The sequence below is a fragment of the Enterobacter cloacae complex sp. SHL009 genome (genome assembly GCF_049237205.1).
GTDB lineage: Bacteria > Pseudomonadota > Gammaproteobacteria > Enterobacterales > Enterobacteriaceae > Enterobacter > Enterobacter cloacae_M.
The window spans coordinates 284029-340728 of record NZ_JBMKIW010000003.1; the positions used below are offsets into that span (position 1 = coordinate 284029).

Annotated in this window: 53 protein-coding genes, 1 tRNA gene and 1 other RNA gene (2 of these 55 cut by a window edge); 19 read left to right on the forward strand and 36 right to left on the reverse strand. The window is 55.3% G+C overall.

The window, feature by feature from the left end:
• The 5 genes from ACOTZC_RS10080 to ACOTZC_RS10100 all read right to left on the reverse strand — a co-directional run.
• Nucleotides 1-1329, reverse strand: the 5' portion of a protein-coding gene (locus ACOTZC_RS10080) for a sugar porter family MFS transporter (protein WP_023309060.1). Its footprint begins 93 nt before the window's first position; 1329 of the gene's 1422 nt are visible here — the first part of the coding sequence; its start codon is at nucleotides 1327-1329; its stop codon lies beyond the left edge, outside the window.
• 312 nt (nucleotides 1330-1641) lie between these two features.
• Nucleotides 1642-2403 carry a 2-dehydro-3-deoxy-D-gluconate 5-dehydrogenase KduD gene (gene kduD / locus ACOTZC_RS10085; protein WP_248191471.1) on the reverse strand — a complete coding sequence of 254 codons (762 nt, stop codon included), beginning with the start codon at nucleotides 2401-2403 and terminating at the stop codon, nucleotides 1642-1644.
• 63 nt (nucleotides 2404-2466) lie between these two features.
• Nucleotides 2467-3303 (reverse strand): 5-dehydro-4-deoxy-D-glucuronate isomerase, encoded by an 837-nt coding sequence (gene kduI, locus ACOTZC_RS10090; protein WP_248169580.1) that lies wholly within the window; start codon nucleotides 3301-3303, stop codon nucleotides 2467-2469.
• Nucleotides 3304-3538: 235 nt separating this feature from the next.
• Nucleotides 3539-4717: an acetyl-CoA C-acetyltransferase gene (locus ACOTZC_RS10095; RefSeq protein WP_023309063.1), complete on the reverse strand. Its 1179-nt coding sequence runs from the start codon at nucleotides 4715-4717 to the stop codon at nucleotides 3539-3541.
• 93 nt (nucleotides 4718-4810) lie between these two features.
• Nucleotides 4811-5677: a LysR family transcriptional regulator gene (locus tag ACOTZC_RS10100; protein WP_047173543.1), complete on the reverse strand. Its 867-nt coding sequence runs from the start codon at nucleotides 5675-5677 to the stop codon at nucleotides 4811-4813.
• A 105-nt stretch (nucleotides 5678-5782) separates the two neighbouring features.
• On the opposite strand from ACOTZC_RS10100, the gene ACOTZC_RS10105 reads away from it, so the two are divergent.
• Both ACOTZC_RS10105 and ACOTZC_RS10110 read left to right on the forward strand, forming a co-directional pair.
• On the forward strand, nucleotides 5783-6244 hold the full coding sequence (locus tag ACOTZC_RS10105) for a multidrug/biocide efflux PACE transporter (protein WP_023309065.1): 462 nt from the start codon (nucleotides 5783-5785) through the stop codon (nucleotides 6242-6244).
• A gap of 119 nt (nucleotides 6245-6363) precedes the next feature.
• Nucleotides 6364-7593, forward strand: coding sequence for an amino acid permease (locus ACOTZC_RS10110; RefSeq protein WP_023309066.1), 1230 nt, complete (start codon nucleotides 6364-6366; stop codon nucleotides 7591-7593).
• Nucleotides 7594-7648: 55 nt separating this feature from the next.
• Here the strand turns inward: ACOTZC_RS10110 and ACOTZC_RS10115 are convergent, their stop codons facing one another.
• A complete protein-coding gene (locus tag ACOTZC_RS10115) occupies nucleotides 7649-8101 on the reverse strand; it encodes an Lrp/AsnC family transcriptional regulator (RefSeq protein ID WP_045404629.1) in 453 nt (150 codons plus the stop codon).
• Nucleotides 8102-8216: 115 nt separating this feature from the next.
• Between ACOTZC_RS10115 and ACOTZC_RS10120 the strand changes: the two genes are divergently transcribed.
• Nucleotides 8217-8828: a LysE family translocator gene (locus tag ACOTZC_RS10120; protein WP_045404632.1), complete on the forward strand. Its 612-nt coding sequence runs from the start codon at nucleotides 8217-8219 to the stop codon at nucleotides 8826-8828.
• A gap of 27 nt (nucleotides 8829-8855) precedes the next feature.
• On the opposite strand, the gene ACOTZC_RS10125 is transcribed toward ACOTZC_RS10120, so the two are convergent.
• Together ACOTZC_RS10125 and yjdI are read right to left on the reverse strand one after the other, a co-directional pair.
• Complete coding sequence (locus tag ACOTZC_RS10125) at nucleotides 8856-9128, reverse strand: GNAT family N-acetyltransferase (RefSeq protein WP_047173545.1); 273 nt, start codon at nucleotides 9126-9128, stop codon at nucleotides 8856-8858.
• Between the two features lie 10 nt (nucleotides 9129-9138).
• Nucleotides 9139-9369: a 4Fe-4S mono-cluster protein YjdI gene (yjdI, locus tag ACOTZC_RS10130; protein WP_008499689.1), complete on the reverse strand. Its 231-nt coding sequence runs from the start codon at nucleotides 9367-9369 to the stop codon at nucleotides 9139-9141.
• A gap of 301 nt (nucleotides 9370-9670) precedes the next feature.
• Between yjdI and ACOTZC_RS10135 the strand changes: the two genes are divergently transcribed.
• The 6 genes from ACOTZC_RS10135 to ACOTZC_RS10160 all read left to right on the forward strand — a co-directional run bounded on the left by ACOTZC_RS10135 (nucleotide 9671) and on the right by ACOTZC_RS10160 (nucleotide 18241).
• Nucleotides 9671-11311 (forward strand): ATP-binding protein, encoded by a 1641-nt coding sequence (locus ACOTZC_RS10135; RefSeq protein WP_045404637.1) that lies wholly within the window; start codon nucleotides 9671-9673, stop codon nucleotides 11309-11311.
• Nucleotides 11295-11990, forward strand: a complete 696-nt coding sequence (locus ACOTZC_RS10140; RefSeq protein ID WP_100245683.1) for a response regulator — start codon at nucleotides 11295-11297, stop codon at nucleotides 11988-11990. Before ACOTZC_RS10135 ends, ACOTZC_RS10140 begins: the two co-directional genes overlap by 17 nt.
• Nucleotides 11991-12158: 168 nt before the next feature.
• Nucleotides 12159-13247 (forward strand): ABC transporter substrate-binding protein, encoded by a 1089-nt coding sequence (locus ACOTZC_RS10145; RefSeq protein WP_047173547.1) that lies wholly within the window; start codon nucleotides 12159-12161, stop codon nucleotides 13245-13247.
• An 80-nt stretch (nucleotides 13248-13327) separates the two neighbouring features.
• Nucleotides 13328-15097, forward strand: coding sequence for an ABC transporter permease (locus ACOTZC_RS10150; protein ID WP_023309073.1), 1770 nt, complete (start codon nucleotides 13328-13330; stop codon nucleotides 15095-15097).
• Nucleotides 15090-16160, forward strand: a complete 1071-nt coding sequence (locus tag ACOTZC_RS10155; RefSeq protein ID WP_045404646.1) for an ABC transporter ATP-binding protein — start codon at nucleotides 15090-15092, stop codon at nucleotides 16158-16160. Before ACOTZC_RS10150 ends, ACOTZC_RS10155 begins: the two co-directional genes overlap by 8 nt.
• A 290-nt stretch (nucleotides 16161-16450) precedes the next feature.
• A complete protein-coding gene (locus tag ACOTZC_RS10160) occupies nucleotides 16451-18241 on the forward strand; it encodes an LTA synthase family protein (RefSeq protein ID WP_421635751.1) in 1791 nt (596 codons plus the stop codon).
• 518 nt (nucleotides 18242-18759) lie between these two features.
• Here ACOTZC_RS10160 and ACOTZC_RS10165 read toward each other — a convergent pair.
• Together ACOTZC_RS10165 and actS are read right to left on the reverse strand one after the other, a co-directional pair.
• Nucleotides 18760-18833, reverse strand: a tRNA-Gly gene (locus tag ACOTZC_RS10165).
• Nucleotides 18834-18913: 80 nt separating this feature from the next.
• A complete protein-coding gene (actS, locus tag ACOTZC_RS10170) occupies nucleotides 18914-19657 on the reverse strand; it encodes an amidase activator ActS (RefSeq protein WP_274621334.1) in 744 nt (247 codons plus the stop codon).
• Between the two features lie 163 nt (nucleotides 19658-19820).
• Between actS and idi the strand changes: the two genes are divergently transcribed.
• The gene (gene idi, locus ACOTZC_RS10175) at nucleotides 19821-20363 is read left to right on the forward strand and encodes an isopentenyl-diphosphate Delta-isomerase (RefSeq protein ID WP_045405048.1); all 543 of its coding nucleotides are present in this window, start codon (nucleotides 19821-19823) and stop codon (nucleotides 20361-20363) included.
• Between the two features lie 38 nt (nucleotides 20364-20401).
• Here the strand turns inward: idi and lysS are convergent, their stop codons facing one another.
• From lysS to xerD, 5 genes are all read right to left on the reverse strand, one after another.
• The gene (lysS, locus tag ACOTZC_RS10180; protein WP_023309094.1) at nucleotides 20402-21919 is read right to left on the reverse strand and encodes a lysine--tRNA ligase; all 1518 of its coding nucleotides are present in this window, start codon (nucleotides 21917-21919) and stop codon (nucleotides 20402-20404) included.
• Between the two features lie 9 nt (nucleotides 21920-21928).
• A protein-coding gene (prfB, locus tag ACOTZC_RS10185) for a peptide chain release factor 2 (protein WP_096059326.1) occupies nucleotides 21929-23027 on the reverse strand; the annotation gives its coding sequence in 2 pieces (ribosomal slippage) (nucleotides 21929-22951 and nucleotides 22953-23027; 1098 coding nt in all).
• Nucleotides 23028-23117: 90 nt separating this feature from the next.
• Nucleotides 23118-24851, reverse strand: coding sequence for a single-stranded-DNA-specific exonuclease RecJ (recJ, locus tag ACOTZC_RS10190; RefSeq protein ID WP_421635752.1), 1734 nt, complete (start codon nucleotides 24849-24851; stop codon nucleotides 23118-23120).
• 5 nt (nucleotides 24852-24856) lie between these two features.
• Complete coding sequence (gene dsbC / locus ACOTZC_RS10195) at nucleotides 24857-25570, reverse strand: bifunctional protein-disulfide isomerase/oxidoreductase DsbC (RefSeq protein ID WP_163354186.1); 714 nt, start codon at nucleotides 25568-25570, stop codon at nucleotides 24857-24859.
• 28 nt (nucleotides 25571-25598) lie between these two features.
• On the reverse strand, nucleotides 25599-26495 hold the full coding sequence (gene xerD / locus ACOTZC_RS10200; protein ID WP_023309098.1) for a site-specific tyrosine recombinase XerD: 897 nt from the start codon (nucleotides 26493-26495) through the stop codon (nucleotides 25599-25601).
• A 101-nt stretch (nucleotides 26496-26596) separates the two neighbouring features.
• On the opposite strand from xerD, the gene fldB reads away from it, so the two are divergent.
• Entirely contained in the window at nucleotides 26597-27118 is a 522-nt protein-coding gene (fldB, locus tag ACOTZC_RS10205) for a flavodoxin FldB (protein WP_045405044.1), read from the forward strand.
• Between the two features lie 6 nt (nucleotides 27119-27124).
• Here fldB and ACOTZC_RS10210 read toward each other — a convergent pair whose 3' ends face one another.
• The gene (locus ACOTZC_RS10210) at nucleotides 27125-27535 is read right to left on the reverse strand and encodes a protein YgfX (RefSeq protein WP_045405042.1); all 411 of its coding nucleotides are present in this window, start codon (nucleotides 27533-27535) and stop codon (nucleotides 27125-27127) included.
• Entirely contained in the window at nucleotides 27516-27782 is a 267-nt protein-coding gene (gene sdhE, locus ACOTZC_RS10215) for an FAD assembly factor SdhE (RefSeq protein WP_010435322.1), read from the reverse strand. Before sdhE ends, ACOTZC_RS10210 begins: the two co-directional genes overlap by 20 nt.
• 294 nt (nucleotides 27783-28076) lie before the next feature.
• Between sdhE and ygfZ the strand changes: the two genes are divergently transcribed.
• Nucleotides 28077-29057 (forward strand): tRNA-modifying protein YgfZ, encoded by a 981-nt coding sequence (ygfZ, locus tag ACOTZC_RS10220; protein WP_047743840.1) that lies wholly within the window; start codon nucleotides 28077-28079, stop codon nucleotides 29055-29057.
• A 73-nt stretch (nucleotides 29058-29130) separates the two neighbouring features.
• Here the strand turns inward: ygfZ and trhA are convergent, their stop codons facing one another.
• Complete coding sequence (trhA, locus tag ACOTZC_RS10225; RefSeq protein WP_023309101.1) at nucleotides 29131-29790, reverse strand: PAQR family membrane homeostasis protein TrhA; 660 nt, start codon at nucleotides 29788-29790, stop codon at nucleotides 29131-29133.
• A gap of 165 nt (nucleotides 29791-29955) precedes the next feature.
• Complete coding sequence (gene yqfB / locus ACOTZC_RS10230) at nucleotides 29956-30267, reverse strand: N(4)-acetylcytidine aminohydrolase (protein ID WP_023309102.1); 312 nt, start codon at nucleotides 30265-30267, stop codon at nucleotides 29956-29958.
• A 51-nt stretch (nucleotides 30268-30318) separates the two neighbouring features.
• Between yqfB and ACOTZC_RS10235 the strand changes: the two genes are divergently transcribed.
• Together ACOTZC_RS10235 and bglA are read left to right on the forward strand one after the other, a co-directional pair.
• Nucleotides 30319-31050, forward strand: a complete 732-nt coding sequence (locus ACOTZC_RS10235) for a MurR/RpiR family transcriptional regulator (protein WP_032660101.1) — start codon at nucleotides 30319-30321, stop codon at nucleotides 31048-31050.
• A gap of 116 nt (nucleotides 31051-31166) precedes the next feature.
• Nucleotides 31167-32600: a 6-phospho-beta-glucosidase BglA gene (bglA, locus tag ACOTZC_RS10240; RefSeq protein ID WP_421635753.1), complete on the forward strand. Its 1434-nt coding sequence runs from the start codon at nucleotides 31167-31169 to the stop codon at nucleotides 32598-32600.
• A 61-nt stretch (nucleotides 32601-32661) separates the two neighbouring features.
• On the opposite strand, the gene ACOTZC_RS10245 is transcribed toward bglA, so the two are convergent.
• From ACOTZC_RS10245 to ACOTZC_RS10280, 8 genes are all read right to left on the reverse strand, one after another.
• Entirely contained in the window at nucleotides 32662-33405 is a 744-nt protein-coding gene (locus ACOTZC_RS10245) for an SDR family oxidoreductase (RefSeq protein ID WP_421635754.1), read from the reverse strand.
• A 70-nt stretch (nucleotides 33406-33475) separates the two neighbouring features.
• Nucleotides 33476-36349 (reverse strand): aminomethyl-transferring glycine dehydrogenase, encoded by a 2874-nt coding sequence (gene gcvP, locus ACOTZC_RS10250; protein WP_421635755.1) that lies wholly within the window; start codon nucleotides 36347-36349, stop codon nucleotides 33476-33478.
• Nucleotides 36350-36473: 124 nt separating this feature from the next.
• Entirely contained in the window at nucleotides 36474-36863 is a 390-nt protein-coding gene (gene gcvH, locus ACOTZC_RS10255; protein WP_421635756.1) for a glycine cleavage system protein GcvH, read from the reverse strand.
• A gap of 23 nt (nucleotides 36864-36886) precedes the next feature.
• Nucleotides 36887-37981, reverse strand: coding sequence for a glycine cleavage system aminomethyltransferase GcvT (gene gcvT, locus ACOTZC_RS10260; protein ID WP_163354183.1), 1095 nt, complete (start codon nucleotides 37979-37981; stop codon nucleotides 36887-36889).
• A gap of 397 nt (nucleotides 37982-38378) precedes the next feature.
• Nucleotides 38379-39581, reverse strand: coding sequence for an FAD-dependent 2-octaprenylphenol hydroxylase (gene ubiI, locus ACOTZC_RS10265; protein WP_045405024.1), 1203 nt, complete (start codon nucleotides 39579-39581; stop codon nucleotides 38379-38381).
• A gap of 12 nt (nucleotides 39582-39593) precedes the next feature.
• Nucleotides 39594-40772 carry a 2-octaprenyl-6-methoxyphenyl hydroxylase gene (gene ubiH, locus ACOTZC_RS10270; protein ID WP_248193981.1) on the reverse strand — a complete coding sequence of 393 codons (1179 nt, stop codon included), beginning with the start codon at nucleotides 40770-40772 and terminating at the stop codon, nucleotides 39594-39596.
• Nucleotides 40769-42082: a Xaa-Pro aminopeptidase gene (pepP, locus tag ACOTZC_RS10275; RefSeq protein WP_421635769.1), complete on the reverse strand. Its 1314-nt coding sequence runs from the start codon at nucleotides 42080-42082 to the stop codon at nucleotides 40769-40771. The genes ubiH and pepP overlap by 4 nt, the downstream gene beginning before the upstream one ends.
• A gap of 31 nt (nucleotides 42083-42113) precedes the next feature.
• Nucleotides 42114-42692, reverse strand: coding sequence for a YecA family protein (locus ACOTZC_RS10280; protein ID WP_023333316.1), 579 nt, complete (start codon nucleotides 42690-42692; stop codon nucleotides 42114-42116).
• 168 nt (nucleotides 42693-42860) lie between these two features.
• Between ACOTZC_RS10280 and zapA the strand changes: the two genes are divergently transcribed.
• The 3 genes from zapA (at nucleotide 42861) to ACOTZC_RS10295 (ending at nucleotide 44036) form a co-directional block, all read left to right on the forward strand.
• The gene (gene zapA / locus ACOTZC_RS10285; protein WP_006811891.1) at nucleotides 42861-43190 is read left to right on the forward strand and encodes a cell division protein ZapA; all 330 of its coding nucleotides are present in this window, start codon (nucleotides 42861-42863) and stop codon (nucleotides 43188-43190) included.
• 41 nt (nucleotides 43191-43231) lie between these two features.
• Nucleotides 43232-43415, forward strand: a non-coding RNA gene (gene ssrS / locus ACOTZC_RS10290) — 6S RNA.
• A 24-nt stretch (nucleotides 43416-43439) separates the two neighbouring features.
• On the forward strand, nucleotides 43440-44036 hold the full coding sequence (locus tag ACOTZC_RS10295; RefSeq protein WP_126303075.1) for a 5-formyltetrahydrofolate cyclo-ligase: 597 nt from the start codon (nucleotides 43440-43442) through the stop codon (nucleotides 44034-44036).
• 96 nt (nucleotides 44037-44132) lie between these two features.
• Here ACOTZC_RS10295 and serA read toward each other — a convergent pair whose 3' ends face one another.
• Both serA and rpiA read right to left on the reverse strand, forming a co-directional pair.
• A complete protein-coding gene (serA, locus tag ACOTZC_RS10300) occupies nucleotides 44133-45365 on the reverse strand; it encodes a phosphoglycerate dehydrogenase (protein WP_023309113.1) in 1233 nt (410 codons plus the stop codon).
• 266 nt (nucleotides 45366-45631) lie between these two features.
• The gene (gene rpiA / locus ACOTZC_RS10305) at nucleotides 45632-46291 is read right to left on the reverse strand and encodes a ribose-5-phosphate isomerase RpiA (protein WP_014885151.1); all 660 of its coding nucleotides are present in this window, start codon (nucleotides 46289-46291) and stop codon (nucleotides 45632-45634) included.
• A 127-nt stretch (nucleotides 46292-46418) separates the two neighbouring features.
• On the opposite strand from rpiA, the gene argP reads away from it, so the two are divergent.
• The gene (gene argP / locus ACOTZC_RS10310; protein WP_008499727.1) at nucleotides 46419-47312 is read left to right on the forward strand and encodes a DNA-binding transcriptional regulator ArgP; all 894 of its coding nucleotides are present in this window, start codon (nucleotides 46419-46421) and stop codon (nucleotides 47310-47312) included.
• Nucleotides 47313-47360: 48 nt separating this feature from the next.
• On the opposite strand, the gene ACOTZC_RS10315 is transcribed toward argP, so the two are convergent.
• From ACOTZC_RS10315 to tkt, 7 genes are all read right to left on the reverse strand, one after another.
• On the reverse strand, nucleotides 47361-48101 hold the full coding sequence (locus ACOTZC_RS10315) for an oxidative stress defense protein (RefSeq protein ID WP_023309114.1): 741 nt from the start codon (nucleotides 48099-48101) through the stop codon (nucleotides 47361-47363).
• A 91-nt stretch (nucleotides 48102-48192) separates the two neighbouring features.
• Nucleotides 48193-48828 carry an arginine exporter ArgO gene (gene argO, locus ACOTZC_RS10320; protein ID WP_047173568.1) on the reverse strand — a complete coding sequence of 212 codons (636 nt, stop codon included), beginning with the start codon at nucleotides 48826-48828 and terminating at the stop codon, nucleotides 48193-48195.
• Between the two features lie 143 nt (nucleotides 48829-48971).
• Nucleotides 48972-49826: a small-conductance mechanosensitive channel MscS gene (gene mscS / locus ACOTZC_RS10325; RefSeq protein WP_045355613.1), complete on the reverse strand. Its 855-nt coding sequence runs from the start codon at nucleotides 49824-49826 to the stop codon at nucleotides 48972-48974.
• A gap of 186 nt (nucleotides 49827-50012) precedes the next feature.
• Nucleotides 50013-51092, reverse strand: a complete 1080-nt coding sequence (fbaA, locus tag ACOTZC_RS10330; protein WP_045355614.1) for a class II fructose-bisphosphate aldolase — start codon at nucleotides 51090-51092, stop codon at nucleotides 50013-50015.
• A gap of 92 nt (nucleotides 51093-51184) precedes the next feature.
• Nucleotides 51185-52348, reverse strand: coding sequence for a phosphoglycerate kinase (gene pgk, locus ACOTZC_RS10335; RefSeq protein ID WP_024906565.1), 1164 nt, complete (start codon nucleotides 52346-52348; stop codon nucleotides 51185-51187).
• Nucleotides 52349-52397: 49 nt separating this feature from the next.
• Nucleotides 52398-53417 carry an erythrose-4-phosphate dehydrogenase gene (epd, locus tag ACOTZC_RS10340; protein ID WP_421635757.1) on the reverse strand — a complete coding sequence of 340 codons (1020 nt, stop codon included), beginning with the start codon at nucleotides 53415-53417 and terminating at the stop codon, nucleotides 52398-52400.
• Between the two features lie 340 nt (nucleotides 53418-53757).
• A complete protein-coding gene (tkt, locus tag ACOTZC_RS10345) occupies nucleotides 53758-55749 on the reverse strand; it encodes a transketolase (protein WP_045355615.1) in 1992 nt (663 codons plus the stop codon).
• A 272-nt stretch (nucleotides 55750-56021) separates the two neighbouring features.
• On the opposite strand from tkt, the gene ACOTZC_RS10350 reads away from it, so the two are divergent.
• On the forward strand, nucleotides 56022-56700 hold the 5' portion of the coding sequence (locus tag ACOTZC_RS10350) for a M48 family metallopeptidase (RefSeq protein WP_021242066.1). The gene runs 80 nt beyond the window's last position; only the first 679 of its 759 coding nucleotides appear in the window; it begins with the start codon at nucleotides 56022-56024; the stop codon falls past the right edge of the window.

Here is a 56700-nt window from a genome sequence, read left to right on the forward strand (position 1 = left end):
CCAGAACGTGACGCCAATAAACGCCACGTTCAGCACCGTATAGAGCCAGAACGTTCCCGCTGCGCCAATCGCGTCCAGCAGCGTCAGGAAGGTCGCGCCGATGATCATGTTTGATACCCAGTTGGTGGTCGTGGAGCAGGTGATGCCAAAATCACGGCATTTGAGCGGCTGAATTTCGGAGCACAGGATCCACACCACCGGCGCGGCGCTCATCGCGTAACCTGCGATACACATCATGGTCATCCCGACAGAAAGCCAGGAAAGCCCGCTTGAGGCCGTGCCGTTATCAAACTGCATCAGGCAGTAGCCGAGGATCAGCGTGCCGAGCGCCATCACGCTGAAGCCAATCTTCAGCGCCGGTTTGCGGCCCGCCTTGTCCACGGTGAACACGGCAATAAAGGTGGCGAACATGAAGGTCAGCCCGACCACCAGGGTCGCGATCATCTGCTGTTCCGTAGTGGTAAACCCGGCCATTTTGAAAATGCGCGGCGCGTAGTACATGATGATGTTCATCCCGGTGAACTGCTGCATCGCCTGCAGCAACATGCCGAGGAAGACCGCGCGGCGCACGTTGCGGTTGATCTTAAATAGCGCCCAGCCGCCCTGCTTTAACTTCAGGCTTTCGCGGATGTCGTTCAGCTCTTCGCGCGCTTTTTCCGAGGTATCGCGCAGCATGCGCAGGACCTCTTCCGCCTCCACGTGACGCCCTTTTTGCGCCAGCCAGCGCGGGCTGTTTGGCAGGAAAATCACCAGGACGATCAGCACCAGCGCCGGTAAGGCCAGCACGCCCAGCATCGCGCGCCAGTTGCCGCTGTAGCTGAAGTAGGTATCAGACAGGAACGCCAGCACAATACCCAGCGTGACCATCAGCTGATACATGCTGATCATCTTGCCGCGCACGTTTTCACTCGCCATTTCGGAGAGATAAAGCGGCGCCGTGTAGGACGCAATCCCCACCGCCACGCCCAGCAGCACGCGGGAGAGCAGGAGGATTTCAACGTTAGCGGCAAACGCCGAGCCAATGGAGCCGGCAACGAACAGAATTGCCCCGACCATCAGGCTATATTTGCGCCCCAGGCGGAACGACAGCCAGCCGTTGAACAGCGCGCCAATGGCCGCGCCGAGCATCATGCTGCTCACCACCCACTCCTGCAGGCGACTGCTGAGGGTAAAGTGATCGGTAATAAACGGTAATGCGCCGGCAATGACGCCGATATCCAGTCCAAATAACAGGCCCGCCACGGCGGCGGCAATGGAGACAAACTGGTTCATGCGGCGAGTATCGCGCAGCGCAGCGGGCATTAGGGTAGAGTCATTTATCGATGTCATATTTTTCCTGCCTCAACAGCAAAATTCGTTAACTGAAATTACGAGAAAGCGAGGAAAAGTGTCAGGCCGGAAATCGCGAAGTTATGGATTATTCCGCTACGGCATACGGTTCTGTGATGGACATTACAATTTCAACTCGTGGCGAATAATCACGTATTTTTACTAATCAGTTAATATTTAAGCAATAAAAGTGTGATTGCCGTCATTAGTGATTTTTTAGTATGGATTTTTCATCTTTATCGATATGGACTAAGCCAATTATTGCGCAAAAAAACCTCCGCCCACGGGCAGAGGTTCTCAATACGGGTGGAATTAACGCGCCAGCCAGCCGCCGTCTACAGCCACGGTGTAGCCGTTGATGTAATCCGATGCGGAGGAGGCCAGGAAGACAACCGGCCCCATCAGATCGCTCGGCAGACCCCAGCGTCCGGCCGGAATGCGGTCGAGGATTTCCGCGCTACGCTGCTCGTCCGCACGCAGCTGCTGCGTGTTGTTCGTCGCCATGTAGCCCGGCGCAATCGCATTCACGTTGATGTTATGTTTCGCCCATTCGTTTGCCAGCAGGCGGGTCACGCCCATTACGGCGCTTTTGGACGCGGTGTACGACGGTACGCGGATGCCGCCCTGGAACGAGAGCATAGAGGCAATATTGATGATTTTGCCGCCTTTCCCCTGCGCGATAAAGTGCTTCGCCGCCGCCTGGGACATGAAAAACACGCTCTTGATGTTCAAATCCATCACGTCGTCCCAGTCGCGTTCGCTGAAGTTGATCGCATCTTCACGCCGAATCAGCCCGGCGTTGTTGACCAGAATGTCGATATGACCGAATTCCGCTACCGCGCGATCCAGCAGTTCAGGAATGGCATCGATTTTACGCAGGTCGGCGGTCAGGCTCAGGAAACGGCGCCCAAGAGCCGTCACGCGCTCGATGGTTTCCGTAGGCTCAACGATATTAATCCCGACGATATCGCAGCCCGCTTCCGCCAGGCCTAGCGCCATGCCCTGACCCAGCCCGGTGTCACACCCGGAAACCACCGCCACTTTCCCCTGCAGAGAGAATGCATCCAGAATCATGTTTATTCCTTACTCTTTCAGAGCCTGTGACTCACAGGCAGGTTTATGCTGCACCGCCCGCGACTAGCGCAGATCGCTGACCGCAACGTGGTCCATATCATCAAAGACCTGGTTTTCACCCACCATTCCCCAGATAAAGGTGTAGGCTTTCGTCCCTACGCCGGAGTGGATGGACCAGCTCGGTGAAATCACCGCCTGCTCGTTGTGCATCACGATATGGCGCGTTTCCTGCGGCTGTCCCATCATGTGGAACACGCAGGCGTCCTCATCCATATTGAAGTAGAAGTAGACTTCCATGCGGCGCTCGTGGGTATGGCACGGCATGGTGTTCCACAGGTTGCCCGGCGCAAGCTCGGTCAACCCCATGCTGAGCTGGCAGGTCTCCAGCACGTCCGGCACGAAGTATTTATTGATGGTGCGGCGGTTGCTGGTGAGGTTGTCGCCCAGCGTCACGGGCGCGACGTCTGCCGTGGTCACTTTCCTGGTTGGGCAGGTGGCGTGAGCCGGCGCGCAGTTGTAGTAAAACTTCGCAGGCCTGCTGCCGTCGATGCTGGCAAAGACCACGTCTTTCGCCCCTTTGCCCACGTACAGCGCCTCGCGATGGCCGATCTCATAGCAGTGTCCGTCTACGGTGATGGTGCCCGGCCCGCCGATGTTAATCACGCCGAGTTCGCGACGCTCGAGGAAGTAGCTCACGCCCAGCTGTTTACCGACTTCACCGCCCACGGAGACGCTTTTCGTGACGGGCATAACCCCGCCCACAATAATGCGGTCGATATGGCTGTAAACCATGGTGTACCTGTCGGCCTCGAATACCTGCTCGACTAAAAATGCATTGCGCAGCCCCTGAGTATCGAGCGTTTTGGCGTGCGCACTGTGGATGCTTTCTCTGACGTCCACGGTAACCTCCAGATGTGGTCATGCCCGAAGGCGGAAATAAACGAAACAGCGTTCCGTTTTTCATAATGAGCACATACTATCGGCATAAAGTGGGCTTTTCAATTATATTTAAAACAACGTTTCATTTTTATTTTTGTTTATAGCGGAAATGATGTTCGGATCACAATTCAACCGCCGGGAGAAAAAGGACGCGAAAAAAAACCTCCCGGAGGAGGTCATTTTGTTTGAGAAGAGGTTAGCGTTCGATGGCCAGCGCCACCCCTTGCCCGCCACCTATACAGAGTGTGGCAATCCCTTTTCGGGCATTACGTTTTTTCATTTCGTGGACCAGCGAAACCAGGATCCGGCAGCCGGACGCACCGATAGGATGCCCCAGCGCGATCGCGCCGCCGTTAACGTTGACCCGCAGAGGATCCCACTCCAGCATTTTTCCGACGGAGATCGCCTGCGCGGCATAGGCTTCGTTCACTTCGATCAGATCCACATCCGAAAGCTGCCAGCCCGCGCGCTCCAGGCAGCGGCGGGTAGCGTAGACCGGTGCGATCCCCATTAGCGCAGGATCAACCCCCACGCTGGCGAATGCTTTAATGCGGGCCAGGACCGGAAGATCGAGTTCAAGGGCTTTGCTTTCGCTCATCATCATCACGGCGGCAGCGCCGTCGTTAATGGAAGAGGCATTTCCCGCCGTCACCGAGCCCTGCATTTCAAACGCGGGATTCAGCCTCGCCAGGCCTTCTGCGCTGGCGTCGGTGCGCGGCTGTTCATCGGTATCCACGAGGATACGCTCGCCGCTCTGACGCTGCGTGCTGACCGGGACAATTTCGTCGCGAAAGCGACCGGAATCGATCGCCGCACGCGCTTTTTGCTGCGAGCTTAGCGCATAGGCATCCTGCACCTCACGGCTGATGCCATACTCGCGCGCCAGGTTTTCAGCCGTCACGCCCATGTGATAATCGTTGAATGCGTCCCACAGCCCGTCATGCACCAGGCTGTCGAGCAGCTGGCTGTTGCCCAGCTGTGCGCCGGTACGGCTGTCGGTCAACACGTGCGGCGCGCGGCTCATGTTCTCCTGCCCGCCCGCGATGATCACGTCCGCCTCACCACACTGAATGGCCTGCGTCGCGAGATGCAGCGCTTTTAATCCTGAACCACAGACGTCGTTGATGGTGATAGCGGAGACGGTATTGGGCAGCCCGCCCTTCAGCGCCGCCTGACGCGCAGGGTTTTGCCCGGCACCGGCCGTGAGGACCTGGCCCAGAATCACCTCATCAACTTCATGTGCTGCGATCCCGCTACGTTCCACCAGCGCTTTTACCACCACGCTACCCAGCTCAACCGCCGAGTGACGCGCGAGCGATCCCTGAAAACAGCCGATAGCTGTACGCAACGCACCCACTATAACGACATCTTTCATCACGACCTCTGTGTTAAATGACATGACGATAGTAGAGGATTGTTACTGGCAATTATCTTAATTGTTTAAAAATAGTGAGTTTAATCACAAGGATCAGCGCGCATCCTGCAGATACTGCCGTAGCCAGCTTCCGGCAACGCCGGGAGGGGATCGTTTATTCCACAGCAGATCGATGCCGATCGCCCGCGGCCAGCCGGGAACATTGAGCTGTACCAGGGATTTCGCAGCGGCAAATTCATCCACCAGCGCACACGGCAGCACGCACCAGCCAAATCCCTGTACCGCCATACTCAAGAGTAACAGGTAATTCGGCGCTGACCAGACGGGCCCGCGCGCGATCTCAGCCTCGCGCTCAAGATAGGTGCTGAGCCGCAGCTCGCGCCAGCCGTGCAGCTCGTCATGCTGAACGTCATGTTGTCCGGCCAGCGGATGCGTGGTCGCGACGTAGATCGCCATGCGGGTCTGCATCGGCAACCGGGTGACGCCAATATCCGTAGGGTAACCGTCGCGCGCTTCCGTCAGGCCAATCTGCGCGCGCTCCTTTTGCAGCAGATCGATCACGTCCTCTTCCTCGCCAATCAGACATTCGAATTCCGTATGGGGAAAACGCGCGTCAAACTGTTTCATCATATCTTCCAGCACGTCCGGATTGAGGGTATCGGAAAGGACAAACGTCAGACGCGCCTCCGTTTGCGCCGTTAGCGACACCGCCAGCTCGTCCAGCCGCGTGCTGGCGGCCAGGATAGCCTGCACGTAGCCCAGCACCTGTTCTCCCTGGACCGTTAACACCGGCTGACGCGCCGAGCGGTCAAACAGCTCGAAACCGAGATCGGCTTCAAGATTGGCAATGGACGTGCTGATCGTCGACTGGCTTTTACGCAGCCGGCGTGCAGCAGCAGAAAAAGAGCCCGCCGCAACGGTCTCGACAAACGCGGTAAGGGCTTCGGGTGAATAGCGCATAACCTATCTACTTTAGCGATGGATACTATCTTTAATATATCAGCTATAGCGATAAAAATAGGCTGCATCAACGCCCATACCGGCGAATTAATGAGGTCTATGACTATGCAACATCAGGATGCACTCCAACGTAAGCTGCCGGAGCGGATCTTTCATGCTGTCTGTTTCGAAGGGATTGCTACGGCGATCCTCGCCCCTACGGCGGCGTGGCTAATGCAGCGTTCCGTGGTGGAGATGGGGGGATTGACCATTATTCTGGCCACCACCGCCATGCTGTGGAACATTATTTATAACTTTGGCTTCGACCGTTTCTGGCCCGTTCAGCGCGTCAAACGTACCGCAAAAGTCCGTGCGCTGCATGCGCTGGGGTTCGAATGCGGGTTTATTGTGATTGGCGTGTCGATTGTCGCCGCCGTGCTGGGCGTTACCCTGCTTCAGGCATTCACGCTGGAAATAGGTTTCTTCCTGTTCTTCCTGCCGTACACCATGTTCTATAACTGGGCGTACGATAGCCTGCGCGAGAAATTTCTTAAGCGTCGCCAGCAACGGCGCGCCCTGGCAGGCTAAACCGCCTCTGGCCGGACGCCCGTTCCGGCCAAACTCCGTCGAAGCAACTGCGCTCTTTAGGCATAACTATGGTAAATTGCACGCCATTCCGATGGTTTGATAGTTGATACGTTGCTCTAATGTCGAAAATTTGGTCAAAAGATGAGACTCTCTGGAGTTTCGCTCTCTATGGCACGGCCGTGGGCGCAGGAACGCTGTTCTTGCCCATTCAGCTGGGCTCCGCAGGCGCAATCGTCCTGTTTATTACCGCCCTCGTGGCCTACCCCTTAACCTACTGGCCGCACAGAGCTCTGGCGCAATTTATCCTGTCGTCAAAAACAAAAGGCAACGAAGGGATCACCGGCGCCGTCTCGCACTACTACGGCAGGAAGATTGGCAACCTGATCACCACGCTCTATTTCATCGCCTTCTTTGTGGTGGTGCAGATTTATGCGGTGGCCATCACCAACTCGCTCACGGAGCAGCTGGCGAAACACCTGACGGTGGATACCGCCGTTCGCGTGCTGGTCAGCCTGGGCGTGGTGCTGGTCCTGAATCTGATCTTCCTGATGGGTCGCCATATCACGATAAAAGTGATGGGCTTCCTGGTGTTTCCGCTGATTGCCTATTTTCTGTTTGTCTCGCTCTACCTGATCGGCAGCTGGCAACCCTCGCTGCTGACCAGCCAGATGGCCGTCGATCGCCATACGCTGCACCAGGTGTGGATTTCGATTCCGGTGATGGTATTTGCTTTCAGCCATACCCCGATTATCTCAACGTTTGCCGTTGATCGCCGCGAGAAGTTTGCCGACGGTGCCATGGATAAATGCAAGAAAATCATGAAGGTGGCGTACCTGATCATCTGCCTGAGCGTGCTGTTTTTTGTCTTCAGCTGCCTGCTCTCAATTCCGCCGTCGTACATTGTGGCCGCCAAAGAGCAAGGGGTAACGATCCTGTCCGCGCTGTCGATGATGCCTTCTTCTCCGGCGTGGCTGGGCATTTCCGGGATTATCGTGGCGATTATTGCGATGTCGAAATCGTTTCTCGGCACCTATTTTGGGGTGATTGAAGGGGCGACGGAGATCGTGAAGTCGTCGCTGAACCAGGTGGGGGTGAAAAAGAGCCGCGCCTTTAACCGCGCGATTTCCATTATGGGAGTGTCGTTAATCACCTTTGCCGTCTGCTGCATTAACCCGAACGCCATTTCGATGATTTACGCCATCAGCGGCCCGCTTATCGCCATGATCCTGTTTATCATGCCGACGCTGTCGACGTATCTGATCCCCTCCCTGAAACAGTACCGCTCCATTGGCAACCTGCTGACGCTGATCGTCGGCGTGCTGTGCGTGTCGGTGATGTTTGTCGGCTAATTTCCTTTCCTGCCCAGCGCTCTGCCGGGCAGGCCTTTCAGTCCTGGCCTGCTGCTTACAGCGGAAAAGGCCTGTCCTGCACCACCGTTTTCATGACAAGCGTAGAGCGAAGATGCTGCACGCCGGGCATGGCGGAGAGCTTCTCGTCGTAGAGCTTCTGGAAAGCGGGCAGGTCGCGGGTCACGACGTGCATCAGATAATCTGGATCGCCAAACAGGCGCTGGGCCAGCACGATCTGCGGAATTTCCTCCACCGCCGCTTCAAACGCGCTAACCGCCTTACGGTCACCCTCCTTCAGCGTCGCAAACACTATCGCCAGGAAGTTGAATCCCATTTTGGCGGGGTCGAGGCTGGCACGGTATCCCGTTATCGCCCCGCTTTGCTCCAGCGCCCGCACGCGGCGATGGCACGGCGAGAGGCTCAGATTCACTCTTTCCGCCAGCTCGGTAAGGGATAAGCGGCCATCAGACTGTAGCTCAGCAAGAATTTTTCGATCGATGCTATCCATGTGGAAGATTTTCTCAATTTCACGGTGTTATGAGCATAACATTGAAAGCCTATTTCGCAGGGTTAGCGATATTCTTTTTCTCAACCTTTGACGCACTGCGGGAGTCTTCAGGACGATGGAAATGAGTATTGTGGCCGGCTTTTGGGTGGTTTCTTTTCTGCTTATCATGACGCCAGGCGCCGACTGGGCCTACGCCATTAGCGCCGGGATTAACGGGCGACGCGTGGTACCGGCGGTGATGGGGCTAATGTCCGGGCATCTGATAGCCACGCTGATTGTGGTGGCTGGCGTGGGCGTAGTGATTGCTCAACACCCGATGGCGTTAACCGGGCTGACCGTCGCGGGGGCCGCGTATCTCCTGTGGCTTGGCATCGGACTGTTGCGTCACCCTGCCGCACCGGAAAAGGCCACCCATCATGGGGGAAACTGGAGGCAGTGGGCGGTGAAAGGGCTCTGCATTAGCGGTCTTAACCCGAAAGTTTTTTTACTTTTCCTGGCGCTGCTTCCGCAGTTCACCGACCCGACCGGAAGCTGGTCGATAGCGAAGCAGATGTCCGCGCTTGGCGTGATGCACCTTATCACCTGTACGCTGGTCTATCTGCTGGTGGGGTATGGTTCGAAAGCGGTACTGGCGACCCGGCCACAGGCGGCGCGTCTGGTAAGTATGGCATCGGGAGGGATAATGGTGCTGATCGCGATGGTATTGCTGTTTGAGCAGGTAAGATAAAAAAACACCGGCCATCGCCGGTGTTATTTACGCCCGAATATCGTCATATTCCCGCGTTTTATCAAACTCATGCTTCGCGAACGGGCACAGCGGAATAATTTTGCGATTCTCACCGCGCATCTTCTCCACCACTTTCGCTACCAGCTGTTTACCGACGCCCTTCCCTTTCAGGCTCTCATCCACGTCGGTGTGCTCGATAATGCTCAGATGCTCGCCGGTCGGTACGAAGACAATCTCCGCGACCTGATTGCCGTTCGCATCATTCACGTAAAACTTGTTATGGCCTTCCAGAATATCCATGGTTCCTCGCTTATTTTTGGCGATACTTCAGCGCACCGCTCGGGCAGGTATCAATCACGCGTACAACCGTTTCAACGTCCACTTCATCGGGAATGATCCACGGCTTACGTTTCAGATTAAACAGCTTTGCGCTCCCACGCACGCAGTTACCTGAGTGTTTGCAGATCCCGGTATTGAAGTAAACGTCAATTTTCTCGCCGGTATAGGCCCGGTAACCTGCATCCAGTAGTTCTTTATCCATGACATTGCCTCTGTAATTATTATCGTGCTGAATGAAGCATAGCCTTACGGGATCCTGATGGCTATATACCCGTCATACTTCAAGCTGCAGGTGCGTTGGCTGCACTCACTCACCCCAGTCACGTACTTATGTACGCTCCCGGGGATTCGTTCCCTTGCCGCCTTCCCGCAACTCGAATTATTTAGGGTATAACGCCGAAAACGAAAAGCCAGGTCACAACTCTTTTCTCGCCAGATTGCGTCCGCTATTGGCCCATGTCAGGCTCGGCAAATGTCACTTTTACATAACTTCCGCAGGTTGAATGAAACGCAGACTCTCTTTTCAGGTAAAACTGTTTTTAGCGCTGGTGTGCTTCTCCTGCCTGCTGTTAGTTCTGCTGGGAACAATCCTGTTTCATTTTATTGACCGTCAGCTCCACCACGATCTCGGCCAGCGCGCCCGGGTTCAGGCCAGCCAGATCGCGCTGATGCCGGGTCTGGCGGCAATGGTAGCGGCCAGGGATATTCCGGGAATAGCCCGCTTAATTCAGCCGCTGCGCGCTGAAAGCGATGCCAGCTACATTGTGATTGGCGATACCGAGGAGCAGCACCTCTATCATTCGGAATCCCCGGAGCGGATTAATTTACCGATGATCGGCGGGGATAATGCGGAGGTATTAAAGGGCAAAACCATTATTTCCGTGCGTCAGGGCGGGATTGGCGTGTCGCTACGCAGTAAAGCGCCCATCTTCAACGCGCAGCATCAGGTGATTGGCATTGTCTCGGTCGGCTATCTGACGTCGTATATTGCCAATATTAACGCCCGCATTCTCTGGCAGTCCGGGCTATACGGCGCTGCGCTTCTGCTGCTGCTGTTTATTTTCTCCTGGCTGTTTACCCGCAATTTAAAAAAACAGATGTTCCGGCTGGAGCCGAAAGATATCGCTCAGCTGGTTTTGCAGCAGCGCGCCCTATTAGAAGCCATGTACGAAGGCGTATTTGCCGTTAATAGCGAGAAGCAGCTGATTTTAATTAACCGCGCGGCACGCGAAATGCTGGATATTCGGCAAAATGAGAAAGAACTTATCGGTAAACCGCTGGAGGACATTCTGCAGACGGCGCCGGGATTTTTATCCCAGCGCTACGCCTCGGTGAGCAGCGGGAGCCATGACCAGATTGCGGTGCTGAACCAGCGCGAGGTGATCGTCAACCGGGTAGCCATTGAGGTCGAACCGGGCGTTGAAAGCGGTTGGGTATACAGCTTTCGCGACAAAAATGACATTAATACCCTAAGCAGCCAGCTCAGCCAGATCAAACGCTATGCGGATAACCTGCGCATTATGCGCCACGAACAGCTGAACTGGACCGCCACTCTGGTCGGGCTACTGCAGATGAAACACTATGACGAGGCCATCCGTTACATTCAGGTGCAGTCAGAGGGCGCGCAGCGCGTGCTGGACTTTGTCTCAGCCCGTTTTTCCTCTCCCGCGCTGTGTGGGCTGCTGTTAGGAAAATACGTCAGCGCGCGCGAAAAAGGCATCGAGCTGCTGTTTGACCCCGCCTGCCAGCTCATCCGCATGCCTGCCACGCTGAGTGAAACGGAGCTGATGTCCATTATTGGTAACCTGCTGGATAACGCCGTGGAGGCGACACTCAACGCCCCGGTCCACGCGCCGGTAGAACTCTACATTTCTGACCGTAACCAGGAGCTGCTGATCGAGGTGGCCGACCGGGGCTGCGGGGTGGAGGATGCGATGAAGCCGCACATTTTCCGCCAGGGGTTCAGCAGCAAGCCGGACAGCGAAAACGACATTGTGGGCACCGAGCACGGTATTGGCCTGTTCCTGGTGGCAGGATATATCGACAAGGCCGGCGGCAGTATTGAGATTGCCGACAACACGCCGCAGGGCACTATTTTTTCTGTGTTTATTCCGAATGGGCAACAGCATGACCCGACCACTTGACGTTGTGATAGTTGAAGATGAGCCGCACCTGGCGGAGCTGCATCGCGAGTATATCGAGCAGAATTTCCATCTGCGCGTGGTGGGCATCGCCGCGTCGATTGAGCAGGCGTGCAGGCTGATTCGTCAGCATCAGCCGCGGCTGATCCTGCTGGACAACTATCTCCCGGACGGTAAAGGCGTGGAGCTCATCGATAACCCGCTGCTGAAAAGCTATGAGTGTTCGGTGATTTTCATCACCGCCGCCAGCGATATGCAGACCTGCAGCCACGCCATGCGCAGCGGCGCGTTTGACTACCTGATTAAGCCCGTCTTTTTCCAGCGCCTGCACGCCTCGCTGGAGCGGTTTATGCGTTTTATCCACACCGTGCAGCAGGTGAAGGTGGTCGATCAGCATGCGCTGGATCGCCTGTTTAATCTGCCCGCCTCGGAAGCCTCCATTACGCCGTCGACGAAGGGCATTGAACCCCAAACGCTGGAACGGATTAAACGCCTGTTCGCCGAGCATCCCGACGATGCGATGTCGGTTGAAGAGGTGGTGGAAAACGTGGGGATCAGCAAAACCACGGGGCGTCGCTACCTTGAATACTGCGTGGAGAGCGGGTTAATCAGCATCGAAATGCTGTATGGCAATATTGGTCATCCGCGAAGGTTATACCGCAAAGCGCCCGATAAACCGTAATCCAGAACCGTTCGGAGGCTAACGTTCGCGGATTTTATGGTGTTAATTGCTGAAACGACGGCGACAATCACACTTCGGAATCATTGCTTGCTTCACCCTCTTGTAGGTGGAACCCGATACGCTATGTTGACAATTAGTTCCTCAAATGTAACTAAAAGGTTAACTATAATGTCGAACACGTTCCGAATTTCTCTGCTTACCGCTACTGTACTGTTCTCTGCTTCTGCACTGTCTGCACTGCCGCAGGGCTATCCTGCTGAGTATCAAAAAGTGGTTGATGCCGCAACGAAAGAGGGCAAGGTTGTTATTTACTCCACCACCGACATCAAGGCCGCCGGGCCGCTGATCCAGGGCTTCGAAAAAACCTACCCGGGCATTAAAGTCGAATACAACGACATGAACAGCACCGAGCTGTATAACCGTTTCATCAGCGAACAGGCCTCCGGCGGCGTGAGCGGCGACGTGGTCTGGAGCTCCTCTATGGACACCGGCCTGAAGCTCGCCACCGACTACGCCATGGAGTATAAATCGCCGGAGCAAAGCCAGCTGCCGAAATGGGCGGTCTGGAAAGATAAGGCCTACGGCACCACCTATGAGCCGGTGGTCTTTATCTACAACAAGCGCCTGATCCCGGCCGGCGACGTGCCGGATTCTCACGCCGCGCTGGCGAAGCTGATTGCCAGCCAGACGGACAAATTCAAGGGCAAAGTCACCACCTACGACATCGAAAAATCGGGCCTGGGCTTTATGCTCTCGGTTCAGGATCACAACGCCGATCCTAATTACTTCAAAACCCTGGCCGACGTCGCCAAAGGTGGCTTATCGGTGCAGTCGTCTACCGGCACCATGATGGAGCGCGTCTCCTCCGGTGAAAACCTGATCGGCTTCAACATCCTCGGTTCCTACGCGGAAGCGCGCGCAAAGAACGATCCTTCTCTCGGCATTTCCTATCCAAAAGATTACACCCTGGTGCTGTCGCGCGTGTCGTTCATCAGCCAGCAATCGCAAAACAGCAACGCCGCGAAACTGTGGCTGGACTATGTGCTGTCTGAACAAGGGCAAAACATTCTGGCCAGTCAGGCGGATATTCCCTCCATTCGTAACGATATCGAAGGGAAAAATGATATCGACGGCCTGACCAAAATCCTCGGCAACGCGCTGAAGCCAATTCCGGTTGATGAAACGCTGCTGGAATACCTGCAGCCGAAAAAACGCCTGGAGTACATCAAAGAGTGGCGTACCGCCGCCGGTAAATAAGCGTCTGAGCGCGGCGCAGGCCGCCGCGCTCCCTTATCGACTGAGTTCGTTTTTCTGGGCTGCAACACCAGGGATACCCCATGAATACATTACGCAGAAAGTGGCAAAGCCTGCCGCGAGGCATCGTCGTGCTGATAACCGCCCTGGTTATCTATACGCCGCTGTCGTTTATCGTGATCCAGAGCTTCCTGTCCGCCCCGTTCTTTTCGCCGTCAAAAGAGTGGAGCTTTGAATCATTTGAGTTTATTTTCACCGACCCTGATTTTTATAAGGCCCTGAAAAGCGGCTTTATTCTTGCTTTCGGGCTGGTCTTTATCTCCATTCCGCTGGGCGGCGTTCTGGCGTTTCTGATGGTGCGTACCGACCTGCCCGGCCGCCGGTTGATTGAGCCGCTTATCCTGGTCCCGATTTTCGTTTCACCGATGGTGCTGGGCTTCGGCTACGTGGTGGCCGCCGGTCCGGTGGGCTTTCTCTCCCAGTGGGCTCAGGCGCTGATTGGCTTTGTGCCGTGGAATATCTACGACATGTCGAGCATTGTGGTCATCGCCGGCCTGACGCACGTCCCGCACGCCTATCTGTATATCTCGTCAGCGCTGCGCAGCGTGGGCTCCGATGTGGAAGAAGCCGCGCGCACCGCGGGCGCGTCGCCCTGGCAGGTGATGACCTCCGTCAGCCTGCCGATGGTGCGCCCGTCCATTCTGTACGCCACCGTGCTGCTGTTCTTCCTCGGGCTGGAAGTGTTCGGCCTGATGCTGGTCCTCGGCGACCCGGAAGGCAACATGGTGCTGGCGACCTATCTCTATAAGCTGACGAACAAGATGGGCACCCCATCCTATAACCTGATGGCGGCGGTTGCCGTGGTGCTGATCTGCATCACCATCCCGCTGGTGATGCTCCAGCGTCGCCTGATGCGCACCGCCAACCGCTTCGTCACCATGAAGGGTAAGGCTTCGCAGGCCCGCGCGCTGCCGCTGGGTAAATGGCGCTGGGTGGCTGGCGGAGTGATTGCCTTCTGGCTCACCGTCACCATCGGCGTTCCGCTGCTCGGCGTGGTATTGCGCGCGTTTATCTCCAACTGGGGCGTGGGCGTTTCGCTGTGGGACGAGCTTTCTCTGAACACCTTCCGCACCATCTGGGCGCAGCCCAACCTGCTGCGCGCCATCGTCAACTCCATGGCGATTGGCGTCATTGGCGGCGCGCTGGCCGTGGTGTGCTACCTGTTTGTCGGCATTGCCATGCACCGCAAGCCGGACAACACCACGCGTTTTCTGGACTACAGCGTGCTGGTGCCGCGCGCCGTGCCTGGCCTGCTGGCGGGTCTGGCGTTCCTGTGGGTGTTCCTGTTCCTGCCGATGTGGCTGGATAACTCGCTGAAATCCGGCTGGCTTTCCGGGTTCGCCTGGACCGACTGGATGCGTGAAAACGTCATCGTCTGGCTGCGTTCGCTGCGCAGCACCATTTTCAGCGTCTGGCTGGCCTATACCGTGGTGTGGATGGCTTACGGGCTGAGGCTTATCTCTTCCACGCTGCTGCAGGTGGGGCCGGAGCTTGAGGAAGCGGCGCGCAGCACCGGGGCGACGCGCGGGCAGATCACCCGCCACGTCACCATCCCGCTCTCCCGCTACGGTCTTATCGGTTCGTGGCTGCTGATGTTCCTGATCTTTGAGCGCGAATATTCAACGGGTGTGTACCTGCTTTCACCCGGCACGGAGACCATCGGCTCGATGCTGGTTTCCCTCTGGGCCGCGGGTGCCATCGATATCGTGGCGGCGCTCTCTTTCATTAACATCCTGCTGGTCGTGGTAGGTCTGGGCATTGCCCTTCGTTTCGGAGTGAAAATACATGATTGAATTAGCGGTTGACGATCTGCACTTAACCTACGGCGACAATCCTGTTTTAAAAGGTGTCTCCATGAACCTGAAGCGCGGCGAAGTGGTCTCCCTGTTAGGCCCCTCCGGCAGCGGTAAAACCACCCTGCTGCGCGCCGTCGCGGGTCTGGAAAAACCGACGCAGGGGTCGATTGTCATTGGCAACAATAAAGTTTACGACGGCACGCCGCGCAGCGAGGTCCCGGCGGAAGAGCGTAACCTGGGGCTGGTGTTCCAGTCCTATGCCCTGTGGCCGCACAAGACCGTGTTTGAGAACGTGGCCTATCCGCTCAAGCTGCGCAAAGTCCCGGCCAAAGAGATCCAGCAGCGCGTGCAGGACGTGCTGGACCAGTTGGGTCTGGGCCATCTTGGCAAACGTCACCCGCACCAGCTCTCCGGCGGGCAGCAGCAGCGCGTGGCGATTGGCCGGGCGCTGGTTTACAACCCGCCGGTGATTTTGCTGGACGAACCGCTCTCTAACCTCGACGCCAAGCTGCGCGAAGAGGCCCGCGTGTTCCTGCGCGAGCTGATTATCAAGCTCGGGCTATCGGCGCTGATGGTGACGCACGACCAGAACGAAGCGATGTCGATTTCCGACCGCATCCTGCTGCTCAACAACGGCAAAATTGAGCAACAGGGCACGCCGCAGGAGATGTACGGCTCGCCAAAAACGCTGTTTACCGCTGAGTTTATGGGCAGCAACAACCGCCTGCACGGCAAGGTTACCGAAGTGCGCGAAGGCAAAGCGCGTATCGAAGGCAAAGGCTGGGTGCTGTGGGGCCAGGCCGGTGAAGGGGTGCAGAGCGGTGAAGAAGCCACGGCGGTGATCCGCGTCGAGCGCGTGGCGGTGGTCGAGGGGCCAGGGGAAAATCAGCTTGAGCTGCCGCTGCTCACCAGCATGTACCTCGGCGACCGCTGGGAGTACCTGTTCCGCACCGTGGGGGATGATTTTGTCATTCGTGCGTATGGGCATGAGGTTCGGGATCCGCAGCACTGCCATCTTTCGCTGCCTGAGAAGCATGTGTGGGTGTTCCCGAAAGGGTGAATTTTAAAAGGCTGCATAATGCAGCCTTCTTTGCTGGCGCATAATTAGTGCACGCAATCTATCTTATTATAAGTATAGTGGTTAAGGAGTTGGCATCATAACTCTACTTAGGGGCTAACTCGGTAGGTTATCAGTTGCCGTTTCGCGCAGAGATTGCTCAATGGTTTACATATCATTGAGTGGCATATACTACTGTTTAAGTGTTGGCATTACTTACCTATTGAGATAGCCTTTTACAGGCTTTATAATTACATGATCTACTCTAGATCATTAATCCTAAGGTTCAAAAAATGAACTTGCTCTTCAAGACTAAGCCTCTCATCTCAATTAATCATTCCAGAAAAATAAAATCCTCATTAATGGATTTCACATTCATCGTTCTTTTTTTTATAATAGCTTTCGTGGGGATTAAAAATCCAGCACCACTACCAAACCATTTATATTTAACAATACACTATTTATGGCTTGCAAGCCCTTTACCTTTATCCTATATTTCACTTCGGTTGATAAAAATACCATCATTAATTTCAGCCTATACAGTCTTAATAGCGTTTAAATTATTAGAATATATAAGCGACATAAAATTATCACTCACAGGTGAAGTGTTATCCTGGAATGACTTATTTTCCCGTTCTAACATATCTATTGCAAATCATTATCTTACACCGTGGCCAGTATTTTGTCTTTTCCTTGCAATATTATTTTTTGTGATTTTATTTTTTATCAGCAGAGCATTTTACACAACAAAGAAAAATAAAGCATCACTTGCCATTAGCTTTATGATTATATTACCTTTCTCATTCTATACTCATTTCAGTTCTCTTTTTGGAGAGGACAGTCTTCTCTCCCGCAAAATGATATTATTAGCTAAAGAAATGAATGTGATTTATAAGTCATGGAATTGGCCTGAAAACCTCCAGGACAATGGAATGGCAATGCATATTGTAATGACAAGCTCACGAAAATCTGCACCTTTGGCTAACGAAAATAATAAAGAGATGTACGATCTTGAAAAACGAACGGGAAGTACGGAATTACCGAAACATAAAACTATCATTTATGTACTATGTGAGTCATGCTGGTATGACAATGCAAATTTCAAAGAACTTATCGCCCCAATATTAAATGAAGGCTTTGTTACTTTTCGAGCGACGTCTCCAGTTTATGGCGGAGGTACTGCAAATGTTGAATTTGAAATGCTGACAGGGCTACCAAGTAATTCAAGGGTCTTATCGGGTATAATTTATCAAGAATATTCCTCACAATTCAAATCGCATTCTGACACCATTGCAAGCGCTTTAAAAACAAAAGGTTTTATTACTTATGCAGCACATAATTATTTAAAAGAATTTTGGCATAGAGATATTGTTTATCAAAAATTTGGTTTTGAAAAATTTGATGGGCTTTATGAAATGTCTAATATAAGCCTACCCGATCAAATTGTCGCAACCAAAAAAAAATGGCAATGGCAACCCGATGATTACCTTCTTTATAAGTCAGCAATCGATCAGTTAAAAAAAGCCGACAAAAAAAATATTTTCATGAATTTAATAACTATGTCTACACATGGCCCCTATCCTCATGAGAATGACTCGGGAGAGTATGTATATACATACGAATTAAAACAAGCAATTGATCGCTTCGTTGAGTTCTACAAAGAAGTACGAGAGATAGATCCTGAGGCTGTTGTTGTGATTTATGGCGATCACAAACCAGCCTTAAATAAATTCTTTATGAATAAGAGTGTTCTCCCAACTAATCTTTTCAGCAAAACAGGCGATCACGACAATGACTTTGTATTTAAATGGGATATAAATCCGACCGATTACGGAGATGTCCCTGTATTTGTAGCTGCAGGAAACAATGCTAATTTAAAACAACTCGTTCAGGAAGCGAATAATCAACCTTACTTTTGCGTATCATCTCTTATAGATAAATATTTAATTAATTCAGCACTACCTAGTTTCAGATACAATATTAAAAATGAATGCTCTAACACAAATTATTCATATGAAAAAAAGATCAATGCAATGCCATCGTGGGTATACTCATTGGCATTATTTGAAGATAATGAATTATGATATGTAAAGTAAAAATACAAAAACTACCTATTTAGAATCGATTCAAAAAGGAATTATCAGAATGTCGTAACTGATAATTCCTAAATACTAAAATATGACATATAGCAAATTGCAAGATTCGTCTGGCTCAGTGCACCAGAGTTTAGAGAAATGAGAAGTGACGCGGATACTTTCTAATGCTTCTGGTGGAATGGATTCCAGATTGCATTGACTGCTAATGGTTATCGATGGAATACTGCATAACCAAATCACCGCAGTCAGGAACAAAAAACAAGCAGCAACACCACGGACTGAGGAAAACAAGACAAAAGTGCATCTCCCTGATGACTGAACCTAAGACAGTAATAGTTGACACTGTTGCGCTGAAATATAGGCGATAGCAGGGCCGGTAGTTTCATTCTATTGGCTGAATCAGTTGTCTGTATTGCCATGAGAGGGATACAGCAAGTAACTCCGTAAAGAGCTCTACCGCATTACTGTTTTTAATTCAGCAAGTTAGAATATTTTAAGATGTGTTCTGGAGCGGGCGAAGGGAATCGAACCCTCGTATAGAGCTTGGGAAGCTCTCGTTCTACCATTGAACTACGCCCGCTTTGAGGTGCGTATGGCATTATAGACCTTACGCACCTTCATACAAGCCTCTTCACAACTAACCGGCGATTAAATAATCAATTAGCACTTCGGTTTGCTGCCGGGCGCAGGCAGATAACGCTGCGGATCGATGGCCGTCGCCTTATAGCGAATCTGGAAATGCAGCTTCACCGAATCCGTACCGGTGCTGCCCATGGTGGCAATCTTCTGCCCGGCTTTGACGTTCTGCCCGTTGTTGACCAGCATCGTGTCGTTGTGCGCATAGGCCGTGATGTAGTCTTCACCATGCTTAATCATGATCAGGTTACCGTAGCCGCGCAGCTGGTTGCCGACGTAAACCACCTTCCCGGCTCCGGAGGCATAAACCGGCGTACCGCGTGCAGCCGCGATATCAATACCCTTATTGCCACCTTCAGAGAGCGAGTAAGGGGCGACCACTTTACCGCTGGCAGGCCAGATCCAGCAGCGCTGACCGACCGGCGGCCAGGATGATTGAGGCACCTGATAGGACGGCGTCACTTTGGCGGCTTTGCCTTTCGAAGAGGATTTTTTACCCGAGGACGATCCGCCGCTAACCTTCAGCTTCTGCCCCACCTCGATGGTGTAGGGTGGTGAGAGATTATTCAGACGCGCCAGATCCTTCACGCTGGTTCCCGTTGCACGCGAAATCCGGTACAGCGTATCCCCGCGCTTAACGGTATAGACCGAACCGGAATAGCTGCCCATATCCGAAGATTTGCTCCCTGAACAGCCCGCCAGCAATAGCGTCATCGTCAGGCAAAAAATGGCGGTGATGGGGTTTCTCGTCAGGCTTCCTGCAAACAAAACAGATCCTCGGTCAGCGTGAATGGCGCACTATGATAACAGCCAAAACGAATATGGGTCATGCCCTTTTCCGCTCTACGCGCCAAACCGTTCGTATAAGAATGCAGTATAATGATCCGGCTGATGGTGCTGAACCACTCGGCATTTTGGCACTGGAGCATGAATGAGTATTCAAGAACACGTTATTTTGGTAAACGACCAGGGAATGGTGATTGGCACTCAGGAAAAATATGCCGCGCACACCTTACATACCCCGCTGCATCTGGCTTTCTCCTCCTGGCTTTTTAACGCAAACGGCGAATGTCTGATCACCCGGCGCGCCTTAAGCAAAAAAGCCTGGCCCGGCGTCTGGACCAACTCCGTCTGCGGCCACCCGCAGTCCGGCGAAGAGACGATACAGGCGATAATTCGCCGCTGCCGCTTTGAAGTAGGCGCTGAGCTGTCCGATATCACCGCCGTCGCCCCTGAATTTCGCTATCGGGAAACCGACCCGTCCGGGATCGTGGAAAACGAAATTTGCCCGGTATTCGCCGCCCGCATCACCAATGACGTGACGATAAACGAAGATGAAGTGATGGACTATCAGTGGGTTGAACTGGACGCGCTATTCCGCGCGCTGGACGCGACGCCCTGGGCGTTTAGCCCGTGGATGGTCATGGAAGCGACGACCGCCCGCGAAAAACTCAAAGCCTTCGCGGCGCAATAAAAAAGCCCCTTTCGGGGCTTTTTTTACATCTTAACGCCTTATTTCACCGGGCGCATCGCCGGGAACAGGATCACGTCGCGGATGGTGTGGCTGTTGGTGAACAGCATCACCATACGGTCGATACCAATCCCCAGACCCGCCGTTGGTGGTAGACCGTGTTCCAGCGCGGTCACGTAGTCTTCGTCGAAGAACATCGCTTCGTCGTCGCCTGCCGCTTTCGCGTCAACCTGATCCTGGAAGCGCTGAGCCTGGTCTTCCGCATCGTTCAGCTCGCTAAAGCCGTTGCCGATTTCGCGGCCGCCGATGAAGAATTCGAAGCGATCGGTGATCTCCGGATTCTCGTCATTACGACGCGCCAGCGGAGAGACTTCAGCCGGATACTCGGTAATGAAGGTCGGCTGAATCAGGTGCGCTTCGGCCACTTCTTCGAAGATCTCGGTCACGATACGGCCCAGACCCCAGCTCTTCTCAACCTTGATACCGATGCTTTCAGCGATCGCTTTCGCAGAATCGAAGTTATCCAGATCCGCCATGTTGGTTTCCGGACGGTACTTCTTGATCGCTTCGCGCATGGTCAGTTTTTCAAACGGCTTGCCGAAGTCGAAGACTTCTTCACCGTAAGGGACCTGGGTGGTACCCAGAATGTCCTGCGCCAGGGTGCGGAACAGGGATTCGGTCAGCTCGATCAAATCTTTGTAATCCGCATACGCCATATAGAGTTCCATCATGGTGAACTCTGGGTTATGACGAACGGAGATACCTTCGTTACGGAAGTTACGGTTGATTTCGAACACGCGGTCGAAACCACCGACCACCAGACGCTTCAGGTACAGTTCCGGCGCGATACGCAGGTACATGTCCAGGTCCAGGGCGTTGTGATGGGTGATGAACGGACGCGCAGACGCGCCGCCAGGGATCACCTGCATCATTGGGGTTTCCACTTCCATAAAGTCGCGGTTCACCATGAACTGGCGGATACCGGCCATGATCTGAGAGCGAATTTTGAAGGTCTTACGGGATTCATCGTTAGAGATGAGATCCAGGTAGCGCTGACGATAGCGCGCTTCCTGATCCTGCAGGCCGTGGAATTTGTCCGGCAGCGGGCGCAGGGCTTTGGTCAGCAGACGCAGCTCGGTGCAGTGGATAGACAGTTCACCGGTCTTGGTTTTGAACAGTTTACCTTTCGCGCCCAGGATATCGCCCAGGTCCCACTTCTTGAACTGCTCGTTGTAGATGCCTTCCGGCAGGTCGTCACGGGAAACGTACAGCTGAATACGGCCGCCCACGTCCTGCAAGGTCACGAAGGAGGCTTTACCCATGATACGACGGGTCATCATGCGGCCTGCAACGGCCACTTCAACGTTCAGCGCTTCCAGCTCTTCGTTCTCTTTAGCGTCGAAGTCAGCGTGCAGTTGGTCTGAGGTGTGGTCACGACGAAAATCGTTCGGGAACGGCACGCCCTGCTCGCGCAGCGCTGCCAGCTTCTCGCGGCGGGTTTTCAGTTCGTTGTTAAGATCGACTACCGCGTCAGCGCCCTGTGCTTGTTGTTCAGACATGTTGGTTCCTCATAACCCTGCTTTCAAACTTGCTTCGATAAATTGGTCCAGGCTGCCGTCCAGCACCGCCTGCGTATTGCGGGTTTCAACCCCGGTACGCAGGTCTTTGATGCGGGAGTCATCAAGGACGTAAGAACGGATCTGGCTGCCCCAGCCGATGTCGGACTTGTTGTCTTCCATCGCCTGTTTCTCAGCATTTTTCTTCTGCATCTCCAGCTCATAAAGCTTTGCTTTCATCTGCTTCATGGCCTGGTCTTTGTTCTTATGCTGGGAACGGTCGTTCTGGCACTGTGTTACCAGCCCGGTTGGAATGTGGGTAATACGCACCGCTGATTCCGTACGGTTAACGTGCTGGCCACCCGCGCCGGATGCGCGATAAACGTCGATACGCAGGTCCGCCGGGTTAATTTCGATATCAATATCTTCATCAACTTCCGGATAAACAAACGCGGAGCTGAAGGAGGTATGACGACGGCCACCGGAGTCGAACGGGCTCTTACGCACCAGGCGGTGAACGCCGGTTTCGGTACGCAGCCAGCCGTAGGCGTAATCACCGATAATCTTGATGGTCACGGATTTAATACCGGCCACTTCACCTTCAGACTCTTCGATAATTTCGGTTTTGAAGCCGCGCGCTTCTGCCCAACGCAGGTACATGCGCGTCAGCATGCTGGCCCAGTCCTGCGCTTCGGTGCCGCCAGAACCTGCCTGAATATCGAGATAGCAGTCAGCGCTGTCGTATTCGCCGGAGAACATACGACGGAATTCCAGCTGCGCCAGCTTCTCTTCCAGCACGTCGAGTTCTGCCACGGCTTCGTTAAAGGTTTCTTCGTCGTCGGCTTCGACGGCCAGCTCCAGCAAACCGGAAACATCTTCCAGCCCCTGGGCCATTTGATCCAGCGTATCTACGATAGCTTCGAGAGAGGAACGCTCTTTACCCAGCGCCTGTGCGCGTTCAGGTTCGTTCCAGACGTCCGGCTGTTCCAGCTCGGCGTTTACTTCTTCAAGACGCTCTTTCTTGGCATCGTAGTCAAAGATACCCCCTAAGAACGTCAGAGCGCTCCGTGAGGTCCTGAATACGGTTTTTTACCGGATTAATTTCAAACATGGTCTGTTTTCTTTTATGGACTTGTCAAAATGCGGTGATAAGAGCGGGATTGTACCGAATCCACGCCCTTTTTTATAGAGATTACTGCCGCTAAATTGGCCAGATATTGTCGATGATGATCTGCAGGGTGCGGTTACCGCGAAACTCGTTGATGTCCAGTTTGTACGCCAGTTCGACCTCGCGCACGCCGTTGTCCGGCCAGATGGAGGTATCGACGTTGAAGGCAATGCCGTCCAGCAGCGGTCCCCCGCCCACGGGCTCGACCATCACTTTCAGATGACGTTCGCCGACGATGCGCTGCTGCAGCAGGCGGAAACGCCCGTCGAACAGCGGTTCCGGGAACATCTGTCCCCACGGACCGGCATCGCGGAGCATTTGCGCCACGTCCATCGTCATTTCAAGCGGTGAAAGCTCGCCATCGGACACCACTTCCCCCTGCAGCAGGGCCGGATCAATCCAGTCGGTTACCAGTTCACCAAACAGACGCTGAAACTCGTCGAATTTCGCCTCTTCCAGAGACAGGCCTGCCGCCATCGCATGGCCGCCGAACTTGATCATCAGACCCGGATACAGCGTATCGAGACGCTCCAGCGCATCGCGCATGTGCAGCCCCTGGATTGAGCGGCCAGAGCCTTTCAGCGTGCCATCACCCGCGGGGGCGAACGCGATCACCGGCCGGTGGAAACGTTCTTTAATACGCGACGCCAGAATGCCCACCACGCCCTGATGCCACTCGGGATGGTACATCGCCAGGCCGCCCGGCAGCGTATCGCCGCTGCGTTCAAGCTTTTCGCACAGGGTCAGCGCTTCGGCCTGCATCCCCTGCTCAATCTCTTTACGGGTCTGGTTCAGCGCGTCCAGCTCGTTGGCCAGCACGCGCGCTTCACCGATGTTGTCGCACAGCAGCAGCGCCACGCCGACGGACATATCGTCCAGCCTTCCGGCTGCGTTAAGACGCGGCCCGAGAGCAAAGCCCAGGTCGCTTGCCGCCAGCTTGAGCGGGTCGCGGTTGGCGATTTCCAGCAGCGCCTTGATCCCTGGACGGCACTTGCCTGCCCGGATACGGCTTAAGCCCTGCCAGGTCAAAATACGGTTATTGGTATCGAGCGGGACCACGTCCGCGACGGTGCCCAGCGCCACCAGATCGAGATATTCGGCCAGGTTCGGTACGGCAATACCGCGGGATTCGAACCAGCCCTTATCGCGCAGCAGGGTACGTAACGCCAGCATCAGATAAAACGCTACGCCCACGCCTGCAAGTGATTTTGATGGGAAATCGCAGTCGCGCAGGTTGGGGTTAATAATCGCTTCCGCATCCGGCAGCGTTTCGCCCGGCAGGTGGTGATCGGTGACCAGCACCGGGATCCCCAAAGCGTGAGCATGATCGACGCCCGCATGGGAAGAGATCCCGTTATCGACGGTCATGATCATCTGCGCACCGCGGGCGTGGGCCTGATCGACCACTTCCGGGCTGAGGCCATAGCCGTCTTCAAAACGGTTCGGCACCAGATAGGTGACGTTATCGCAGCCCAGCGCGCGCAGGCTGAGCACGCTCAGCGCGGTGCTGGTTGCGCCGTCGGCGTCGAAATCGCCTACCACCACAATCCGCGTTCCCTCTCGAAGCGCGTTGTAGAGTATTTCGGTGGCTTTTTCGATACCGCTCAGCTGCTGCCAGGGCAGCATCCCTTTCACGCTGCGTTCAAGATCCTCAGCGCGACGCACGCCGCGGCTGGCGTAGAGGCGCTTAAGCAGCGCCGGGAGATCGTCCGGTAAATCAACGGGTTCAACCGCCTCGCGGCGGCGCAATTTTATTGGGGCTTTCACGCGGATTATTTACCACCAAACTGTTTCTGGTGCGCGTCGAGGAACTCTTTCATCTCTTTTGGTCCCTGATAGCCCGGAACGACATAGCCGTTGCTCAGGACAATCGCAGGCGTACCGCTCACGCCAAACTGCACGCCGAGCGCGTAGTGGTTAGCGATATCAATGTCGCAGGAGGCTGGCTTAACGCCTTTGCCGTTCATCGCGTCATCAAACGCTTTGTTGCGGTCTTTCGCACACCAGATCGCCTTCATGTCCTGCTCTGGCTGGCTCTGCACGCCCGCGCGCGGGAAGGCCAGGTAACGCACGGTGATGCCCAGCGCGTTGTAGTCTTTCATCTCTTCATGCAGCTTGTGGCAGTAGCCGCAGGTGATGTCGGTGAAGACGGTAATGACGTGTTTTTCCTGCGCCGCTTTATAGACGATCATCTCTTTTTCGAGCGCGTTCAGGTTTTTCATCAGCAGCTGGTTGGTGACGTTCACCGGCTGCGCGTCGCTCACGTCGTACATTGGCCCCTGAATAATGTGTTTGCCGTCTTCGGTGACGTACAGCACGCCGCTGTTGGTGAGTACCGTTTTCATGCCGGCAACCGGTGCAGGCTGAATATCGCTACCGGTGACGCCAAGCTTAGCCAGCGACTGTTTGATGGCGGCGTCGTCCGCATGGGCGAAACCGGTAAATGAGGCTGCCAGCAGGGTGAACAGCGCGAAAGTCTTTTTCATATGTGATCCTGTTACAATTCGTCGGCACTCACGCACGAGGGTGGTGCTGTTGGTGTAGCTGCCGCAGGCGTTCCGTCGCGACATGGGTGTAAATTTGCGTCGTGGAAAGATCGCTGTGGCCCAGCAGCATCTGCACCACGCGTAAATCAGCGCCGTGGTTTAACAGATGCGTCGCGAAGGCGTGACGCAATACGTGCGGCGAAAGCTTTTCACTGTCGATACCCGCCAGTGTGGCGTAATGCTTGATGCGATGCCAGAACGTTTGCCGCGTCATCTGCTGGGCGCGCTGGCTCGGAAACAGGACGTCGATAGAAGTACCATTTAGCAGCCACGGACGACCGTGCTCCAGGTACGTTTCCAGCCAGTAAACCGCCTCTTCACCCAGCGGAACCAGCCTTTCCTTATTTCCTTTACCAATGACGCGCACTACGCCCTGACGCAGGCTGATGTCGCTCATCGTCAGACCAACCAGTTCCGAAACGCGCAAGCCGGTAGCATACAATAGCTCAAGCATGGCTTTATCGCGTAACTCCAGCGGCAGGTCAACAGCCGGTGACTGTAATAATCTCTCAACTTGTGCTTCGCTGAGATCTTTCGGCAGCCGCTGCGGGAGCTTAGGAGATGCCAGCAGCGCGCTGGGATCGTCTTCGCGGATCTTCTCACGGTAGAGGTGCTGGAACAGCCGACGCATGGCGCTGAGCAAACGCGCGGAACTGGTAGCTTTGTAGCCCCCTGCGATACGTTCCCCCAGCAGCGCCTGCAGGTCGTCACGCTGCGCGCTCGCAAGGGATAACCCCCGGTGCGCAAGCCATTCCACCAGCATGGTGAGATCGCGACGGTAGGCGCTAAGGGTATTCTCGGCCAGATTTTTCTCCAGCCACAGCGCGTCGAGAAACTGTTCGATCAGTGCGAGATCCTTTTCCACATCAGCCCCTTTGATTTTGCAGTCAGGCCATTATGCCTGATTGCGACCGGTTTCTGGTACACTATGCGCAAAGTCAAAGCAAGTATTGAGATAGTTACGCGATGAATATTGGTCTGTTCTATGGTTCCAGCACCTGCTACACCGAAATGGCGGCAGAGAAAATTCGCGACATCATTGGCCCGGAACTGGTGACGTTGCATAACCTGAAAGATGACGCGCTTACGCTGATGGAGCAGTATGACGTGCTGATCCTCGGCATCCCGACATGGGATTTCGGCGAGATACAGGAAGACTGGGAAGCTATCTGGGACCAGCTCGATACGCTCAACCTCGACGGCAAAATCATTGCCATGTACGGCATGGGGGATCAGGTGGGTTACGGGGAATGGTTCCTGGACGCGCTCGGCATGCTGCATGACAAGCTGGCGCCGAAAGGCGTGTCGTTTATCGGCTACTGGCCAACCGAAGGTTACGAGTTCACCAGTAAAAAACCGATTATCGCCGACGGCGAATTGTTTGTAGGACTCGCGCTGGATGAAACCAACCAGTACGATCTCAGCGATGAGCGCCTGCAAAGCTGGTGCGAGCAGATTCTGGGCGAAATGGCTGAAAAGTTTAGCTAACGCGCATTACCCCTGCGTCGTCTGTTGCAACAGCATCCGGCGCAGGTCTCGCCACTCGGCAGCATCCATACTGTCAGCCGCCAGCCACAGATGCTGGCAACGCCCGCCGTCCACCTTGCGTAACCGTAACATCATGCCGTAGTTGAGCATCCAGGGCATACCGAGAATATCCCACTCTTTACCCTGCCAGCGCAGGCGGGAATCCATCAGTAATTTAATCTCTCCCTGACGGGCATTAATGCGACGCTGGCTGCGTACGCTGTCAAAAACGACAAACGACAGTAACAGCAGCCACAGCGGCGTATAGCTCAGCGGCCACGGCATCAGTAAAACAAAGGCCGCAACCAGGCCGTGGAGCAATAAAGACATCCACTGCGAGCGCCACGAGACGCGAAGATCAGATTGCCACAGGACCACGTTCCCGATTCCGTGTTTGAATTAATTGCACCATCCGTTGCAACTCGGTGTCGGCGGGTTTGCCGTGGTTCATCAGCCAGTTGAATAAATCCGGATCGTCAGACTCAAGCAGGCGAACAAACAGACGCTTATCATCATCGCTTAAGCTGTCATACTCATATTCGAAGAAAGGCATGATGGAAATATCAAGTTCACGCATGCCGCGACGGCACGCCCAGTGAATACGGGCCTTGTTGTTAATATCCATGTTCAGTTTCCTGCATTACGTTTGGCACAGTCGGTACCCCGTTCAGTGTTCTTTATTTCTCTACGGGGACACCAGCTAGTGTAACGTGTTTTTGACCGTTTCATTACTGGAATATTGCGATCGCCGAGCAGGCTTCCAGAATAATCCCTACAAAGACAGCGGATTACATTATTTTGCGTAGCGCTAAGCATAACCGGTTTAGGGCACAAATGGTCTGTTGAAAGCGCTTGCATTGCCTGCAGGCTCTTTTACCATTAGGCATTATCAAAGCGTTAAGCAATTCAGGATATCGTTATGGCATTTACACCATTTTCTCCTCGCCAGCCCGCCGCCTCTGCGCGTCTGCCGCTGACGCTTATTTCTCTTGATGACTGGGCGCTGGCAACGCTCAGCGGTGCCGACGCCGAAAAATATCTGCAGGGCCAGGTGACCGCCGACGTCAGTCAGATGACCGAACACCAGCACCTGCTGGCCGCGCATTGCGACCCAAAAGGCAAAATGTGGAGCAACCTGCGCCTCTTCCGCCGTCAGGACGGCTTTGCTTTTATTGAGCGCCGCAGCCTGCAAGAGGCCCAGCTCAAAGAGCTGAAGAAGTACGCGGTCTTCTCCAAAGTCACTATCGCCCCGGACGACGAACATGTCCTGCTGGGAGTGGCCGGTTTCCAGGCGCGTGCGGCGCTGAAAAATCTCTTCAGCGAACTGCCGGATGCAGAAAAGCAGGTGATCAGCGAAGGCGCGACCTCCATCCTGTGGTTTGAACACCCTGCGGAGCGTTTCCTGTTAGTCACGGATGCGGCAACGGCCGATCGCGTGACTGAAGCGCTGCGCGGCGAAGCGCAGCTCAACAATAGTCAGCAGTGGCTGGCGCTGAACATCGAAGCGGGTCTGCCGGTGATTGACGCAGCAAACAGCGCGCAGTTCATTCCTCAGGCAACAAACCTGCAGGCGCTGGGGGGCATCAGCTTTAAAAAGGGCTGTTACACCGGCCAGGAGATGGTGGCACGTGCAAAATTCCGCGGGGCAAACAAACGAGCGCTGTGGACGCTGGCGGGCCATGCCAGCCGTGTACCTGAAGCGGGTGAAGACTTAGAGCTGAAGATGGGTGATAACTGGCGCCGCACCGGCACCGTGTTAGCCGCCGTACAGCTGGATGATGGACGTCTTTTGGTACAGGCCGTCATGAACAACGACATGGAAGCCGACAGCGTGTTCCGCGTGCGTGACGATGCGAACACGCTGAGCATCGAGCCGCTGCCGTATTCGTTAGAAGAGTAATCGTATCCAGGTGCCCTCCCTCTCCCTGTGGGAGAAGGCCGGGGTGAGGGCAACCGCCCGCACGGTTTAAAAACTACACCTGCCCCACGTACAAATAGATCGCCAAAAAGTGGCATACGCTGCCGCCGAGCACAAAGCCGTGCCAGATGGCATGGTTGTACGGGATGCGCTTGCAGACGTAGAAAATCACGCCGAGCGAGTACACCACGCCGCCTAAGGCCAGAAGCGTCACGCCCCCTACCGACAGTTTGACCGCCAGTTGATACACCACAATCAGCGACAGCCAGCCCATTGTCAGATAGGTGACCAGTGACAGCACCTTAAACCGGTGCGCGATGGTCAGCTTAAACAGGATCCCCAGCAGTGCCAGGCTCCAGATAACAATCATCAGGCCACGCGACAGCGGTGAGTTGAGCCCCACCAGCAAAAACGGTGTGTAGGTGCCTGCAATCAGAAGATAGATAGCACAGTGGTCAAATTTCTTGAGCCACATCTTGGCCCGCTGATGCGGGATCGCGTGATATAGCGTCGAGGCCAGGAACAGCAGGATCATACTCCCGCCATAAAGGCTGTAGCTGGTAATGGCCATCGCGCTGGCATTGGCGTCCACCGCCTGCACCAGCAATAACACTAAACCGACAATCCCAAACACAAGGCCAATGCCGTGGCTGATGCTGTTGGCTACTTCCTCAGCCAGCGAATATCCCTGTGCGATTAATGGTCTACTCACCATACAAAACTCCGGGAAAACAAAAGATGATTATTCATCGTATAGCTATGCTAACTGAGAATGATTCCAGTGAACACCTGTTAGCCAAAATAAAGTTAAACATAACGTTTCTAAATTACAATCAGACAGTTACACTTTAATTTCAGCGAACATGCGTTTCGATTTTAATTATAAGCATTTAAAATCAATCACATAAAACTGGTTCTGCCTGGGGTAGATCTCTGAGATCACGTTTTTCAATGCATCCAGGGTCATGTTCTCCTGTTCAGCATGTTTTTGCGTCAATGTATCGAACGTAACGGTTGACGTTCCCGTTACTTCGATGGTGCAAAAATAACCATCATCCTCATAACGCCCCACCCGCAGGATATCGCCGGTTTTGAAATGGGATTCACTTTTATCCCGGATAGTTATGGTTTTACGTCCGGCCAGAATGTCGTCCTGAAAACGCTGAAAAAAAGTGATGTCGTTTGGCTGCATGTTATTATTCCCTGAAGAAAAGTCTGATGAGTGAGTGTAGCCATTGTGAGCATGTTCTCCCATTCCGCCATTGCCAGTCTCAATAACCTGGAGATGATGGTCTACAACTATGTCATAAAAAATCGTGACAAAGTGATGTACATGACCATCCGCGAGCTGGCGGATGCGGCAGACGTCTCAACCACCACCATCCTGCGCTTTTGCCGCAAGCTTAACTGCGAAGGCTATTCTGAATTCCGCGTGCGCTTTAAGCTTTATCTTGAACAGAACGAGCCCCAGCAGGCAAACTTCGGTGCCAGCGAAATTATCAGCTTTTTTAAAAGCGTGAATAATGAAGAGTTCGATGCGTTATTAGATAAGGCGGTTGATATTATTTTATCGTCAGAGCGAATTATATTTGTCGGTGCCGGAACATCGGGTTCGCTGGCAAAATATGGCGCACGCTTCTTTTCTAATATCGGGAAATTCAGTAATCATATTGATGATCCTTATTTCCCGGTCACCAATGATATGGCGAAAAATGCGCTGGCGATTGTGCTTTCCGTCTCGGGCGAGACCGAGGAGATCCTGCGCTTCGCCAGCCAGTTCAGCCTGCATCACTGCAAGGTGCTCTCGATAACCAGCCACGAGCACTCGCGTCTCGCAAAACTGGCGGACTTTAATCTCTCCTGGCATGTTCCTCAGACGCGTATTGCAGGCGTCTACGATATCACCACGCAAATTCCCGTTATCTATATTCTGGAATCTCTCGGACGTAAACTGGCGAAGAAACTCACAGAATAAAACACCCTGTTTTTTTGATGTAACAAATCACATTTACTGTGAATTGTTATATCGTGACATTCAATTTCGCTTTGCTAGACTCGATGCCAATAAGCCATTTATTGAGAAGAGCAGCGATGAAAAAATTAACCTTACCAAAAGATTTTTTATGGGGCGGCGCGGTTGCGGCTCACCAGGTTGAAGGCGGCTGGAAAAAAGGCGGCAAAGGACCAAGCATTTGCGACGTATTGACCGGCGGCGCGCAAGGCGTCCCGCGCGAAATCACCCAGGAAGTAGTGCCGGGTAAATACTACCCAAACCACGAGGCTATCGACTTCCACGACCACTATAAAGAAGACATCAAGCTGTTTGCCGAGATGGGTTTCAAGTGCTTCCGCACCTCTATCGCCTGGACGCGCATCTTCCCGAAAGGTGACGAAACGCAGCCAAACGAAGAGGGGCTGAAGTTTTACGACGACATGTTCGACGAGCTGCTGAAATACAACATCGAACCGGTGATCACCCTCTCTCATTTCGAAATGCCGCTGCACCTGGTGCAGGAGTACGGTAGCTGGACCAACCGTAAAGTGGTCGATTTCTTTGTGCGCTTCGCGGAAGTGGTTTTTGAGCGCTACAAAAACAAGGTCAAATACTGGATGACCTTCAACGAAATCAATAACCAGCGCAACTGGCGCGCGCCGCTGTTCGGTTACTGCTGCTCGGGCGTGGTCTATACCGAACATGACAATCCGGAAGAGACCATGTACCAGGTCCTGCACCACCAGTTTGTGGCCAGCGCCCTGGCGGTGAAAGCCGCGCGCCGCATCAATCCGGAGATGAAAGTCGGCTGCATGCTGGCGATGGTGGCGCTCTATCCGTTCTCCTGCAAACCGGAAGACGTGATGTTCGCCCAGGAATCCATGCGCGAGCGCTATGTCTTTACCGACGTCCAACTGCGTGGTTACTACCCATCCTACGTGCTGAACGAGTGGGAGCGCCGTGGCTTCTCCATCAAAATGGAGGCAGGCGACGAGCAGATCCTGCGTGAAGGTACCTGCGACTACTTAGGTTTCAGCTACTACATGACCAACGCGGTGAAAGCGGAAGGCGGTACCGGCGATGCGATTTCCGGCTTCGAAGGCAGCGTGCCGAACCCGCACGTGAAGGCGTCCGACTGGGGCTGGCAGATTGACCCGGTAGGCCTGCGCTATTCTCTGTGCGAACTGTACGAGCGTTATCAGAAACCGCTGTTTATCGTGGAGAACGGGTTCGGCGCCTACGACAAGGTTGAAGAAGACGGCAGCATCAACGACGACTATCGCATCGACTACCTGCGTGCCCACGTGGAAGAGATGATCAAAGCCGTGACGCACGACGGCGTGGATCTGATGGGATATACGCCATGGGGCTGCATCGACTGCGTGTCGTTCACCACCGGCCAGTACAGCAAGCGCTACGGCTTTATCTACGTGAACAAGCACGACGACGGCACGGGCGACATGTCGCGTTCCCGCAAGAAAAGCTTCGAGTGGTATAAGGGCGTGATTGCCAGCAACGGCGAGAAACTTTAACGCCGGGCGGCGCTACGATTGATCCCCTCTCCCCTTTGGGGAGAGGGTTAGGGTGAGGGGCTTATTTCCCGCCAGCCAACTCAATAAAACTGCCCGTTACGTACGACGCCTTCTCGCTCAGCAGCCAGACAATCGCCTGCGCCACCTCTTCCGGCTGGCCGCCGCGCTGCATCGGCAGCAAGGATTTCACGCGATCCACTCGCCCCGGCTCTCCGCCGGACGCATGAATATCGGTATAAATCAGACCCGGACGTACGCAGTTGACGCGAATACCCTGTGCCGCCACTTCCAGCGATAGCCCGGTTGTCAGCGAATCCACCGCCCCCTTGGACGCGGCATAATCCACATATTCACCCGGCGCCCCCAGACGCGACGCTGCGGAAGAGACATTCACTATCGCCCCGCCCTTGCCGCCATGCCTGAAGGACATGCGTTTTACCGCTTCCCGGCAGCAGAGAAAGTAGCCCGTGACGTTGGTCGCCAGGACGCGGTTAATGCGCTCAGCGGAGAGGTTCTCGATAGTGGATTGCTCAAACAGAATGCCCGCATTATTGACCAGCGCACGAAGCGGCTCGCCTTCACGATCGAGGCTGTCAAACATCGCCAGCACCTGGGCTTCATCACTGATATCTGCGCGGACGGCAAAGGCTTTACCGCCCGCGTCAACGATCTGGTTGATCACGTCCGTCGCGGCTTTAATGTTGTGATGATAGTTCACCGCCACGGTGTAGCCTTCGCGCGCCAGCTGCAGCGCGGTGGCTTTCCCAATGCCCCGGCTGGCGCCGGTGACCAGTGCTATTGCCATTTTCTTCTCCCAATAAAAAAGCCGGGTGGCGGCTTCGCCTTACCCGGCCTACGTTACTACACCAACAATATTACTGGTATTCGCTCATCGGCACGCAGGAGCAGAACAGGTTACGGTCGCCGTAGACGTCATCAAGACGCTTCACGGTCGGCCAGTATTTGTTTGCCACGCCTGCCGGGAAAACGGCCAGCTCGCGGGAATAGCCGTGGTTCCACTCGGAGACCATCTCATGCTGGGTATGCGGAGCGTTGACCAGCGGGTTATCTACCAGCGTCCATTCGCCGTCCTGCACGCGGTCGATCTCCATGCGGATGGCCAGCATCGCGTCGATAAAGCGGTCCAGCTCGGCCTTGCTTTCAGACTCGGTCGGCTCAACCATCAGCGTACCCGCAACCGGGAACGACATGGTTGGCGCATGGAAGCCGTAGTCGATCAGACGCTTGGCGATATCCAGCTCGCTAATGCCGGTTTGCTCTTTCAGCGGACGAATATCGAGGATGCACTCGTGCGCCACGCGACCGTCGCGGCCGGTATAGAGCACCGGGAAGGCGGACTTCAGGCGAGTCGCAATATAGTTGGCGTTGAGGATCGCCACCTGGCTCGCCTGCTTCAGCCCTTCCGCGCCCATCATGCGGATGTACATCCAGCTGATTGGCAGGATAGAGGCGCTACCGAACGGTGCCGCAGAGACCGCGCCCTGACGAGTCAGCATGCCTTCAATCTGCACAACGCTGTGGCCTGGGACAAACGGCGCCAGGTGCGCTTTCACGCCGATAGGACCCATGCCCGGGCCGCCACCGCCGTGAGGGATGCAGAAGGTTTTGTGCAGGTTCAGGTGCGACACATCCGCGCCGATAAAGCCCGGAGAGGTAATGCCCACCTGAGCGTTCATGTTCGCGCCGTCGAGGTAAACCTGACCGCCGAACTGGTGCACCACTTCGCACACTTCACGGATAGTCTCTTCGTACACGCCGTGGGTAGACGGGTAGGTCACCATGATGCATGAGAGCTTGTCGCCCGCCTGCTCGGCTTTCGCACGCAGGTCGACCAGATCGATGTTGCCGTTCTTATCGCAAGCAACGACCACCACTTCCATGCCCGCCATCTGGGCAGAGGCCGGGTTGGTACCGTGGGCAGAGCTTGGGATCAGGCAGATACCGCGGTGACCTTCGTTGCGGCTTTCGTGATAGTGACGGATCGCCAGCAGGCCCGCGTATTCGCCCTGCGCGCCGGAGTTTGGCTGCATGCAGAGCGCGTCATAACCGGTCAGCTTCACCAGCCAGTCGGAAAGCTGGTTGATCATCATATGATAACCTTCCGCCTGCTCTGGCGGGCAGAACGGGTGCAGCTCGGAGAATTCAGGCCAGGTGATCGGGATCATCTCTGCCGCGGCGTTCAGCTTCATGGTGCAGGAGCCCAGCGGGATCATCGCCTGGTTCAGCGCCAGATCCTTGCGCTCCAGAGAGTGCATATAGCGCATCATCTCGGTTTCGCTGTGATAGCGGTTAAACACCGGATGCGTCAGGATCGCATCGTTACGCAGCATGCTTTCCTGAATGGAGCGGCTGTCGAGCGCGACCTCTTTGTCGAGTGCGTCAATGTCCAGACCGTGCGCGTCACCCAGCAACACGCTGAACAGGTTCAGGATATCGTCGCGGGTGGTGCTTTCATCCAGCGTAATGCCGACGGCGTTGTGGATGTCGCTGCGCAGGTTGATCTCTGCTGCATTCGCGCGCGCCAGCACGGCCGCTTTGTCCGCCACTTCCACACACAGGGTGTCGAAGTAGTGAGCGTGGCGCAGCTTAAGGCCTTTCTGCTGCAGGCCGCAGGCCAGAATATCGGCCAGGCGGTGAATGCGGCTGGCAATGCGCTTCAGACCAGCCGGGCCGTGGAACACGGCGTACAGGCTGGCGATGTTTGCCAGCAGCACCTGTGAGGTACAGATGTTGGAGTTCGCTTTCTCGCGGCGGATGTGCTGCTCGCGGGTCTGCATCGCCATGCGCAGCGCGGTGTTACCGGCAGCGTCTTTTGAGACGCCGATAATACGGCCGGGCATGGAGCGTTTGAATTCATCTTTCGCGCCGAAGAACGCCGCGTGCGGGCCGCCGTAGCCCATCGGCACGCCGAAGCGTTGCGCTGAACCAAAGACAATATCCGCGCCCTGTTTGCCCGGTGCCGTCAGCAGCACCAGCGCCATAAAGTCGGCGGCAACGCTGACAACCACTTTGCGGGATTTCAGCTCGGCAATCAGCGCGCCGTAGTCGTGAACTTCACCGGTGGTGCCTACCTGCTGCAGCAGCACGCCGAAGACGTCCTGGTGATCCAGCACTTTGTCGGCGTCGTCGACGATCACGTCAAAGCCGAAGGTTTCCGCGCGAGTGCGCACCACGTCCAGCGTCTGGGGATGCACGTCCGCCGCCACGAAGAAGCGGTTGGCATTTTTCAGCTTGCTCACGCGCTTAGCCATCGCCATTGCTTCGGCGGCGGCGGTCGCTTCATCCAGCAGAGACGCGGAGGCAATATCCATACCGGTCAGATCCAGCGTCACCTGCTGGAAGTTCAGCAGCGCTTCCAGACGGCCCTGGGAGACTTCCGGCTGATACGGGGTGTAAGCGGTGTACCAGCCCGGGTTTTCCAGCATGTTGCGCAGGATAACCGGCGGCAACTGCACGTTGGTGTAGCCCATGCCAATGTAAGACTTATAGCGCTTGTTCAGGCCTGCGATAGCCTTCAGCTCCGCCAGCGCGGCGAATTCCGTGGTGGCTTCCCCCACCTGAGGCGGCGTGGCAAGCTGGATGTCTTTTGGCACAATCTGGCCGATCAGTGCGTTTAATGAATCCGCGCCAACTGTCTTCAGCATCTCCTGCTGTTGCTGAGCATCCGGCCCAATGTGACGTTCAATGAAGGCGCCACGGTTTTCAAGCTGGCTTAAAGTCTGTGTCATGAGCGATGGTTCCTGAAACGTGCAGTGAATTTAAGTTCCCTCTCCCTCTGGGAGAGGGTTAGGGCGAGGGGAAGATGGGCACCCTCGCCCCTGCCCTCTCCCGAAAGGAGAGGGGGATAAACGATTACTCGTCTTCTAACAGTGCTTCGTACGCGGTCGCATCCAGCAGCGCGGCAACCTGAGATTCGTCGCTGGCTTTGATCTTGAAGATCCAGCCGCCTTCATAAGGCTCGCTGTTCACCAACTCTGGCGAATCGCTCAGCGCGTCGTTGACGGCAACGATTTCGCCGCTCACAGGGGCATAGATGTCAGATGCCGCTTTTACGGACTCCGCCACGGCGCAGTCGTCGCCCGCGCTAACGGTCGTGCCCACGTCAGGCAGGTCAACAAACACCATGTCGCCCAGCAGCTCTTGCGCGTGCTCGGTGATCCCTGCGGTGTAAGTGCCGTCCGCCTCTTTGCGCAGCCACTCGTGTTCTTTGCTGTATTTCAGTTCTGCTGGCACATTACTCATTGAAGTTCTCCTGATAAAAATGATTAGGCGACCGGCTTACCGGCGCGAACAAAAATCGGTTTGGTCACGTTGACCGACATTTCGCGGTTGCGGATTTGCACCACCGCCGTTTCGCCAATGCCCGCCGGCACGCGTGCCAGTGCAATACTGTAGCCCAGCGTCGGGGAGAAGGTACCGCTGGTGATCACGCCTTCGCGAGGATTGCCGTCAGCATCGGTAAAGCGCACCGGCAGTTCACCGCGCAGCACGCCCTTCTCGGTCATCACCAGACCCACCAGCTGTTCAGTGCCCTTCTCGCGCTGCATCTCCAGCGCTTCACGGCCAATAAAGTCACGGTCAGCCGGTTCCCATGCAATGGTCCAGCCCATATTGGCGGCCAGCGGAGAGACGCCTTCGTCCATCTCCTGACCGTAGAGGTTCATCCCCGCTTCCAGACGCAGCGTATCACGCGCGCCCAGACCCGCAGGCTTCACGCCCGCTTCCACCAGCGCACGCCAGAAATCAGCGGCCTTCTCGTTCGGCATGGCAATTTCGTAGCCCGCTTCACCGGTGTAGCCGGTGGTGGCGATAAACAGATCGCCCGCCTGCACGCCGAAGAACGGCTTCATGCCTTCGGTTGCTTTGCGTTGCTCGTCGTTAAACAGAGACGCGGCTTTCGCCTGCGCGTTCGGCCCCTGTACGGCGATCAGCGACAGGTCGTCACGGACGGTGATGTCGATGGCATAAGGTTCGGCGTGTTGGGTGATCCAGGAGAGGTCTTTTTCGCGGGTGGCAGAGTTGACAACGAGGCGGAAGAAATCTTCAGTGAAGTAGTAGACGATAAGGTCATCAATCACGCCGCCCGAGGCATTCAGCATGCCGGTGTAGAGCGCTTTACCCGGCGTCTTCAGTTTGGCGACGTCATTTGCCAGCAGATAACGCAAAAACTCCCGGGTGCGGCTACCGCGCAGATCGACAATCGTCATGTGGGACACGTCGAACATACCGGCATCGGTGCGCACCGCGTGGTGCTCATCAATCTGCGAGCCGTAGTGCAGCGGCATCATCCAGCCATGGAAGTCCACCATGCGGGCGCCGCATAACACGTGTTGTTCGTACAAAGGAGTCTGTTGAGCCATCTTGTCCTCGTTGAAAAATTCACCGTGAAACCCGGTGTCGGCCCCGTTACCTGGCGCCGACGCAAACGTTCTCTTTTACCCGAACTTACCACCGAAACCGGCGGTTAACCATAAGGTAAAACGGGTCATTACATTAGCTTATGACCAAAAAACGCTAAAAAGCCTACAGAGTTATTCACTGGAAAAATGCGATTAACACCGCACAAAATTAACAATGATCTAACAGGATTTAGCACATGGTGATATTTCGTGCGGAAAAACGGGCCGAATTTCCGTAACATAAAATCTCGTAGATTAGATTTTCTAATGCGAAAAATGACGTGAAATTAGAATATTTCAAACGAGGGAATTTCCCCGGCGCAGAGGCCGGGAAAATAAAGTGTGACGGGGATCGAGATTAGCGTAACCAGTCGGGAAGATCGTTAAGACCCATCGCCTGGCGAAGAAGTTGAGGTTTGACGCCAGGAAGCGTATCAGCCAGTTTAAGACCAATATCGCGCAGCAGTTTTTTCGCCGGATTCGCGCCGGCAAACAGCTCGCGAAAGCCCTGCATGCCCGCCAGCATCATCGCCGCACTGTGCTTGCGGCTACGCTCGTAGCGACGCAGGTACAGATGCTGACCGATATCTTTGCCTTCGCGGTGCAGGCGACGCAGTTCCTCAACCAGCTCCGCCGCGTCCATAAAGCCAAGGTTGACGCCCTGCCCGGCCAGCGGATGAATGGTATGCGCCGCATCACCGACCAGCGCCAGACGGTGCGCCGCAAACTGACGCGCGTAGCGGCCGGTTAACGGGAACACCTGCCGCTCGCTTTCAAGGGCGCATAAGCCAAGGCGGTTATCAAACGCCATGCACAGCGCCTGGTTAAAGGCCTCCGGCGTCGCTTCGTGCATCTGCTGGGCTTTCTCCGGCACCAGGGACCAGACAATCGAGCACAGGTGCGGATCGGCAAGCGGCAGGAACGCCAGAATGCCGTCGTTGTGGAAAATCTGCCGCGCCACGCCGCCGTGCGGCTCCTCTGTTCGGATCGTTGCCACCAGAGCATGATGGCGGTAATCCCAGAAGGTCAGCGGGATATCGGCTTTGTTGCGCAGCCAGGAGTTCGCACCGTCAGCACCGACCACCAGACGCGCGGTCAGCATGTCGCCGCTCTGCAGGGTGATAAACGCCTCGTTTTCGCCCCATGCCACCTGCTGGATCTGCGCAGGCGCAATCAGGGTCACGTCACTGCACTGCTGTGCTTTCTGCCACAGCGCGTGGTGGATCACCGCGTTTTCGATGATATGGCCCAGATGGCTATAGCCCATGCTTTCATCATCAAAAGCAATATGACCAAAGCTGTCTTTATCCCACACTTCCATGCCGTGATAGCAGCTGGCGCGCTGCGCCACAATATCTGCCCAGACGCCAAGGTGCGTCAGCAATTTCTCGCTGGCGGCATTGATCGCCGAGACGCGGAGTTCCGGCGGAGCATCTGGCGCAACGGGCTGAGGCTGCTTTTGCTCCAGCACCGCCACGCGCAGGCCGCTGCCCTGTAAACCGCAGGCCAGCGCCAGTCCGACCATACCGCCGCCAACGATGGCGACATCAACATTTTGCACGGTGATAACTCCTTAACGCGCGACCCAACCAAGAGTCCGCTGCGCCAGCACGTCACGTGCCGGAATGAATAATTCCATCGCCATCAGCCCGAGGTTGCGACCTGCTACCAGCGGCGCCCAGCGATTGGCAAAGAGATGGACTAAGCCGTCGGTAACGCCGATTGTCGCCTCTTTATCGGCCTGACGTCGCTTCTGGTAATGGCTTAGCACCGAATAAGCGCCGCAATCTTTTTGCTCACCCCACGCCTGCGAAAGGGTTTCCGCCAGGCTCATGACATCCCGCAGGCCAAGGTTAAACCCTTGCCCCGCGATGGGGTGCAGCGTCTGCGCGGCATTACCGACAAGCGCCAGACGATGGGAGATGGACTGAGACGCTGTCGTCAGCGAAAGCGGGTAGACTGCCCGCTGGCCCGCATGGGTAATACGCCCCAGCCGCCAGCCAAAGGCCTTCTGCAGCTCGGTACAAAAACGTTCGTCTGACCAGGCTTTAACCTCTTCAGCCTTATCCTGCGGATGACACCAGACCAGGGAACAGCGCCCGTCCGACATCGGCAGCATCGCCAGCGGGCCATGCTGCGTAAAGCGTTCAAACGCCCTGCCGTGGTGTTCAGCTGCGGTAGAGACGTTGGCAATGACCGCAACCTGCCCGTAAGGCTGCTGACGCCACTCCACGCCGCACTGGGCGCCGAGCGATGAGCGCGAGCCGTCCGCGGCGACCAGAAGCTGGCCTTCAAGCACGGTGCCGTTTTCCAGCGTTACGCTGACCGACTCCTCGCTGCGGCTCACGCCGGCCACGCGCGCCGGACAATGCAGCGTGACGCCCGGCGCATCCTGGAGCAGGCGGAACAGACGCAATCCGACGTCGTGCAGCTCAACAACCTGACCCAGCGCGTCAATGCGGTAATCCTGCGCGTCCAGCGTGACAAAGCCAGCATGGCCGCGATCGCTTACGTGAACGGTTTTAATTGCCGTGGCGCGGTCAGCGATCGCCTGCCAGATGCCAATACGGGACAGCTGCTGGCAGGTACCCTGCGCCAGGGCAATAGCGCGGGAATCAAAACCGGGATGATTCTTTGCCTGCGGCGCGACGGCTTCCACCAGGTGCACCGCAAGCTGCCCCTTCGTCAAATGTGAAATGGCCAGCGCCAGCGTGGCCCCGGTCATGCCGCCGCCAACGATAATCACGCTCATGCGCGTGCCGCTGCCATCAGCGCCTCGATATCGTCAGCGTTTTTCACGACGCTCGCGGTCAGGTTTTCGTTACCGGTTTCGGTAATAACGATGTCATCTTCAATACGAATGCCAATCCCGCGGTACTCCTCAGGCACGTCGGCATCCGGCGCGATATACAGGCCTGGCTCCACGGTTAACACCATGCCCGGCTCCAGCACGCGCGAACGGTCGGCGCCGTACGCGCCAACGTCATGCACATCCAGCCCCAGCCAGTGGCTCAGGCCGTGCATGAAATACGGTCGATGCGCATTTTCAGCGATCAGAGTGTCGACCTCCCCTTTCAGGATCCCGACCCTGACCAGGCCGGTAATCATGATGCGCACCACTTCACCGGTCACTTCCTGCATGGAGGTTCCGGGACGATACAGCCTGAGCGCCGTCTCAAGCGACTCGAGAACGATGTCATAAATGGCGCGCTGTGCCGGTGAGAATTTACCGTTCACCGGGAAAGTACGGGTGATGTCCCCCGCGTAGCCCTGGTATTCGCAACCGGCGTCAATCAGCACCAGATCGCCGTCGCGCAGCGCGCTTTCGTTTTCGGTGTAGTGCAGAATGCAGCCGTTTTCTCCGCCGCCAACAATGGTGTTGTAGGAGGGATAACGCGCGCCGTGGCGGTTAAATTCGTGATGAATTTCGCCTTCCAGCTGGTATTCGAACAGCCCAGGACGGCACTTTTCCATGGCGCGGGTGTGCGCCAGGGCGCTGATTTCGCCCGCACGACGCATCAAATTCAGCTCTTCTTCAGACTTGAACAGGCGCATCTCATGCACCACCGGACGCCAGTCCGTCAGCGTGGCCGGCGCGGACAGGTTCTGCCGCGAGCCTTTGCGCAGCTTATCCAGCGCGGTGAAAACAATCTCATCGGCGTAGGCATATTCACCCTGCGCGTGATAGAGCACGTCGAGGCCGTTAAGCAGCTGATAGAGCTGCTGGTTGATTTCGCTAAACGCCAGCGCGCGGTCAACGCCCAGCTTCGCCGGTGCGGCCTCCTGGCCCAGGCGGCGGCCAAACCAGATTTCGGCTGTCAGATCGCGCACGCGGTTGAAAATCACGCTGTGGTTGTGGGTGTCATTGCTCTTAATCAGCACCAGCACCGCTTCCGGCTCGTTAAAGCCGGTGAAGTACCAGAAATCGCTGCTCTGGCGATAGGGATATTCGCTGTCGGCGCTGCGCGTAACTTCGGGCGCAGCAAAAATCAGCGCGGCGCTGCCCGGCTGCATTGTTGCCAGCAGCGCCTGACGGCGGCGCGAATACTCTTGACTCGAGATAACCATGACACCCTCCTGTGCGTTGTTTTTCTTAATGTAAGGTTGGCTTGCGGACTTCCGGCGCGGTCGGCTGAGAGCGCGTGAAGTTGTCGTGGCACAGCAGAGCCGCCACGCGCACGTACTCGATAATCTCTTCAAGAGACATTTCCAGCTCTTCCTGGTCTTCGTCTTCATCGTAGCCGAGCTGGGCGATGTTACGCAGGTCGTCGATCGCCTCACCCGCTTCGCCGGTCACTTTATCCAGTTTAGGCTGCGTCACGCCCAGCCCCAGCAGATAGTGGTTTACCCAGCCGGCCAGCGCATCGGCGCGATCGAACACGCTGACGTCGTCGCCTTCAGGCAGATAAAGCTGAAAAAGGAAGCCATCGTCTTCCAGCGAATCGCTGGTTGCAGCGTGCATTTTACGCAGCGCTTCCGCCAGCTCGTGACCAAACGCCAGCCCTTCATTCGTGAGGTCGTGGATCAGCGGCTGCCATGAGCTGTCGCTGTTTCCGCCGCACAGCATGCCACTGATCAGACCGTGCATTTCGGCAGGGGTTAAACCGATTCCCTGCTGGTTCAGTAACTGGTTTAAATCCTTGTAACCAGGCATTTCGTTCTGTATAGACATGAGCATTCGTCATCAAAGGGGGGAAGTTTCATGATATGCTACCACTTTGGACCCTGGTGATACCAGAAAAGGGCTTGTATCTTCACATCAGGGTAGCTATAGTGTCGCCCCTTCGCAGCCCCCGGGGCAGTAAGCGAAGGCAGCGCAGTCAATCAGCAGGAAGGTGGCATGTCTGCACAACCCGTCGATCTCCAGATTTTTGGCCGTTCACTGCGAGTGAATTGTCCACCTGAACAAAGGGATGCTTTGAATCAGGCAGCGGACGATTTGAATCAGCGGTTGCAAGATCTAAAAGAACGCACTAGAGTCACAAATACTGAGCAGCTGGTTTTCATCGCCGCGTTGAACATCAGCTATGAACTGACTCAGGAAAAAGCGAAGACCCGCGACTACGCGGCAAGCATGGAGCAGCGCATTAAAATGCTCCAGCAGACCATAGAACAGGCATTGCTTGATCAAGGTCGCAATCCCGAAAGACCGGGACCAAAGTTTGAATAACACTTCTCAGTTGACTATGGTAGAGTAACTGTGAAGACAAAATTTCTCTGAGATGTTCGCAAGCGGGCCAGTCCCCTGAGCCGATATTTCATACCACAAGAATGTGGCGCTCCATGGTTGGTGAGCATGCTCGGTCCGTCCGAGAAGCCTTAAAACCATGACGACACATTCACCTTGAACCAAGGGTTCAAGGGTTACAGCCTGCGGCGGCATCTCGGAGATTCCCTCTCTTTTCTTCTACCGACTACCATGACCCAATTCCCAGAAGTTTCTGCTTCACGCCAGGACATCCGTCAGTTAATTCGTCAGCGCCGCCGTGCGTTAACCGCCGATCAGCAAGCGCATTTTGCCCAGCAGGCCGCCGCCCGTATGATGGCGTATCCCCCTGTCGTGATGGCGCACACCGTTGCGCTGTTTCTGTCATTTGATGGAGAGCTGGATACCCAACCGCTGATAGAGCAGCTCTGGCGCGCCGGGAAGAAGGTCTATCTGCCGGTGCTGCACCCGTTCAGCGAAGGTAATTTGCTGTTTCTGCACTACCACCCGCACAGCGAACTGGTGGTGAATCGCCTGAAAATCACCGAACCGAAACTCGACGTGCGCGACGTGCTCCCGCTGTCACAGCTGGATGTGCTGATTACACCGCTGGTGGCGTTTGATGAACAGGGCCAGCGTTTAGGGATGGGCGGCGGTTTTTATGACCGGACGCTGCAAAACTGGCAGCAGTACGGGTTGCAGCCGGTGGGCTATGCGCATGATTGTCAGGGCGTGGAGGCGTTGCCGGTTGAGAAATGGGATGTGCCGTTGCCGGCAGTGGTGACGCCCAGCAAAATCTGGGTCTGGTAGAATAAAGCCGGGTGGCGCTTACGCTTACCCGGCCTACAAATACTCAGCGTAGGTTGGGTAAGGCGCAGCCGCCACCCGACACCACAAACCGCACTATCAGTACAGCAGACGCGCGCGAATCGTTCCCTGAATCGCCTTCATGCTCTGCAGCGCTTTTTCGGCCACATCGTCATCCGCTTCGATATCAATAACCACGTAGCCCATCTGCGAGTTCGTCTGCAGATACTGCGCGGCAATGTTGACGCCCTGCTCGGCAAAGATCTGGTTGATCGCGGTCAGCACGCCAGGACGGTTCTCGTGGATGTGCAGCAGACGTCGACCGCCGTGCAACGGCAGAGACACTTCCGGGAAGTTCACGGCAGAGAGCGTTGAACCGTTGTCGGAATATTTGCTCAGCTTACCCGCCACTTCCAGGCCGATATTTTCCTGCGCTTCCTGAGTCGAACCGCCAATGTGCGGCGTCAGAATCACGTTGTCGAACTCGCACAGCGGAGAGGTAAACGGATCGCTGTTGGTCGCAGGCTCCGTCGGGAAGACGTCGATGGCCGCGCCCGCCAGATGCTTACGCTTCAGCGCATCCGCCAGGGCCGGGATATCGACAACCGTGCCGCGCGCGGCGTTAATCAGCAGTGAGCCCGGCTTCATCAGCGCCAGCTCTTCCGCGCCCATCATGTTTTTGGTGGACGCATTTTCCGGCACGTGCAGGCTCACCACGTCGCTCATGTTCAGCAGGTCAGACAGGTGTTGAACCTGGGTCGCATTGCCCAGCGGCAGCTTGCTTTCGATATCATAGAAAAACACGTGCATGCCCAGGGATTCCGCCAGAATACCGAGCTGCGTACCGATGTGGCCGTAGCCGATAATCCCCAGTTTTTTACCACGCGCTTCATATGAGCCGGACGCCAGCTTGTTCCACACGCCGCGGTGCGCCTTGGCGTTCGCTTCAGGAATGCCGCGCAGCAGCAGCAGCAGTTCGCCGATCACCAGCTCCGCCACGGAACGGGTGTTGGAAAACGGGGCGTTGAAGACGGGAATACCGCGTTTGGCGGCAGCATTCAGGTCAACCTGGTTGGTACCGATGCAGAAGCAGCCGATAGCCACCAGCTTTTCCGCAGCGGCAATAACCTCTTCAGTCAGGTGAGTACGGGATCGCAGGCCAATGAAGTGGGCATCACGGATGGACGCTTTCAGCTCTTCGGTATCGAGCGCGCCTTTGTGAAATTCGATGTTGGTGTAACCTGCCGCACGAAGGCTATCGATTGCTTTTTGATGCACGCCCTCGACCAGCAGGAATTTAATCTTGTCTTTCTCCAGTGATACCTTTGCCATTTACCCGACCCTGTTTTTGTCTGAACTGATGTTGTGCTGGATATGAATCCGCTGTAGCCAACATATCAAAAAAAACTATTGCAGCAATATGAACGTTTGCGTCAGCACTCTGAAGAAAAGTCATACAGAGCAAAATGTCAGAGGAAAATGCTATGGAAATTTACAAACGCGGCAGGATCGGCAAAAGAGGCGGAAAAACGTGACACAAGTCACCGAATTTAGCTTTTCAAAAATTTTTTAGCGGGGGGAGGACTCCCCCCGTCAGATCATTTTACGATGGTTTTCACGCCGTCAGCGGTGCCAATCAGCGCCACATCCGCGCCACGGTTGGCGAATAGCCCTACGGTCACTACGCCTGGGATAGCATTGATAGCATTTTCCAGCGCAATCGCGTCGAGGATTTCCAGACCGTGAACGTCGAGGATCACGTTACCGTTATCGGTGACTACGCCCTGACGATACTCCGGACGACCGCCCAGCTTCACCAGCTGACGGGCAACCGCGCTACGGGCCATTGGGATCACTTCGACCGGCAGCGGGAAATTACCCAGAATGTCGACCTGCTTGGAGGCGTCCGCGATGCAGATAAACTTGTCCGCAACGGAGGCGATGATCTTCTCGCGCGTCAGCGCCGCGCCGCCGCCTTTGATCATCTGCATGTGGCCGTTGATTTCATCCGCGCCATCAACGTAAATCCCCAGACGATCCACTTCGTTGAGATCGAAAACGGTAATGCCGAGGCTTTTCAGCTTTTCCGTGGAAGCATCAGAGCTGGAAACCGCGCCCTCGATTTGCCCCTTCATCGTGCCCAGCGCATCGATAAAGTGTGCCGCGGTTGATCCCGTACCGACACCGACAATGGTACCCGGCTGCACGTACTGGAGAGCGGCCCATCCTACTGCTTTTTTCAGTTCATCCTGCGTCATGATCGTTTTGCCTGTGGTGTGAAAACTCAGGGCGCATTATAGAACACGTCGAATGGAATTCGTCTGCCACGAAGGGAAAATTGTGTCATAGTGCAGAATAAGCAAAATTAAGGAGCCAGCCAGAGCAATGAAACGTCCGGACTACAGAACACTACAGGCACTTGATGCAGTTATTCGTGAACGCGGTTTTGAGCGCGCGGCGCAAAAGCTTTGCATCACCCAGTCCGCCGTATCACAGCGTATTAAACAGCTTGAAAACATGTTCGGCCAGCCGCTGCTGGTGCGTACCGTGCCGCCACGTCCAACCGAGCAGGGGCAAAAGCTCCTCGCCCTGCTGCGCCAGGTTGAACTGCTGGAAGACGAGTGGCTGGGTGACGAACAAACGGGCTCTACGCCGCTGCTGCTCTCTCTGGCGGTCAACGCCGACAGCCTGGCAACCTGGCTGCTGCCGGCCCTTGCGCCGGTATTAGCGGACTCCCCTATCCGCCTGAATTTACAGGTTGAGGATGAAACCCGTACCCAGGAACGCCTGCGTCGCGGTGAAGTGGTTGGGGCGGTCAGTATCCAGCCTCAGGCCTTGCCAAGCTGTCTTGTCGATCAGCTGGGCGCGCTGGACTATCTGTTTGTGGGTTCAAAAGCCTTTGCCGAGCGCTACTTCCCGAACGGCGTCACCCGCGCCGCGCTGCTGAAAGCCCCTGCCGTGGCGTTCGACCATCTGGATGATATGCATCAGGCGTTCCTGCAGCAAAACTTCGATCTGCCACCGGGCAGCGTGCCGTGCCATATCGTCAACTCGTCTGAGGCCTTTGTGCAGCTTGCGCGTCAGGGCACCACCTGCTGCATGATCCCGCATCTGCAGATTGAGAAAGAGTTAAAAAGCGGTGAGCTGATTGACCTGACGCCGGGGCTGTATCAGCGCCGGATGCTCTACTGGCACCGGTTTGCGCCGGAAAGCCGCATGATGCGCAACGTCACCGACGCGCTGCTGGCGTACGGGCACAAGGTGTTGAGACAGGATTAATCGCTTGAATTCCCTCTCCCTGCGGGAGAGGGTTAGGGTGAGGGCAAATTACTGCGCCTTAGCCGCCTCAGTTTGCTGAGTTTGAGTTGGCTCCAGCTGGAACACCACATCCACCTGATCGTCAAACTGAATGGTCGGCTGCTCGTATGTTTCCTGAGCAGACACCGGGGCTGCATCAGCCTTCATCATCCGTACCATCGGGCTTGGCTGGTAGTTAGAGACGTGGTAACGCACGCTGTAAACCGGGCCGAGCTTGCTCTTAAAGCCAGAAGCCAGCTGTTCCGCCTGGTGAATGGCATCATCAATCGCCGCTTTACGCGCTTCGTCTTTGTATTTTTCCGGTTGCGCAACGCCCAGCGATACGGAACGAATTTCGTTCAGACCCGCCTTCAGCGCGCCATCCAACAGCGAGTTAAGCTTATCCAGCTGACGCACGGTCACTTCGACGGTACGCACGGCACGGTAGCCTTTCAGGATGCTTTTACCATTCTGGTAGTCATAATCGGGTTGAGTACGCAGATTCGCGGAGTTGATATCTTTTTTACCGACACCGTTCTGCTCAAGGAAAGAGAGGTATTGCGCAACACGATCGTCAGCCTGCTTCTTGGCAGATGCCGCATCTTTCGCAGACACATTGACTTCAATTGCCAGCGTTGCGACATCAGGTACCGCGTCCACGCTTGCGGTGCCTGAAGTGACGATGTGCGGGCCATCCGGCAGTTCACTTGCCTGCACCGACACCGCACCAAAACTTACTAATGCCGCCAGGGCCATCACCTTAAACTTCACTGTTATTCCTCCATGTTGCGAAGAGTGCCCATTAACAGGGCGCATGCCAGCAAGCTTAGCGGGTCTTGTTCAGTTGTCCATAAGACAAGGATTAGTTGAACAATTCCTGAACGTGGTGAATCCCCTCTTTTGCCAGCTGAAAGGCTATAAACCACATCACCAGCCCTACCAGAGTGTTGATGATGCGCTGGGCTTTGGCCGTACGCAGACGAGGAGCCAGCCATGCAGCCAGAATGGCGAGGCCGAAGAACCAGAGGAAAGAGGCGCTAACCGTACCCAGCGCAAACCAGCGTTTCGGCTCAACGTCCAGCTGCCCGCCGAGGCTGCCCAGCACCACGAAGGTGTCCAGATAAACATGCGGATTAAGCCAGGTGACCGCCAGCATAGTAACGATAATCTTCCAGCGGCCCTGCTTCATGACTTCCGCGCTCGCCAGTTCGAGGTTGCTGCTCATCGCCGTTTTCAGGGCACCAAAACCGTACCAGAGCAGAAACGCCACGCCGCCCCAGGTGACCAGCGCCAGCAGCCAGGAAGACTGCATGAGCAATGCGCTGCCGCCAAAAATCCCGGCACAGATCAGCAGTAAATCGCTTACCGCACACAGCAGGGCAATCATCAGATGATACTGGCGGCGAATGCCCTGGTTCATCACAAACGCATTTTGCGGGCCAAGGGGAAGGATCATGGCTGCACCTAAGGCAAGCCCTTGAAAATAATAAGATAACATAACGAAATTCTCACAGTATTGTTCTTGAAGGAGACTATACTGCGCGAATTACATTAGAGGAAATGGATAATATTAATTGGGGATTAGCAGTACTTATAAAAATAAAGCCCGGTGGCGCTGGCGCTTACCGGGCCTGCGAGAAGTTATTCGGCTTCTTTGACTTTTTTGACGTTTACGTCCATCTGAGGGTACGGGAAGCTGATGCCGTTGGCATCGAAGTCGCGCTTAATGCGCTCCAGCACGTCCCAGTACACGTTTTGCAGATCGCTGCTTTTGCTCCAGATACGCACCACGAAGTTAATGGAGGACGCGCCCAGTTCGTTGAGGCGAACCGTCTGCTCTTTATCTTTCAGAATACGATCGTCTGAGGCGATGATGTTGCTAATTAGCGACTTCACCTGATCGATGTCGGAGTCGTACGCCACGCTGATAATCAGTTCGTTACGACGCACCGGCTCACGGGAGAAGTTAATGATGTTGCCCGCGATGATTTTCCCGTTCGGCACGACCACGATGCGGCCATCGACGGTGCGCATGGTCGTTGAGAAAATTTGTACCTGCAGCACGGTTCCGGCAATGCCGCCAAGGTCAACGTACTCGCCGGAGCGGAACGGACGGAAGGTCACCAGCAGAACGCCTGCCGCCAGGTTTGAAAGCGAGCCCTGCAGCGCCAGACCAATAGCCAGACCGGCGGCACCGAGAACGGCGATGACAGAAGCGGTCTGCACGCCCACACGGCCCAGCGCCGCAATCAGCGTAAAGGCGATAATGCCGTAGCGCACCAGTGCGGAGAGGAAGTCAGCCACCGTGGCGTCAATGTGACGGGCCAGCATTACGCGATTAACCGCGTTCGATACGATACGCGCCACAATCATCCCGATGATGATAATGGCAATCGCCGCGACGATGTTCACGGCATAGCTCAGCAGCAGCGCCTGGTTGCGCACCAGCCAGTTACCGGCGTTATTGATGCTGTCTACAACATCGAGTTGTTCCATTTATTCTTCCTTTTGTTAAACCAAAACACAAAATCCATCCCCCATGGAGACAGGCAGGTCCGTAAAGGGTAAACAAAAAGCGTAAGCATTGCCAAACAGATCACAAAAATCGGCCTGGCAGGGTATTGAAAAAGCATAAAAAAAGGCCCGCATTTGCGGGCCTTCTGATGCTGTTAGCAGCTCAAATTACAGAACGTCAACCGCGTTCAGCTCTTTGAATGCCTGCTCCAGACGAGTGATCATAGAAGTCTGGGCAGCGCGCAGCCATACGCGTGGATCGTAGTATTTCTTGTTCGGCTGGTCTTCGCCTTTCGGGTTGCCCAGCTGGCCCTGCAGGTAAGCTTCGTTCGCTTTGTAGTACTGCAGGATACCATCCCAGGTTGCCCACTGGGTGTCGGTATCGATGTTCATTTTCACTACGCCGTAGCTTACGGAGTCTTTGATTTCCTGAGCAGAAGAACCGGAACCGCCGTGGAAGACGAAGTTCAGGCTGTTGTGCGGCAGGTTGTGTTTCTTAGAAACGTATTCCTGAGAATCACGCAGGATGGTTGGGGTCAGAACCACGTTACCTGGTTTGTAAACGCCGTGGACGTTACCGAAGGACGCTGCGATGGTGAAGCGTGGGCTGATTTTGCTCAGCTCGGTGTAAGCGTAATCAACGTCTTCTGGCTGGGTGTACAGTGCAGAAGCGTCCATGTGGCTGTTGTCCACGCCGTCTTCTTCACCACCGGTGCAACCCAGTTCGATTTCCAGGGTCATGTCCATTTTGGCCATGCGCGCCAGGTATTTGGAGCAGATTTCGATGTTTTCGTGCAGTGACTCTTCAGACAGGTCGATCATGTGAGAAGAGAACAGTGGCTTACCGGTAGCCGCGAAGTGTTTTTCACCCGCGTCCAGCAGACCGTCGATCCACGGCAGCAGTTTCTTCGCGCAGTGGTCAGTGTGCAGGATAACTGGAACACCGTAGTGCTCAGCCATCTGGTGTACGTGGTGCGCACCAGAGATAGCGCCCAGGATTGCAGCACCCTGAGGAATGTCAGTTTTCACGCCTTTACCTGCGATGAACGCAGCGCCGCCGTTAGAGAACTGAACGATAACCGGTGCTTTAACTTTTGCAGCGGTTTCCAGTACGGCATTGATGGAGTCGGTACCCACGCAGTTCACTGCTGGCAGAGCGAAGTTGTTTTCTTTAGCTACCTGGAACACTTTCTGTACGTCATCACCAGTGATAACGCCAGGTTTTACGAAATCAAAAATTTTAGACATGTTGCTTAGTCCTGTATCTTCGGCCGTTAGAAAAGGTGCGAGCTCTTAAAAGCGCGCTGAAAATTGGGCAGGTTTCCCTGCCCTTGAATGGCTTACTTCTTAGCGCGCTCTTCGAGCATTGCTACTGCTGGCAGTACTTTGCCTTCCACGAATTCGAGGAATGCGCCGCCACCAGTGGAGATGTAGGAGATCTTGTCAGCGATACCGAACAGGTCGATTGCTGCCAGGGTGTCACCACCGCCTGCGATAGAGAACGCTTCGCTGTCTGCGATAGCGTTAGCAACGATTTCAGTCCCTTTGCGGAAGTTCGGGAATTCGAACACGCCAACCGGACCGTTCCACAGGATAGTTTTTGCGTTTTTGAGGATTTCAGCCAGTTTCTGTGCAGAAACGTCGCCCAGATCCAGAATCTGCTCTTCGTCTTTGATGTCGTTTACAGATTTCAGGGTCGCGGTTGCGGTTTCGGAGAACTCGGTCGCTACGCGAACGTCAGTTGGAACCGGGATATCGCAGGTGCTCAGCAGGCGTTTGGCTTCGTCAACCAGGTCTGCTTCGTACAGGGATTTACCGACGTTGTGGCCCTGAGCGGCAACGAAGGTGTTCGCGATACCACCGCCAACGATCAGCTGGTCAGCGATTTTAGACAGGGAATCCAGAACGGTCAGTTTGGTGGAAACTTTAGAACCACCAACGATAGCGACCATCGGACGAGCAGGTTCTTTCAGTGCTTTACCCAGCGCTTCCAGTTCGTCAGCCAGCAGAGGACCGGCACACGCTACGTCTGCGAATTTACCGATACCGTGGGTAGACGCCTGAGCACGGTGCGCCGTACCGAAGGCATCCATCACGAATACGTCGCACAGTGCAGCGTATTTTTTGGACAGGGTTTCGTCGTCTTTCTTCTCGCCTTTGTTGAAGCGAACGTTTTCCAGAACAACCAGTTCACCGGCTGCAACGTCAACGCCGTCCAGGTAATCTTTCACCAGGCGAACCGGGTTGGACAGTTTGTCTTTCAGGTAATTAACCACTGGCAGCAGAGAGAACTCTTCGTTGTACTCGCCTTCAGTTGGACGACCCAGGTGGGAGGTGACCATCACTTTCGCGCCCTGCTTCAGAGCCAGCTCGATGGTTGGCAGAGATGCACGGATACGCGCGTCGCTGGTCACTTTGCCATCTTTAACCGGTACGTTCAGATCGGCACGGATGAAAACGCGTTTACCAGCCAGATCCAGATCGGTCATCTTAATTACAGACATGGTGAATCCTCTCGTTGATTCTTAAAGTTTTGCAGACGCACGATGCGTCTTACCTGAAACCTTGAGCAGCCATTGCCAACGTGGTGTCGAGCATTCGGTTAGCAAAGCCCCATTCGTTATCACACCAGACCAGCGTCTTGATAAGGTGTGCGCCACTGACCCTCGTTTGCGTGCCATCGACGATGGCGCTGTGTGGGTCGTGGTTAAAATCTACTGAGACCAACAGTAATTCCGTATAGTCAACTATACCATGAAATGCCCCCTGTGCCGCTTTTTGCAGCAACAGGTTGACTTCACAGGCTTTTACCGGTTTTTTCACCGTTACGCTAAGGTCGATTGCGGTGACGTTGATTGTTGGGACGCGCACGGCAATCGCTTCAAAACGGTCATTGAACTGCGGAAAAATTCGGGTGATCCCTGCCGCCAGTTTCGTATCCACCGGAATGATTGACTGGCTCGCTGCACGCGTGCGCCGTAAATCCGGGTGGTAAGCGTCAATGACCTGCTGATCGTGCATGGCGGAGTGAATCGTGGTCACGGTACCGGACTCAATGCCATACGCATCGTCTAACAGTTTGATGACCGGAATAATGCAGTTGGTGGTACAGGAGGCGTTGGAAACAATGCGGTGTTCGGCCTGCAGCTCATGCTGGTTGACGCCAAACACGACGGTCGCGTCGAGGTCGTTACTGCCGGGATGAGAAAACAGGACTTTTTTCGCGCCTGCAGCAAGATGCGCTTCGCCATGTTCACGGTTGCCGTACATGCCGGTACAGTCAAGCACCACATCCACACCCAGTTCACGCCAGGGTAGCCCGGAGATGCTGTTCTCATGCAGCACGCGAATAGCGTCGTCACCAACAAAAAGTCGATCTCTTTCCTGGCGTACGTCCCAGGCAAAGCGTCCGTGGCTGGTGTCATATTTCAACAAATGCGCCATGCCCGTAGCATCCGCCAGTTCATTGATTGCCACCACGGTTATTTCCGCCCGACGTCCGGATTCATATAAAGCACGAACCACGTTACGTCCGATGCGACCGAAGCCATTAATCGCTACGCGTACGGTCATAGATCTCCTGCAAAGCAATCCCTGAGTTTGAGGTGGCTGAAAGAGTAATCCAGCTACGCCCGAAGGGGAATCCTTGCTGTCACAAACTGCGATTGATTGGTCAATTGTCGAACATTTAATCGACTGAAACGCTTCAGCAAGAATAAGCGAATCGGGGAATAAAAGGAATGTCTGTCCAGATGAATAAGCGCGCTATATGACTTGCGTCACATTTTAAGTGGAATAATGGCGGCAAGGTAAAAGCAAAACGGTAACCGAGAGGTTACCGTTTTTTAGTGTTTGCACCCTCTCCCGTGGGAGAGGGCTCGGGTGAGGGCATCAGCCCGCACCCTACAAACGATTACAGCAGTTCTTTCGCTTTCGCGACAACGTTCTCAACGGTGAAGCCGAACTCTTCGAACAGCTGTTCTGCAGGAGCAGATTCACCGAAGGTGGTCATACCGACGATGGCACCGTTCAGGCCCACGTATTTGAACCAGTAGTCAGCGATACCCGCTTCCACTGCCACGCGAGCGGAAACCGCTTTAGGCAGCACGGATTCACGGTAAGCGGCATCCTGCTTGTCGAACGCGTCGGTAGACGGCATGGAGACCACGCGCGCCTTCACGCCTTCGGCAGTCAGTTTTTCCCACGCTGCAACCGCCAGTTCAACTTCAGAACCGGTGGCGATGAAGATCAGCTCCGGCTGGCCCGCGCAATCTTTCAGCACGTAACCACCGCGAGCGATATTCGCCAGCTGCTCTGGAGTACGCTCCTGCTGTGCCAGGTTCTGACGGGAGAGGATCAGCGCGGTTGGACCGTCCTGACGCTCAACGCCGTATTTCCACGCCACCGCGGATTCAACCTGGTCACATGGACGCCATGTGCTCATGTTCGGGGTCACGCGCAGGGAAGCCACCTGCTCTACCGGCTGGTGAGTTGGACCATCTTCGCCCAGACCGATGGAGTCGTGGGTGTAGACCATCACCTGACGCTGTTTCATCAGCGCGGCCATACGCACGGCGTTACGTGCGTATTCAACGAACATCAGGAAGGTAGAGGTGTACGGCAGGAAACCACCGTGCAGGGAGATACCGTTGGCAATCGCGGTCATACCGAATTCACGTACACCGTAATGGATGTAGTTACCGGCAGTATCTTCGTTGATTGGCTTAGAACCAGACCACAGGGTCAGGTTAGATGGCGCCAGGTCAGCGGAGCCGCCCAGGAATTCTGGCAGCCATGGGCCGAACGCTTCAATCGCATTCTGAGACGCTTTACGGCTCGCGATTTTAGACGGGTTCGCCTGCAGCTTAGCGATAAACTCGTTCGCTTTCGCGTCGAAGTCAGACGGCATGTCACCTTTCATACGACGGGTGAATTCAGCCGCTTCCTGCGGGAAGGCTTTCGCGTAAGCAGCGAACTTCTCGTTCCAGGCCGCTTCTTTCGCCTGACCTACTTCTTTTGCATCCCACTGAGCGTAGATCTCTGATGGGATTTCAAATGCAGGGTGTTTCCAGCCCAGCGCTTCGCGGGTCAGCGCGATTTCCGCATCGCCCAGCGGCGCGCCGTGGGAGTCGTGCGTACCCGCTTTGTTCGGTGAACCGAAGCCGATGATGGTTTTGCACATCAGCAGGGACGGTTTGTCCGTCACAGCGCGCGCTTCTTCCACTGCACGTTTAATCGAGTCAGCATCGTGACCATCAACGCCACGCACAACGTGCCAGCCGTAGGCTTCGAAACGTGCTGCGGTGTCGTCGGTGAACCAGCCTTCAACGTGACCGTCGATGGAGATACCGTTGTCGTCATAGAACGCAACCAGTTTACCCAGCTTCAGGGTACCTGCCAGGGAGCACACTTCGTGAGAAATGCCTTCCATCATGCAGCCGTCGCCCATGAACGCGTAGGTGAAGTGGTCAACGATGTCGTGACCAGGACGGTTGAACTGCGCCGCCAGGGTCTTCTCAGCAATCGCCATACCCACAGCGTTAGCAATACCCTGACCCAGCGGGCCGGTGGTGGTTTCTACGCCAGCGGTGTAGCCCACTTCCGGGTGACCTGGAGTTTTGGAGTGCAGCTGACGGAAGTTTTTCAGCTCTTCAATTGGCAGATCGTAGCCGGTGAGGTGCAGCAGGCTATAGATCAGCATAGAGCCGTGGCCGTTGGACAGCACGAAGCGGTCGCGGTCAGCCCATGACGGGTTCTGCGGGTTGTGGTTCAGGAAATCACGCCACAGGACTTCGGCGATATCAGCCATACCCATAGGGGCCCCTGGGTGGCCGGATTTGGCTTTCTGTACTGCGTCCATGCTCAGCGCACGAATAGCATTAGCAAGCTCTTTACGTGAGGACATTTTAACTCCAGATCGGACTGTTAAAGGCCATGCCCTTGACGACAGCGCGTTTTGGGCTACGCCGGAAAAAAGTGCCAACAATGTAACCCAAGCCGCAAGTCATGTACATGGAGCATTCTTTTGCTTGTTAAGAAATCTCTGGATCATGCTCGCATGTTGCGCAATCTGCTCGCCCGGCCCTGCAGATATTCCTTATACTTAGCCCGACACCGGCTTCGCTGACGGTGCCCTTTTCGGATTTTATTCAGTTTAACGAGTACGGAAGCAACCTCATGAAAATGCGTGCAATAGTGCTGGCCCTGGGTACAACGCTCCTGCTGAGCGGCTGTCAGAATATGGATTCTAACGGTCTGATGACGTCAGGCGCAGAGGCCTTTCAGGCCTATTCCCTGAGCGATGCGCAGGTGAAAGCGCTGAGCGACCAGGCCTGTAAAGATATGGACGGAAAAGCCACGCTTGCGCCGGCTAACAGTACCTACACGCAGCGTCTGAATAAGATTGCTTCCGCGCTGGGCGACAACATCAACGGCCAGCCGGTGAACTACAAGGTGTACATGGCGAAAGACGTGAACGCCTTCGCGATGGCGAACGGCTGTATCCGCGTCTATAGCGGACTGATGGACATGATGACCGACAACGAAGTGGAAGCGGTGATCGGCCACGAAATGGGCCACGTTGCCCTGGGCCACGTGAAGAAAGGGATGCAGGTTGCCCTGGGCACCAATGCCATCCGCGCAGCGGCGGCCTCAGCGGGCGGTATCGTTGGCAGCCTGTCGCAGTCACAGCTTGGCGACGTGGGTGAAAAGCTGGTTAACTCTCAGTTCTCACAGCGTCAGGAGTCCGAGGCGGATGACTACTCATACGATCTGTTGCGCAAACGCGGCATTAATCCTTCAGGCTTAGCCACCAGCTTCGAAAAACTGGCCAAGCTGGAAGCCGGACGCCAAAGCT

Excerpts from the sequence above, each read along its gene's own strand:
- kduD (WP_248191471.1), bottom strand. The coding sequence starts at position 2,403 with ATGATTCTGGATGCATTCTCTCTGCAGGGGAAAGTGGCGGTGGTTTCC.
- ACOTZC_RS10095 (WP_023309063.1), bottom strand. The coding sequence starts at position 4,717 with ATGAAAGATGTCGTTATAGTGGGTGCGTTGCGTACAGCTATCGGCTGT.
- ACOTZC_RS10100 (WP_047173543.1), bottom strand. The coding sequence starts at position 5,677 with ATGCGCTATTCACCCGAAGCCCTTACCGCGTTTGTCGAGACCGTTGCG.
- ACOTZC_RS10105 (WP_023309065.1), top strand. The coding sequence starts at position 5,783 with ATGCAACATCAGGATGCACTCCAACGTAAGCTGCCGGAGCGGATCTTT.
- ACOTZC_RS10110 (WP_023309066.1), top strand. The coding sequence starts at position 6,364 with ATGTCGAAAATTTGGTCAAAAGATGAGACTCTCTGGAGTTTCGCTCTC.
- ACOTZC_RS10115 (WP_045404629.1), bottom strand. The coding sequence starts at position 8,101 with ATGGATAGCATCGATCGAAAAATTCTTGCTGAGCTACAGTCTGATGGC.
- ACOTZC_RS10120 (WP_045404632.1), top strand. The coding sequence starts at position 8,217 with ATGGAAATGAGTATTGTGGCCGGCTTTTGGGTGGTTTCTTTTCTGCTT.
- ACOTZC_RS10125 (WP_047173545.1), bottom strand. The coding sequence starts at position 9,128 with ATGGATATTCTGGAAGGCCATAACAAGTTTTACGTGAATGATGCGAAC.
- yjdI (WP_008499689.1), bottom strand. The coding sequence starts at position 9,369 with ATGGATAAAGAACTACTGGATGCAGGTTACCGGGCCTATACCGGCGAG.
- ACOTZC_RS10135 (WP_045404637.1), top strand. The coding sequence starts at position 9,671 with ATGAAACGCAGACTCTCTTTTCAGGTAAAACTGTTTTTAGCGCTGGTG.
- ACOTZC_RS10140 (WP_100245683.1), top strand. The coding sequence starts at position 11,295 with ATGACCCGACCACTTGACGTTGTGATAGTTGAAGATGAGCCGCACCTG.
- ACOTZC_RS10145 (WP_047173547.1), top strand. The coding sequence starts at position 12,159 with ATGTCGAACACGTTCCGAATTTCTCTGCTTACCGCTACTGTACTGTTC.
- ACOTZC_RS10150 (WP_023309073.1), top strand. The coding sequence starts at position 13,328 with ATGAATACATTACGCAGAAAGTGGCAAAGCCTGCCGCGAGGCATCGTC.
- ACOTZC_RS10155 (WP_045404646.1), top strand. The coding sequence starts at position 15,090 with ATGATTGAATTAGCGGTTGACGATCTGCACTTAACCTACGGCGACAAT.
- ACOTZC_RS10160 (WP_421635751.1), top strand. The coding sequence starts at position 16,451 with ATGAACTTGCTCTTCAAGACTAAGCCTCTCATCTCAATTAATCATTCC.
- idi (WP_045405048.1), top strand. The coding sequence starts at position 19,821 with ATGAGTATTCAAGAACACGTTATTTTGGTAAACGACCAGGGAATGGTG.
- lysS (WP_023309094.1), bottom strand. The coding sequence starts at position 21,919 with ATGTCTGAACAACAAGCACAGGGCGCTGACGCGGTAGTCGATCTTAAC.
- dsbC (WP_163354186.1), bottom strand. The coding sequence starts at position 25,570 with ATGAAAAAGACTTTCGCGCTGTTCACCCTGCTGGCAGCCTCATTTACC.
- fldB (WP_045405044.1), top strand. The coding sequence starts at position 26,597 with ATGAATATTGGTCTGTTCTATGGTTCCAGCACCTGCTACACCGAAATG.
- sdhE (WP_010435322.1), bottom strand. The coding sequence starts at position 27,782 with ATGGATATTAACAACAAGGCCCGTATTCACTGGGCGTGCCGTCGCGGC.
- ygfZ (WP_047743840.1), top strand. The coding sequence starts at position 28,077 with ATGGCATTTACACCATTTTCTCCTCGCCAGCCCGCCGCCTCTGCGCGT.
- trhA (WP_023309101.1), bottom strand. The coding sequence starts at position 29,790 with ATGGTGAGTAGACCATTAATCGCACAGGGATATTCGCTGGCTGAGGAA.
- yqfB (WP_023309102.1), bottom strand. The coding sequence starts at position 30,267 with ATGCAGCCAAACGACATCACTTTTTTTCAGCGTTTTCAGGACGACATT.
- ACOTZC_RS10235 (WP_032660101.1), top strand. The coding sequence starts at position 30,319 with ATGTTCTCCCATTCCGCCATTGCCAGTCTCAATAACCTGGAGATGATG.
- bglA (WP_421635753.1), top strand. The coding sequence starts at position 31,167 with ATGAAAAAATTAACCTTACCAAAAGATTTTTTATGGGGCGGCGCGGTT.
- ACOTZC_RS10245 (WP_421635754.1), bottom strand. The coding sequence starts at position 33,405 with ATGGCAATAGCACTGGTCACCGGCGCCAGCCGGGGCATTGGGAAAGCC.
- gcvP (WP_421635755.1), bottom strand. The coding sequence starts at position 36,349 with ATGACACAGACTTTAAGCCAGCTTGAAAACCGTGGCGCCTTCATTGAA.
- gcvH (WP_421635756.1), bottom strand. The coding sequence starts at position 36,863 with ATGAGTAATGTGCCAGCAGAACTGAAATACAGCAAAGAACACGAGTGG.
- gcvT (WP_163354183.1), bottom strand. The coding sequence starts at position 37,981 with ATGGCTCAACAGACTCCTTTGTACGAACAACACGTGTTATGCGGCGCC.
- ubiH (WP_248193981.1), bottom strand. The coding sequence starts at position 40,772 with ATGAGCGTGATTATCGTTGGCGGCGGCATGACCGGGGCCACGCTGGCG.
- ACOTZC_RS10280 (WP_023333316.1), bottom strand. The coding sequence starts at position 42,692 with ATGTCTATACAGAACGAAATGCCTGGTTACAAGGATTTAAACCAGTTA.
- zapA (WP_006811891.1), top strand. The coding sequence starts at position 42,861 with ATGTCTGCACAACCCGTCGATCTCCAGATTTTTGGCCGTTCACTGCGA.
- ACOTZC_RS10295 (WP_126303075.1), top strand. The coding sequence starts at position 43,440 with ATGACCCAATTCCCAGAAGTTTCTGCTTCACGCCAGGACATCCGTCAG.
- serA (WP_023309113.1), bottom strand. The coding sequence starts at position 45,365 with ATGGCAAAGGTATCACTGGAGAAAGACAAGATTAAATTCCTGCTGGTC.
- rpiA (WP_014885151.1), bottom strand. The coding sequence starts at position 46,291 with ATGACGCAGGATGAACTGAAAAAAGCAGTAGGATGGGCCGCTCTCCAG.
- argP (WP_008499727.1), top strand. The coding sequence starts at position 46,419 with ATGAAACGTCCGGACTACAGAACACTACAGGCACTTGATGCAGTTATT.
- argO (WP_047173568.1), bottom strand. The coding sequence starts at position 48,828 with ATGTTATCTTATTATTTTCAAGGGCTTGCCTTAGGTGCAGCCATGATC.
- mscS (WP_045355613.1), bottom strand. The coding sequence starts at position 49,826 with ATGGAACAACTCGATGTTGTAGACAGCATCAATAACGCCGGTAACTGG.
- fbaA (WP_045355614.1), bottom strand. The coding sequence starts at position 51,092 with ATGTCTAAAATTTTTGATTTCGTAAAACCTGGCGTTATCACTGGTGAT.
- pgk (WP_024906565.1), bottom strand. The coding sequence starts at position 52,348 with ATGTCTGTAATTAAGATGACCGATCTGGATCTGGCTGGTAAACGCGTT.
- epd (WP_421635757.1), bottom strand. The coding sequence starts at position 53,417 with ATGACCGTACGCGTAGCGATTAATGGCTTCGGTCGCATCGGACGTAAC.
- tkt (WP_045355615.1), bottom strand. The coding sequence starts at position 55,749 with ATGTCCTCACGTAAAGAGCTTGCTAATGCTATTCGTGCGCTGAGCATG.